The organism is Actinopolyspora alba, assembly GCF_900112765.1.
GTDB classification, from domain to species: domain Bacteria; phylum Actinomycetota; class Actinomycetes; order Mycobacteriales; family Pseudonocardiaceae; genus Actinopolyspora; species Actinopolyspora alba.
In genome coordinates, this window is sequence record NZ_FOMZ01000009.1 from 1 (window position 1) to 56,298 (window position 56,298).

Sequence of the window (56,298 nt, forward strand, 5' to 3'; positions counted from 1 at the left end):
CTGCTGGTGAATCCGACGGGTCGGTTCGTCACGGGTGGTCCGATGGGTGATTGTGGTCTGACGGGTCGCAAGATCATTGTGGATACCTACGGTGGTATGGCGCGGCACGGTGGTGGCGCGTTCTCGGGTAAGGACCCGTCGAAGGTGGACCGGTCGGCGGCGTATGCCACTCGGTGGGTGGCCAAGAACGCGGTGGCCGCGGGGTTGGCGAGCCGGATCGAGGTGCAGACGGCGTACGCGATCGGTAAGGCGGCTCCGGTGGGGCTGTTCGTGGAGACGTTCGGCACCGAGAACGTGGATCCGGTCAAGATTCAGGCCGCGATCAACGAGGTGTTCGATCTGCGTCCGGCGGCGATCATCCGGGATCTGGATCTGCTGCGGCCGATCTACGCGCCGACGGCGGCCTACGGGCACTTCGGGCGCACGGATGTGGACCTGCCCTGGGAACGCACCGATCGGGCCGAAGCTCTCCGCTCGTTGGCGGACCGGTGAGCGCTCGGCCCGGAACGGTGCTCTCCGCACCGAACCCGGTGGGGAGGAATTCCCGCTCGACTCGGTCCGGTCACCGGTTCAGTCGGTGAAGATCCGCGAGCAGCGCGACTTCCGAGCCGCTGGGGGATGCCGTGCTCGCGGTCTCGCTCGCACCGCAGACGGCGTTGACCTGCAGCGTGCCGAGCCGTCGGTCGATCGGATGGATCAGCGGCAGGCCGTTCTCGTCGAGCCGCTGGTACTTGGTCAGGTTCAGCCCGTAGCTGAGCTGCCGTTTCCCGTCCGCACTGTGCAGCGACAGCGTGGACATGCCCGGTACCGTGCCCTCGTGGCCCCACAACGTTGCGCACGCGGGCGTTTCGAACCGCATCAGCCCCAGGCCGTAGCGCAGCGTCGGACTGCTCGGAACCGCCACTGTCTCGCGCATCTCCGCGAGCACCGACTCGTCCAGCAGTTCACCACCAAGCAGCGCATCGTAGAACCGGTTCAGATCGGTGGGCGTCGAGATCATTGCTCCGGCCGTACGCAGCGCCGTGGGACTGTAGACACTGTACTCGCCACGCCGCTCCGGCTGGTGGTACAGCGCTTCGTACGCCTTGCTGTTCGGTCCCGGGATGAACGGGTTGAGGCGGGGAAAGTAGGTGTCCCGCAACCCGAGGGGTTGAATGATTTCGCGGGTGATGTAGCGCTCCGGCGACTGTCCGGTCACCTCGCGCAGCAGTTCACCGGCGATGATGTAGTTCGTGTTGGAGTAGGACCAGTTCTGTCCCGGCTCGTTGGCGGCGGGTCGGCCCAGTCCGGCCGTGATCAGTTCTTCCGGGCTGTGGTAGCGGAATCTGTTCCGCTCCAGATCGGCCAGCGATCCTCGGGTGAGTGAGTTGAAGATCACCGGAAAGTAGTCCGCGATACCGCTGGTGTGGTTCAGCAGCATTCGAACCGTGATCCGTTCACCCCGCTCTCCTGGAACGACTTCGGGCAGATACCGCCCGATGGGGGCGTCCAGTTCGACTCGCCCCGCCGATACCTGCCGCAGTACGGCGGTGGCGGTGAACGTTTTCGTGACGCTGCCGACCCGATGGCCGAAACCGGCTTCCAAGGGGCGATCGTTGTGGGTGTCGGCCACTCCCGCCGCACCGGTCCAGGTCCGCCCTTTCCGGCCAACCGCCGCCTGGATGCCGGGCATACCGGCCTCGTGCACGGCTTCGAGGTTTTCCCGGAGTTCCGCCGAACTCACCTCGGCGGCCTTGTTCGGCGAGTTGATCGGGGCCGCGTCCGCGGTCGCCACCGCGGGGAGACTGCCCGGTAGTGCCACCGTGGCTGCCAGTCCCACCGCGGTCAGTCCGCGTCGGAGTCCGCTGATTCCGTTCATAACGCTCCTCATCTGTGGGAGATCGTTCCCGATTGAAACCGATCTGCCACCCGTGCCGCAGCGTTATCACCGAATCACCTTCCGGATTACAGGATTCCGTGATTGGCGTAGCCGGTTTCGTGGCGGAACCTCGCGTGCGACTCTCGATGCGGGTGTCCCGACATCGGGTAGCGACCTACACGACGTCGGGGCCGTCCTCGCGAGAGTCGCACGCGAGAACCAGCGGCGGTGCCGATCGCGTAAGTAATCGGGGTTCGACTTGCGGGAGTGGTGGGGTTCGGCTCCGCGTCACAGCGGCGCGGCGATTTCGTGGGAAATCGACGGAGCTGTGGCCACGCCGCCTTCCTGGACCGTCAATTTCTCGTGAAATTGTCGCCGCCGAGACCGCCGTCGGGAAGCGACTTTGAGTGAGGCGCCGACTCACGGGTCGGCTCCGCAACCATGCTGTACACGCGACCAGTAACCCGATCGAGAGGTTCCGCCACCCGAACCCCGCGTCGGGCGCCCCGACGGAGTCCTGCTTTCCTAGGCGAAGCCCTGCTGCCGCCATGCCTCGTACACGGCCACCGCCGCCGAGTTGGCCAGGTTCATCGAGCGGATTCCCGGCACCATCGGGATGCGCGCGTGGATCGTTTCGGGGTCCGGGGCCGGCACCCCTTCGGGCAGGCCGACCGATTCGGGGCCGAACAGCAACACGTCGTCGGGGCGGTAGTCGATCGTCTCGTACGATCGCTCGGCCTGGACGGTGAACGCGATGATCCTCCTCGGCCGGATCGCCCGCCACGCGGATTCCAGGTCCGGATGCACTCGCAGCACTGCCTTGTCGTGGTAGTCCAGCCCGGCGCGTTTCAGGTCCGCGTCGGTGACCCGGAACCCCAGCGGTTCGATCAGGTGCAGTGCGCTGCCCGTGCCCGCGACCATTCGGATCGCGTTCCCGGTGTTTCCGGGAATCTCGGGGTGGTAGAAGACGACGTGGAACACTCGGCTTCCTTTCGGCCCGTAAGCGGGGTGAACCGTGGGAAGGGCGCACGGACGTCGACCGAAACGTTCGAACCGGCGCGGCCGTTCGCCCGTCAATACTAGAAGTGCCCCGGTGGCGAGCTTCGTTCGGTGGTCGAGGCTCGGAGGTGGGTGGGTTGACCCCCGCGTGGTTCCGAAGGGTCGCCGTGCGTGCTGCGAGGAGCACCTCCCGGGAACCGATAGAGTGGCTTGTCGGTCGGTAGCGGCGCCCCGCGACGGGCGCGTGTCGGGAGGTGGACGTGTCGGCAACCGGGGGTGAACGCGCCCGATCCAAGGGCGGTTCCGGCTCCGGAGCCCGTGGCCGGTCCACCGAGCCCGCCGCCCAACTTCCGGTCGCCCGGGTGCTGGTCGACGTGTCGCCGCATCATCTCGATCGGCCGTTCGACTACCTGGTGCCGAGCCGTTTCGACACCGACGCCGTGCCGGGCTGTCGGGTGCGCGTGCGGTTCAACGGCCGGTTGCTGGACGGTTTCCTGTTGGAACGGGTCGCCGAGTCGGACTACGCGGGCAGGTTGGCCTGGCTGCAGCGGGTCGTCTCGTCCGAGCCGGTGCTGATCGGGGAGCTGCTCGAACTGGTCCGCGCGGTCGCCCGGCGCTACGCGGGCACCCTGAACGACGTGGCTCGGTTGGCCGTGCCACCGCGACACGCCAGGGTGGAGAACGAAGCCGTCGCGGCCGGGCCGAGCGAGTCGCCGTCGCCGCCCGACAGCACCGCCTGGTCCCGGTACGGTCACGGCGCCGCGTTCCTGCGGGCGATACGGGAGGGGAGACCAGCTCGTGCCGTGTGGCAGTCACTGCCCGATGAGGACTGGTCGACCAGACTGGCGGAACTCGCCGCCGCGGCGGCTTCCGAAGGGCGCTCGGCGATCCTGGTGGTGCCCGATCACCGCGATCTGACCCGGCTGACGAAGTCCTGTGCCGCCTTGCTGGGTGACCGGCGCGTGGTCTCACTGTCCTCCGAACTGGGGCAGGCCGAGCGCTACCGCCGCTGGCTGGCCGTGCGGCGCGGTGACGTGCGGATCGTGGTGGGCACCCGCGCGGCGATGTTCGCACCGGTGGTGCCCCCGCTGGGGCTGGTGGTCGTCTGGGACGACGGCGACGACCAGCATCTCTACCCGACCGCGCCCTATCCGCACGTCCGGGACGTGTTGACCCATCGCGCCCATTCGTCAGGGGCAGCGCTGCTGATCGGCGGCTTCGCGCGCACGGCGGAGGCGGAGATGCTGGTCGAGTCCGGCTGGGCGGGCGAGATAGTAGCGGGGCGGACCGAGGTGCGCTCCGCCGCGCCCCGGGTGACCGCCATCGGCGAGGACGACGCGCAACTCGCCAGGGACCCCACCATCCGCTCCGCGCGGCTTCCCTCGATCGCCTTCCAGGCCGCCAGGCAGGCGTTGCGGGAGGGCACCCCGGTGCTGGTGCAGGTACCGCGGCGGGGATACATGCCCGCGCTGGGCTGTGCCAGGTGCGGCGAACGAGCCACGTGCCGGAAGTGCGCCGGACCGCTGGCGGTCCCCGTCGGGGCGGGCGATACCGCGCGACCGCCCTCCTGCCGTTGGTGCGGAGCGATCGAGCATGCTTTTCGGTGTGCGAACTGCGGAACCGACCGGCTGCGCGCCATCGTGATCGGTGCGGCCCGTACCGCGGAGGAGCTGGGGAAGGCTTTCGGTGGGGTGACCGTGCGGACCTCGGGTGGTAACGAGGTGCTGGATCGTGTTCCCGATGCTCCCGCGCTGGTGGTAGCCACCCCCGGGGTCGAGCCGGTGGCGGCGGGTGGCTACGGCGCGGCGCTGCTGCTGGACGCGCGAGCCATGCTGTCCCGTCCCGAGCTGCGAGCGGTTGAGCAGGCACTTCGCCGTTGGTTCGCCGCCGCGACCCTGGTACGTCCCTCGGACCGCGGCGGACGTGTGGTGGTACTGGCCGAATCCGAGCTCCCGCCGGTGCAGGCCCTGGTGCGCTGGGATCCTTCCTGGTACGCCGCGCGGGAACTCGCCGGGCGCGCCGAACTCGGCTATCCGCCCGCCAAGCGGGTGGCCTCCGTGGACGGTTCTCCGGAAGCGGTCAACGAGCTGCTCGACTGTGTCGAGCTGCCCGGCAGTGGCGAGATCCTGGGGCCGGTGCCGTTGGGTGAGGTCGACGCGGAGGGGGAGTCCGAACGCGAGCGGGCCCTGCTGCGGGTCGATCGCGCGCACGGCAGGCTGCTGGCCGACGCGCTGTACGAGGCACAGGTGAGACGGGGACGCGGGGGCAATGGCCCCGTACGGGTGCAGTTGGATCCGCTCGAACCGATCTGACGTGGGGTTTCGGCGGTCGGGTGGGGGATCGTGGTCGCTTCACTCGCGTGGTCGGTAGCTCTCGGCGCGCTCGGCGTACCGCTTCGCCGGTTTCCGGGAGCTGTCCGAGGGGTAGGAGATCACGTCGGGATCACCGTCGGAGGTGTAGCGCGCGGCGGGGTTGGCCGCGAGTTTGTCCAACCACACCGTCGAGCCGAACTTCGCGGACTCACCGCTGCCGCCCTGCGAGCGGATCCGGGGAACGTTGAGCGGGTCGAAACGCCGCGTGAACGGTGCCGGGGCGGGCCTGGCGCCGACCAGCAGCACCGCGTCGTGCTCGTACCGGACGCCTTCGGACTCACCGGAGCGGGCCAGCTCTTCCCGGTCGGGGTGTACCCCGTGCGGTAACGCGATGGTGCTGACCTCCGCGTCGGGCACCGCCTCGGTGATCCGCCGCCGCAGTCCGGCGATCTGGTGCCGCACCTCGGACGGTGACTCCGATGAGAGCGTGGGGTGATCCAGCGTGTGGTTGCCCAACTCGAAACCGTGTTCGTGCAACCAGCGCAGGCTCCGCGCGACGTCGTTGCCGCCGAAGGGCGGAGTGGTGATGTAGAACGAGGCGGTGGCTCGGAAACCGGGGTGCTGTGCGGCCACTTCGCGCATGATGGCCACGGCGGTGTTCGCCGCGGGTTCTCCCGAGGAATCGAGCCGGAACTGGCTGGTCGAGGCGTCGTCGAAGGTCAGCACGACCGGATGGGTTCCCGCCGGTGTGTCGATCCGGCCCGCGGCGTAGTCGGCCGCGGTGATCGGGACGTAGTTCTCCTCGGCCAGCCGCCGCAGTTCGGCCCGGAACTCTTCGGGGGTGCGGTCGTAGACGCTTTTCGGCTCGGGCGTGATCCGGTGATACATCAGGATGGGAATCCTCCCCAGCTCGTTGGCTCCCACCTCGGCGGGCGAGGGCGGCTTCGAGCTGGGCGCCGCACTCGACGAGGCGGCCGGTGTGGACGCGGTGGTTCCTCCGTCCGTGCTGGATGAAGCTTGCGAGGAGTCACCGGAGGCGCAGCCGCTCGCGGCCAGCAGTCCGAGCGCGACGGTCGAGACGAGCAGCGCACGCAGTCGGTTGGACACCAGATGTCTGGATGACAAGCCCATGCCGTTTAATTCCCTCGTAAGTGCCATAGATTTCACACTGTAGAGAAAGGCAGGCCGGTTTTGGTTACTCCATGCCGGTCATTGCTCGAACCGGTATTACCTGCCACCGTGAATCACGACGTTTTGCCGCGATCTGCGAGCGGCACCGCGTCGGCCTACCGTGGTGGATCAGATGAGGTGACACGATGGTTGATCCGACGCCAGAAGACAGCGAAGAGACCGAGAACTCCGACGCCGGGAACCACGACGAGGATCCGCGATCCGACTCCGCCAAGGGGCGTGGCAGGCGGGCGTCCTGGATGAAGATCGCACTGACCGTGGGTGGATTGCTGCTCGTGGTCGGCGGTATCTGGATGGCGAACCTGCTCACCATGCAACGGCCCGAAGTGCGTGGACTGTCCGACCACCCGCTCACCCCGGCGGCGGTCGCCGACGGCGCGATCCGGGTGGAAACCGACTCCCCGGACGAGGTGACGGCCGATGTGGACGGAAAATCCGTCTCCGTCCGAGTGCGGGACGGTGCGGCTGTGCTGCGACCGGGTGAGTTGACCGAGGGGGCCCACCGGTTACGGGTGGAAGTTCCCTCCGGAGCGCTGCCCTGGAGCAGGACGCTGCGCGAGGACTTCGAAGTGGACGCCACCCCTCCCGAGATCCTGGTGCCGGAGAAGGTCAGCAGTGAGTCCTTTTCGGATCCGGTTGTCGTTTCCGGTAAGGCGAGCGGCGCCTCTCGGGTCACCGTCGCCGGGGAACGGGTCTCACTCGACGGTTCCGGAAAATTCAGTCGCGAACTCGGCGAAGCCACGTCGAGCGTGACCGTGAAAGCGACCGACCGGGCGGGCAACACCTCCTCGACGGAGGTCAGGATCGAGGTGGACCACCCCGGTATGCGTGCGGTGCACATGACCGGCCTGGCCTGGTCCAGTGACCAACTCCGCGAGCCGGTGCTGCGGATGGCCCGCAAGGGGCTCATCGACACCGTGGAACTGGACATAAAGGACGAGAGCGGGGAGATCCAGTACGACTCCGAGGTGCCGCTGGCCGAGCGGATCGGCGCCGACAAGGGCTACTTCGATGCCCGCGAGGCCATAGACCAGCTGCACGGCATGGGCGTGCGAGTGGTCGGCAGGCTGGTGGCATTCAAGGATCCCGTCCTCGCCGAGTCCTCCTGGAAGTCCGGCAACCGCGACCGGGTCGTCCGCACCGCGGCGGGAGGCCCCTACAACGGTGGTTACGGTGATTACTCGTTCACCAATTTCGCGAATCCCGCGGTGCGCGACTACAACATCGACATCGCCGTCGAAGCGGCCCGGATCGGATTCGACGATATTCTTTACGACTACGTGCGCAGGCCGGACGGCGATCGCGGCGGAATGCGTTTCGCCGGGTTGGAAAAAACGCCCTCGGAAAGCATCGCCGGATTTCTGCGAGAGTCCCGCCAGCGGCTGCGCGAACACGACGCCTACCTCGGTGCCTCGGTGTTCGGGATTACCGTGACCAGGCCGGAGTCGGTGGGGCAGAACATTCCGAAGATCGCGGAACACGTCGATTACGTGTCCCCGATGATCTATCCATCGCACTGGGGTCCGGGTGAGTACGATGTCGCCGATCCCAACAACGAACCCTACAAAATCGTGAACCGCTCGTTGCGGGACTGGCTCGGGACCACCAAGGGAACCGGATCCCAGGTGATTCCCTGGCTGCAGGACTTCAGCCTCGGGGTGCACTACGGTCCCGGGAAGGTGTCGGCCCAGATTGATGCCACCAAGAACAACGGCATCGATTCCTTCCTGCTGTGGTCGCCGACCTGTGACTACACCGCGGCTGCCCTTTCGGCCGGTCCCTGATCCGGGGGTTCGGGAGCTGTGAGCACCCGAGCCGGCAGGAGCCCGGGAAGGATGCCCGGAACGACGCGGTGCTCGCTACCTCGGGGCCGTCCGGGCGTGCCGAGGGCCGAGTACGGCTCCGGAAGCACCCGGACGGTTCGGCCCCGTCGAACTCGACGGGTGGCCGTTAGACTGGACCCGGCATCCCACGACCCTGGAGAGCACGTGTGAGCGTCCGGCCGATCCGGCTGTTCGGGGACCCCGTGCTGCGCGGTGGTTCCGCCGAGGTCGTCGACTTCGACAGCGGGCTTCGTGCGCTCGTGCGCGATCTCTGGGACACGATGGAGAGCCACGGTGGTGCCGGGCTGGCCGCCCCGCAACTGGGCGAACCGGTTCGGGTGTTCGCCTATCACTGCGCCGGTTACGCCGGGCATCTGGTGAACCCCTCGCTGCGTCCGCTCGACGAACGGCCGCAAGTGGGGCCCGAGGGGTGTCTGTCCGTCCCGGAGGTCGATCGACTGTGCCCGCGGCACCGCACCGTGCTCGTCCGGGGCTGGAACATGCACGGCGAACCCGTCGAAGTCGTCGGTTCGGACCTGCTGGCACGTTGTCTGCAGCACGAGACCGATCATCTCGACGGGTTGGTCTTCCTCGACCGACTCGACGAAAGTTCCGGCGGCCCGCCCCAGCACGAACCGGCCCGACACGGATCGGCCCAGCACGATCAGACTCGGAACGACCGGGGAGACCGCTCGTCCGGTCGCGTCCGGCCGACGACGGAGCAGGACCCCTACTCGTCCTTCGGAGGATCACACTAGACATGCGCGTGGTATTCGCGGGCACTCCCGAACCAGCCGTGCCCGCACTTCGCCGACTGCTCGACTCGCGCCACGAGGTCGTGGCGGTGGTCACCAGACCCGACGCTCCCGCCGGACGCGGACGTAGGCTGGTCCCCTCACCGGTGCGCGAGTGCGCCGAGCGGCACGGTATCGAGGTGCTGACGCCGTCGCGGGCCTCGGACCCGGAGTTCCTGCGGCGGTTGTCCGAACTGGAGCCCGACTGCTGCCCGGTGGTGGCCTACGGGGCGCTGCTGCGGCAGGAGGCCCTCGACATCCCCCGGCACGGCTGGATCAACCTGCACTTCTCGCTGCTGCCCGCCTGGCGCGGCGCGGCGCCGGTGCCAGCCTCGATCAGGTACGGCGATGACGTCACCGGTGCCAGCACGTTCCGGATCGTGCCCGAGCTCGACGCCGGACCGGTGTTCGGCGTGGTCACCGAGGGGGTCGGTTCCGACGACACCGCCGGTTCGCTGCTCGACAGGTTGGCCGTGTCCGGCGCCGAGCTGCTCGTGGCGACCCTCGACGCCGTCGAGGACGGAACCGCGCACGCCGAACCGCAACCGGCCGACGGGATCACCTACGCTCCCAAGATCACTTCCGAACAGTCCAAGGTCGATTTCGGGATGCCCGCCCAGGCCGTGGACCGGGTGATCCGCTCGGTGACCCCCGAACCGGGGGCCTGGGCCTGGCTGGCGGAACACCGGCTCAAACTGGGACCGGTTACCGTGGTCGGGGCCGACTCCCCGGAACTGCGTGCGCTGCGACCGGGCGAGCTCCTCGTAGAGCGAAAGCGAGTGCTGGTGGGCACAGCCACCGACCCCGTCCGGCTCGGTGAGGTGCAGGCCATCGGCAAGAAGCGCATGCCCGCCACCGACTGGGCACGCGGTGTGCATATCGAACAAGGAACCGTGCTGAAGTGAACCGCAAGCGTCCTGGCGCCAACTCCCGCCCGAAGAACTCCCGGCCGCCGAACCGGCGCGCGGAGCGGGCGAAACCGCCGACCGACGATCCCGCCCGCACGGCGGCGCTGGAGACACTGCGCGCCGTGCGGGAACGTGACGCCTACGCCAACCTCGTGCTGCCCGGGCTGTTACGGCAGTACCGGGTCAGCGGCAGGGACGCGGGACTGGCCACCGAACTCGCCTACGGCTCGGCCAGGGCGCGGGGGCTGCTGGACGCGGTCATCGCCGAGTGCAGCGATCGCGCGCTGGACGAAGTGGATCCGCTGTTGTTGGACGCCCTCCGGCTCGGCACTTACCAGATGCTGCGTACCCGTATCCCCGGTCACGCGGCCGTCGCGTCGACGGTCGACCTGGTGCGCGGCAATCGCGGTTCCAGACTGGCAGGTTTCGCCAACGCGGTGCTGCGTCGGGTCGGGGAGCGCACGGAGTCGGAGTGGGTCGAACTGCTGGCTCCGGACGTGGAGTCCGATCCCGTGGGCCACACGGCGTTCCGCAACGCCCATCCCCGCTGGATCGCGCAGGCGTTCGCCGAGGCGCTGGACGACACCGGTGCGGAACTCGACGCCGCGTTGGCCGCCGACGACGCCCGCCCGGCCGTGCACCTGACGGCGCGACCCGGCGAGATCAGCGCGGACGAGCTGGCCGCGATCACCGGCGGTGATCCCGCGCCCTACTCGTCCTACGGCGTCCACCTCGAAGCCGGTGCGGGCGATCCCGGGGAACTGGAGCCCGTCCAGGAGGGCTTCGCCGCGGTGCAGGACGAGGGCAGTCAGCTCGCGACGTTGGCGCTGACCGGTGTCGAACTGGACGGCCGGGACACCCGGTGGCTGGATCTTTGTGCCGGTCCCGGTGGCAAGGCGAACCTGCTGGGGGCGCTGGTCACCTTGGACGGTGGAGCGCTCGACGCGGTCGAGCAGGCCGAGCACCGTGCCGAACTCGTCAGATCGGCCACGCGGGGGCTGTCGGTGAACGTGCGCGTCGCTGACGGGCGTGCTCCCGGTCTGTCCGGAACCTACGACCGGGTCCTGGTGGACGCGCCCTGCACCGGGCTGGGGGCGCTGCGGCGCAGGCCCGAGGCACGTTGGCGCAGACAGCCCGAGGACGTCACCGATCTCGTGCGGTTGCAGCGCGAACTGCTGTCCGCCGCGGTGCGCCTTACCAGGTCCGGTGGGGTGGTGGCCTACGTCGTCTGCTCCCCGCATCCGGCGGAGACGACCGGTGTTGTCTCCGAGGTGGTCGCCGAAACCGGTGTGCGACAACTGGACGCCAGGCCGTTCTTTCCCGAGGTCCCCTCGCTGGGCGACGGGCCGTCCGTGCAATTGTGGCCGCACCGGCACGGCACGGACGCGATGTTCTGCGCGCTGTTGCGGGTCTGACCGCGGCTCGTTTTCGCAGCCGAGCAACCGCTACGGAAGGTGGTTATGTCCTCCAATCCCGTCGAGGTCACCCGAACAGGGGCGTCCACGTTCACCGCGAGCAACGGTCGCGGCGGCACGGTCGAGATCGCTGCCGGTGGTATGCCGGACGCGTTCACGCCGGGGGAGCTGTTGTTGGCCGCCATCGCCGGGTGCGCCCAACTAACCGGGCAGAACCTGCTGGTGCGGCGACTCGGTGACGACGCGCCGATCACCGCCCGGGCGGAGCGCACGGTCGACGACCAGGATCCCGCGACCTTCGAGTCGGTGGGGGTCTCCTTCGAGGTGGATCTGTCGGCGATCACGGACGAGGCAGAGCGGACGAAACTGGTCGAAGCCGTGCGACGCGCCATCGGACGTCACTGCACGGTCAGTCGCAGTGTCGAGCGCGGTACTCCGATAACCTTCACGTTGCCGAGCTGACCAGTCGTGTGCTGACCGGTGGGCGAGCTGAGCCGCTGCCGTTCCGGCCGTCGATCGCTCCACCGGCCTGGATACGGTTGGTGCGCCGGTGTGGTCCCGGCGGGGACGACGTTCTTACCCGGGTGCGGAGCGGAAGACGGGCGATGGAGTCAGTGACGAGGTTGGAAGAGTACCGGAGCTGGTTGGCCGCCGCCGTGGAGCAGGCCCGTACCGGTGAGGCGGCGGGTGGCATACCGATCGGTGCGGTGCTGGTCGGCGAGCGAGGCGACGTCCTGGGGCGTGGCCACAACCGGCGGGTGCAGGACGGTGACCCCACCGCCCACGCGGAGACCACGGCCTTTCGAGCGGCGGGCAGGTACCGGGGGTACGGCGCCACGACGATGGTGACCACCCTCTCGCCCTGCTGGTTCTGCAGTGGGCTGGTGCGGCAGTTCGGGATCGGCCGGGTCGTCATCGGCGAGGCGCGCAACTTCTACGGTGGGCACGAGTGGTTGGCCGAGTGCGGCGTCGAGGTCATCCTGCTCGACGACGCCGAGTGCGTGCGCATGATGGCCGATTTCGTCGAACGGTCCCCGCGGCTGTGGTACGAGGACGTGGGCAGCTGAGGTCCCACCGAAATCGGGGGCCCACCGAAATCCCTTCCAGCCCGGCGATTTCGCGAGAAATTGACGGCTCCTCGGGGGTGTACGTGGCTCCAGCCCCGCCCCCGTCGCGGCGATTTCGCGAGAGATCGACGCTCGGACCCCGTGACGCCGACCCCGAACGGGCGAGCCGCATCCAACCGGCGGAACCGTTCGTCCGCTCCCTGCCTTAGATTGTGGACCGTTTGTTCCGCGGTTTCCGGACGATACGGGAGGAAAACGGAGTGCGGCAGCGAGCCGACGAGACCGAGACCGGGTTACGCAGGGATCTCAGCAGCCGACAGGTCGGGATGATCGCCGTTGGGGGAGCGATCGGTACCGGCCTGTTCCTCGGCTCAGGGCTGGCGATCTCCATAGCGGGTCCTGCCGTGCTGATCGCCTACGTGGTGGCCGCGCTGGCCGCGCTGGCGCTGGCCTACGCGCTGGCCGAGATGATGGTGGTACATCCCGAGGCCGGTGGTTTCGGAGCCATCGCGCACCGCTACCTCGGTGGAATGGCCGGATTCGTGCAGCGGTGGATCTACTGGGCCGCGCAGGTGGTCAACATCGGCAGCGAGGTCGTCGCGGCCGGGATCTACTTCCGGTTCTGGTACCCGGAGGTGCCGCTGTGGCTGCCGGTCGTCGCCTTCTCCGTGATCATGCTCGTGGTCAACGCGGCGGCCGTGCGCTACTTCGGCGAGTTCGAGTACTGGTTCGCCATGATCAAGGTGGTCACGATCGTGGTGTTCATCCTGCTCGGCGCCGTCTACATCGTTTTCGGCCTGCCGGGTGAGCCAGCCACCGGTGTGGGCGCGCTCACCGCGCACGGTGGGTTCCTGCCCAACGGCATCGGTGCGGTGTGGCTGGCGTTGACCGTGGTCACCTTCTCCTACCTGGGGACAGAGGCCGTCTCGGTGACCGCCTCCGAATCGCGCGATCCCACCCGCGACGTCCCCCGGGCCGCCCGGGGCATGGTGCTGCGGCTCGCGCTGTTCTACGTGCTCGGCATGCTCGTGATCGTGTCCATCCTGCCGTGGAACAGCGCCTCCGGCGGTGACGAGCTGACGCAGAGCCCGTTCGTGCGGCTGTTCGAGATCGCCGGGGTGCCCGCCGCGGCGGGCGTGATGAACTTCGTCATCCTCACGGCGGCATTGTCGGCGATGAACACGAATCTCTACGTCACCGCCCGCATGACCTACTCGCTGGCCCGCGACGGCTACGCGCCCCGGTGGTTCGCCGGACTCAGCAGCCAGGGCACACCCCGTCGGGCGCTGCTGCTCTCGGCGGTCGGGCTGGCGCTGGCCGCCGCGGTCTCGGCGTTCGCGCCGAGTTCGGCGTTTCCGGTGCTGCTGGGCATCGCGCTGTTCGGCGCGCTGCTGACCTGGCTGATCATCTTCGCCAGCCAGCTAGCCTTCCGCCGCAAACGTGCCGCGGCAGGCCTGCCGAGTTCGCCGGTGCGGCTGCCCGGAGCCCCGGTCACCACCGTGCTCGCCATGCTCTTCGTGCTCGCGGTGCTGCTGACGACACCGTTCACCGCCCAGTTCGGCATGGCCTGGAAGGCCGGACTGCCCTTCGTGGCGTTGTTGTTGCTGGCCTACTGGCTGATCCGGCGCCGGGAGAGCCGCCGAACCACCGAACAACGCGTGGACGTCTGACCCCAGGGGGGCTCGCCCGGCTCGCTCGGGCCGAGCGAGCCGACCCGGAACACCGGATCGCGAGCGGACTTCGTGACACCGGCGGTGCGACGCGGTGGTTCAGACCGAGCCGCTGTGGTCGCGCGGGGTGAACGAGATCGCGGGCAGTGTCCGCGCCAGTTCCGCGCGGCCTTCCTCGCTCAGCAGCGGCCAACCGGTCACCCTCGCCAGCACCCGCGCCACGTGGGGATGTCTGCGCACGTAACCGGCCAGCAGATCGGCGGTTTCGGACTCGTCGAGCACGCGTTGCCGCGGATACCGGTAGTGCTGCCTGCCGACCCGGATCTCCACGGCCGGTGACCTGGTGATGTTGCGGTACCACTGGGACTTGTCACCCCAGCCGGAGACCACCACCACCTCACCGGAGTCCGGCCGGTACCGCACGACCTCGAGCACGGTCTCCCGCAGCACCCCGGTCTCGCGGCCGCGGTGGACCAGATACAGGAACCGGTGACCGAGCAGCCAGCCGAGATCCCTGCGATACAGCCGGATCGGAGCACGCAGCACCCCGCGCAGCAGCCCACCCGGGCCGTGTTGTGTGATCGGCACTTCCCGCCTCCGTCCGTTCGGTTTCGCGCGCCTGGAACGTTCCGCCGTGCCTCGGAGGACCGTGCGTCCACCGGGACGCTCGGTGGCCCTCCGCCGCACCGTCGGCACCTCCCGCCGGGGAGCGCCGCCCTCGCCGTCCCCGAGGGCTATCATCCGATTGTGTCGAACCAGCCCATGATCGCGCCGTCAATCCTGTCCGCGGACTTCGCAAGGCTCTCCGACGAGATGGCCGCCGTCGGCGGTCCCGGTCGCGGGGCCGACTGGCTGCACGTCGACGTTATGGACGCGCACTTCGTTCCCAACCTCACACTCGGCCTGCCGGTTGTCGAGTCGCTGCTGCGCAGTACCGACACCCCGCTCGACTGCCACCTCATGATCGACGCCCCCGATCGCTGGGCACCCGGTTACGCCGAAGCCGGTGCGCACAACGTCACCGTGCACGCCGAAGCAGCCGAGGACCCGGTGGCGCTGGCCAAGAACCTTCGTGCCGCCGGTGCCAACGCCGGGCTGTCCGTCAAACCCGACACCCCGCTGGAGCCCTACACCGACGTGCTCAAACACTACGACACGTTGCTGGTGATGTCGGTGGAACCGGGATTCGGCGGCCAGAAGTTCATCGAGCGGGTGCTCGAGAAGGTCCGCGCGGCGCGCCGCATGGTCGACACCGGCCACCTCAATCTGCTCGTCGAGATCGACGGCGGCATCAACAGCGACACGATCGAACAGGCAGCCGAGGCGGGCGTGGACTGCTTCGTGGCCGGTTCGGCCGTCTATGGGGCCGAGGATCCCGCCCGCGCGGTCGAGGGGCTGCGTGCTCGGGCGCTGGACGCCTCCGCGCACGGTTCCGCATGAGCGGTTCGGACTGGTCCCGTGACCCGGTGGTCCTCGACGCCATGCGTCGGGCCGCCGAGCTCGGGCAACGCGTACTCGGTAGCACCAGCCCCAACCCCGCGGTGGGCTGCGTGGTGCTGGACCGCCACGGGCACGTCGCCGGAACCGGGGCGACTCGCCCCGCCGGTCGGGAGCACGCCGAGGTCCTGGCGCTGCGAGAGGCCGGCGAGGCGGCCGTGGGCGGTACGGCCGTGGTCACGCTGGAGCCGTGCGCCCACACCGGCAGGACCGGGGCCTGCGCTGTGGCGCTGCGGGACGCGGGCGTCGCCAGGGTGGCCTACGCGGTGGCCGATCCCAACCCGGCCGCTTCCGGTGGTGCCGCCCTGCTCCGCGAGGCCGGGGTGGACGTCGTCGGCGGCATCGACGAGCAGGAGGTCGCCACCGGGGCGCTGCGCCCCTGGCTGCACGCCACGCGAACCGGACTTCCCCACGTGACCTGGAAGTACGCCGCGAGTCTCGACGGTCGTTCGGCCGCTTCCGACGGCACGAGCCAGTGGATAAGCTCCGAGCCCTCGCGCGCCGAGGTGCATCGCATCCGGGCACACCGCGACGCCGTGCTCGTCGGTACCGGCACCGTGTTGGCCGATGATCCCCGGTTGACCGCCAGGGACGAGCGTGGTGCCGCGCTGCCGGAACAACCGCTGCGGGTGGTCGTGGGGGATCGCGATCTCCCGGAATCGGCCAAGGTGTTCGACGACTCCGCTCCCACGGTCCGGCTCGCCGGTGGCGATCCGGACCGCGTGCTGCGCTCACTGGCCGAGCGGGGAGTGACGGCGGTACTGCTGGAGGGCGGTCCGACCCTGGCGGGGGCGTTCCTGGAGGCCGGACGGATCGACCTCGTGGAGGCCTTCGTGGCGCCGGCCCTGCTCGGTTCGGGCAGCGCCGCGCTCGGGGACGCGGGAGTGGTGAGTATCTCGCAGGCGTGGCGCTTTCACTTCGAACGGGTCAGGATGTGCGGGCGGGACGTGTGGATCAGCGCTGTTCCGTCCGAGGGCTAAAGTGGGGGCAGCGACCGCGGTTCGCTACGTCGTACGGGTAATGACTTCTCGCTCGGAACACGTTGGGTACGGTTACCTCGCGGGAAAACTCCCGACCGACGTCCCCCGAACGGCCGATTGGAACGCCCAAAGGAGGGTGCCACGTGTTCACCGGGATCGTGGAGGAACTCGGGGAGCTCGTCGCGGTCGAGCGATCCTCCGACGGCGCCCGACTCTCGCTGGCGGCCTCGATGGTTACCGGTGACGCCTCGCCGGGCGATTCCATCGCCGTCAACGGAGTCTGTCTGACCGTGGTGCGGCTGACCGAGGACGGATTCGACGTCGACGTCGTCGACGAAACCCTGCGCCGCTCCACACTGGGGGATCTCGTCACGGGCGACCGCGTGAACCTGGAACGTGCCATGGCGCTCGGCGACCGGCTCGGCGGGCACATCGTGCAGGGGCACGTCGACGACACCGCGACCCTCCTCGCGGCCGATGCCGACGGTCGCACCGAGTTCTCACTCCCGCCCCACCTGGCGCACTACCTGGTGGAGAAGGGCTCCATCACCGTGGACGGGATCTCGCTGACAGTGGCCGGTCTCACCGAGGGCGGTTTCAGCGTGGCCCTGATCCCCACCACCCGGGAAGTGACCACACTGGGGCTGCGCTCACCCGGCGATCGGGTCAACATCGAAGTCGACGCGCTCGCCAAACACGTGGAGCGGCTGATGGCCCCACAACTCGACCGGCTCACCCGCACGGGAGCACCGCGTGCGGCGGACAATGGTGACAGTAGGGAGCAGGCGCGGTGAGTTCGAAGGATTCCGTCCCGGACGGCAAGGACACCGAGCAGGTCGGCAACACGACTTTCGCCGATATCGAGCGGGCGCTGGCCGACATCGCCGCGGGCAGGCCGGTGGTCGTGGTCGACGACGAGGACCGGGAGAACGAGGGTGACCTGATCTTCGCCGCGGAGCTGGCCAGCCCGGAGCTGCTCGCGTTCATGGTCCGCTACACCTCGGGGTACGTCTGCGCCGCGCTGACCGGCGAGGACTGCGACCGCCTCAACCTGCCTCCGATGTACCACGCCAACCAGGACCTGCACGGCACCGCCTACACCGTCACCGTGGACGCCGCGTCCGGCGTGGGCACCGGCATATCGGCCTCCGACCGCGCCCACACCATCAACGTGCTGGCAGCGCCCGACTCCACGGCCGAGGACCTCAACCGGCCGGGGCACGTGGTGCCGCTGCGCGCTCGTGAGGGCGGGGTGCTGCGCCGCTCCGGTCACACCGAGGCCGCCGTCGACCTCGCACGACTGGCCGGGCTGCGGCCCGCCGGGGTGCTCTGCGAGATCGTCAGCGAGAAGGCCGAGGGGGAGATGGCCCAACGCGACGAGCTGGAGGTCTTCGCCGCCGATCACGAACTCGCGCTGATCACCATCGCCGACCTCATCGCCTACCGCAGGCGGTTCGAGAAGCAGGTGCAGCTGGTCGCCGAGGCACGCATCCCCACCGCGCACGGCACTTTCCGGACCTTCGGCTACGACAGCCTGCTGGACGGGATCGAGCACCTGGCGCTGGTGTACGGCGACATCGGCGACGGCGAGGACCTGCTGGTGCGCGTGCACTCCGAGTGCCTGACCGGTGACGTGCTCGGTTCGCTGCGCTGCGACTGCGGCCCGCAGCTCGACGCAGCGCTGGCGAGGGTGGCCGAGGCGGGTCGGGGCGTGGTGCTCTACATGCGCGGCCACGAGGGCAGGGGCATCGGCCTGATGCACAAGCTGCAGGCGTACCAGCTGCAGGACGCGGGAGCCGACACAGTCGACGCGAACCTGGCGCTGGGCATGGCCGTGGACGGCCGTGACTACGGGCAGGGGGCCCAGATCCTGGCCGATCTCGGTGTCCGATCGATGCGGCTGCTGACCAACAATCCGGACAAGCGGGTCGGGCTGGAAAGCTACGGACTGCGTATCGTCGGCCGTGAGCCGCTTCCCATCCGCCCCAACGCTGAGAACCTGCGCTACCTGCGCACCAAGCGGGACAGGATGGGACACGAACTGCAGTACCTGGACGACGGGGAGGACTCCTCGATCGGCGGCGGCTCGGAGGTGACGGCATGAGCGGGGAAGGACGCCCGCAGGTCTCGGTGCCGCACGCGCCCGACCTGCGAGTGGCGATCGTGGCCATTCGCTGGCACGCGGACATCGCCGAGCAGATGTTGCGACGTGCGCTGGAGGCGGCCGAACAGGCCGGCACCGCGGAGCCGAGAGTCGTTCGGGTGCCGGGCTCGATGGAACTTCCGGTGGTCTGCCAGCAGCTCACCCACGCCTACGACGCCGTGGTGGCGCTCGGAGTGGTGATTCGCGGCGGAACTCCGCACTTCGACTACGTGTGCGAGTCGGTGACCTCGGGACTGACTCGGGTCACCCTCGACGAGTCCACCGCCGTCGGAAACGGTGTGCTGACCGTGGACAGTCGTGAACAGGCGACGCTGCGCGCCGGGTTCGACGACTCGATCGAGGACAAGGGGTTCGAGGCCACCGCGGCCGCGCTGGAGACCGCGCTGGTGCTGCGTGGGCTCCGCGGCGACTACAGCAGCGAGCGAGGCTTCCTGTGAGCGCCTCGGCCGGTACCGACGGTTTCGTGCAGGTGCGCCCCAAGCGGGTGCGCAACGTGGCCGTGCCCGCGGCTGTCGTGGTGTTCGTGGTCTGCGGGGTGGCCGCGGTGATGCTGCGTCGCACGTCGACCGGGTTGCTGCTGACGGTCTCCGACCAGGTGGCCATGGTCGGCATCGGCGCGGTGCTGGCCGGACTCATCCTGCTGTCGCTCCGGCCGCGACTGCGTGCCGACGAGAACGGCGTGGAAGTGCGCAACTCGATCATGACCCGCCGCTACTCCTGGTCCGATGTGCGGGGGGTGAGCTTCCCGGAGGGGGCCAACTGCGCGCGGCTGGAACTGCCCGACGACGAGTACGAGTCCATCTCGGCGATCCAGTCCTTCGACGGGGAGCACGCGGTTCGCGCCATGCGAGACCTCCGTGCCCTCCGGCGCGAGATCGGCCACATCGATGGGTGATTACTCCCCGTCCGGCCCGTAGGAGGGTCGGGTGGCGGAACCTCTCGCACGGCTCTCGCTGCGGTTCCCCCGACATCGGGTAGTCACTACACGACGTCGGGGGCGTCCTCGCGAGAGCCGCACGGGAGAACCCGCGGCGGCGCCGATCGCGAGGGTGGTATCGGCGCTGTCGCGCCGAGGAACGGTGCGCGGCTCGGCATTGTCGGAGCCGTGGCACGCCGACGACCTGAGTGGGAAATCCCTGTGCACCCACCGCGTGTGCCGCCGTTCGCCGATGCGCGAGAATGAGCACGGTGACATCGAATCGGTCATCGCGCACACGGTGAGGGGAGAGATCGTGAGCTTGGCTCAGGAGCGCAACCTGCGGTTGGTCCGTGCCGACGAGACGGCGGGGCCGCACGTCCGGCTCGGGGACATCCGACTCCGCAACCGGCTGGTGACCTCTTCGAGCATACTCGGCTACGGCGTGGCCAACTCCAAGCTCATCCCCTACGGTATGAGCCCCGTCTCGCAGTTCGTGCCGCTGGACCGGTTCGGCGCCATAACCACCCGCACGGTCACCGTCGAGCCCCGCGAGGGCCACTTCACCACCCGCGACGTCTGGCCGCTGCGGGAGCTGCCCGGCCTGCTGAAGCGCTACGGCAGGGCGCTGCAGCGGGTCGACGGTGGCTGGCTCAACGCCTTCGGCTGGTGCAACGTGGGAATCGACTCCTACCTGCGGGACTACTACCCGCGCACTCGCGGGCAGAACACGATCATCTCGGTCGGGGGATTCTCCGCCGAGGAGTTCACCACGTTGGTGGATAAGATCAACAATGCCGTCCCGGCGGGCGACATCGCGGCCGTGGAGTTCAACGTCTCCTGCCACAACGTCAACTTCGACTTCAACGCGATCATCGAATCCGTGCTCGCCGAGGCGGTGCCGCGCAGCAACCACCCCGTGATCCTCAAGCTCTCCCCGGACTACGACTACCTGCAGCACGCCCGGCTGGCCGCGCGGCACGGCGTGTCGGCGTTGACCGCCATCAACACCGTCAAGGGGCTGCGGCTGGATCCGGAGACCGGCAATCCGCTGCTGGCCAACGGTTTCGGCGGGCTCTCCGGGCGGGCGATCAAGCCGGTCGGGCTGCGGGTGGTCTCCGAGCTGCGCGATGCCGGTGTGACCCTGCCGATCATCGCCACCGGCGGCATCCGCAGCTTCGACGACTGCCGGGAGTACTTCTGGGCCGGTGCCGACGCGGTGAGCCTCGGCAGCGCCGGTTGGTTCGCCAGCTACCCGGGCTACGCGCTGTCCCCGCTGTACGCGATGCGCATCAGGGCGCTGCTGCGGCGGATCGAGAACTACCGGCCCCCGCGGCGGTGAGGCCCGGGAACCGAGGAGCTCGGGGTGGGGCCGTGCGCCACGGCGCGAGGTGCCCCGCCTTCCTTTCAACGCTTGGTGTCGGTTCCCGACCACCGCTCGTCGTAGACGATGTGGATCTCCTGGTCGTACCTGCCGATCTCCGGCCACCGGATCTCGTTGCAGTAGTGCTTCCTCGGGTTCCACGAGTGCGATCCGGGGCCGTTCCCGGCGATGTCGAGGAAGTACGTGCTCAGTTCCCGGAAAAGCGGGGCGTTCCCGGTCAGCAGCAGCGTTTCCGCGTGTACGTGCTGCCGCAGTGGGTATCGCTTTATCCAGTGGAATTCGAAGGGCTCACTCCCGAACTCCGGAGCATCGCTCGTCGGGAGCTCTGCCGTTTCCGGTCTGCCGTTGTCCAGCCGGGCACGTACCTCCTTCCAGCGCGAAGGGCGGAACTGCAGGCCGCGATGCACCAGCAGCAGGTCCAGCGGCCTTTCCGCTGTGCTGTACGGACACTCCTCATGCCGGAAGCATTCCGGCTCGCACCTCGCCGAGGCCGGTGATCGGCTGCTTCGCAGCGGGATGTGCACCAGCGATCGCGGTGATCGCGCGGCCAGCAGCCAGGCCACCCCGATCCGGTGGGCGGCGCGGGCGTCGAGCCGCATGTCGTACTCCGAGGCCGCGGTACTGCACTGACTCAGCACCACGTTCGGCGGCGTGGGTCTGGGCCTGATCACCCGGTAGGAGTGCTTGCCGAGCCGCGCCCGGTGCACCGTGATCGGAAGTCGCATCCCGCGAATTCTTCCCCGCCCCACGCGCCGCTGTCGCCCCGATTTCCGTAGCCGCTCGCCTGACCGAACCTCACGCGGCCTTTCGGCGGCCCCGTCAATTTCTCGCGAAATTGACGCCCCGGGACCGCTGTCGGAACGCGACCGTGAGTGTCGCGGCGCGGGTGTCCCCCGGTGCGTGAGTCGGATGCATCGCGAGGACGGGCCGCTCGCCGCGTAGGTCGCTACTCAAGAGCCGGCCCAACGCGGCGAGAGCCGGCGAGAGGTTCAACCAGGCGACCCACTACGGAAACCGGGTTCACGGCCTCCAAACGACCGGCTTGGTCAAGAGGGTGGGGAGCGCACGTAGGCTGGGGGTGTGGCCGATCCGTCCACCTACCGACCAGCTCCCGGAACCATCCCGGACTCCCCGGGCGTGTACCGCTTCCACGACGGCGAAGGCCGCGTGATCTACGTCGGCAAGGCGAAGAGCCTGCGCAGCAGGCTCTCCAACTACTTCGCCGATCTCTCCGCGCTGCATCCGCGCACCCGCCAGATGGTGACCACCGCCACCGGGGTGCACTGGACCGTGGTCAACACCGAGGTGGAGGCGTTGCAGCTGGAGTACTCCTGGATCAAGGAGTTCGACCCCCGCTTCAACGTCCGATACCGCGACGACAAGTCCTACCCGGTGTTGGCGGTCACGCTGCACGAGGAGTTCCCACGGCTGCACGTCTATCGCGGTCCCCGGCGCAAGGGCGTGCGCTACTTCGGGCCCTACGCGCACGCCTGGGCGATCCGCGACACCCTCGACACGCTGCTGCGGGTGTTTCCCGCCCGCACCTGCTCCAACAACGTGTTCAAGCGCCACGCCCAGATGGGCAGGCCCTGCCTGCTCGGCTACATCGACAAGTGCTCGGCCCCCTGCGTGGGCAGGGTGGAGGCCGACGAGCACCGCCGCATCGTGGACGAGTTCTGCGACTTCCTGTCCGGTCGCACCGACGCGATCACGCGCAGGCTGCGGGAGCGGATGGAGCAGGCCTCCGAGCAGCTGGACTTCGAGCGTGCCGCGAGGCTGCGCGACGACCTGGAGGCGTTGCGTCGCGCGATGGAGAAGCAGGCCGTGGTGCTCGGTGACGGCACCGACGCCGACGTGGCGGCCTTCGCCGAGGACGAGCTCGCCGCCGCGGTGCAGGTGTTCCACGTGCGTGGCGGTCGGGTGCGCGGCCAGCGCGGCTGGGTCATCGACAAGGTGGAGCGCACCGAGACCTCCGAACTGGTCGAGCAGTTCCTCACCCAGTTCTACGGCGAGCAGGCCGCGCTGGCGGATCAGGCGGACGCGGGCGGCACCCCGGTTCCCCGCGAGGTGCTGGTCCCCGAGCTGCCGGAGGACTCCGAGGCGGTGGCGCAGTGGCTCGGGAGGTTGCGCGGCAGCAAGGTCGGACTGCGTGTCCCGCAGCGGGGTGACAAGCGAACGCTGCTGGAGACGGTGCGCGCCAACGCGCAGGAGGCGTTCAAGCAGTACAAGTTGCGCAGGGCGGGTGACATCAGCGCCCGATCGGCCGCGTTGCAGGAGCTGCAGGAGTCGCTCGGGTTGGACAGCGCGCCGCTGCGGATCGAGTGCGTGGACGTCAGCCACGTGCAGGGCAGCGATGTGGTCGCCTCGCTGGTCGTCTTCGAGGACGGGGTGGCGCGCAAGTCCGAGTACCGTCGGTTCTCCGTGCGGGGTGGTGGAGACGGCGGGGATACCGCCGCCATGGCCGAGGTGGTTCATCGCAGGTTCAACCGGTACCTGCGCGAGACCGGCGCCGAACAGCCCGAGCGGGCGCCTGCCTCTTCGGCGGAGGCCGCCGATGCGGACGCTGTCGCCGCGGCGGGCACCGTCGTGGACACGGGCACCGCAGCGGGTGAGGTGAGCGATGGTGCCGAGGTTGGTGACCGCGCCGGGGAGAGCGACGGCACGGGGGAGAGCGTGGTACTCGATTCCGCCGGGAGCGAGCAGCCCCCTGGAGTGGATCCCGAGACCGGCAAGCCCCGCAAGTTCGCCTACCCGCCCAATCTGCTGGTGGTCGACGGTGGGGCGCCGCAGGTCAACGCCGCCGCCGACGAGCTGGCCGAGCTCGGTATCACCGATGTGGCCGTCATCGGGCTGGCCAAACGCCTGGAGGAGGTGTGGCTGCCCGCCGAACCGGAGCCGCTGGTCCTCTCCCGCACCAGCGAGGCGCTCTACCTGCTGCAGCGGGTCCGGGACGAGGCGCACCGGTTCGCGGTCGCCTACCACCGCAAGCAGCGCTCCAAGCGGATGACCGACTCCGAGCTGGACGCCGTGCCGGGGCTGGGGCAGGTCAAGAAGAAGGCGTTGCTCAAGCACTTCGGCTCGCTGCGCAAGATCCGTGCTGCCACGATCGAGGAGATCAGCGCCGTACCGGGTTTCGGCAGGCGAACGGCCGAAGCGGTGCACGGCGCGTTGTCCGGTGCGGCGGGGAACGGAGCCGCATCGGATGCGGCGGTATCGAACACGGCGGGATCGAACACAGCGGGGTCGGATGTAGCGGGATCGGAAGCAGCGGGGGCCGAAACCGCGGCGAACGAAGCCACCGGAACCGGGGCCATGGGAAAGGTGGACGAGTCGTCGGATCTCGACGACTCACAGGGAAGGAACATTTCCAGCACCGTCGCGGAACCGACGGACGGCGCCCGGAGATCCGAATCGGACGCCACGAGGGACGGCGACGGTACCGCAGGGGGTTGAACAGTGACCGAAGAACACGGCGGCATCGAGGTGGCGGTCGTCAGCGGTTTGTCCGGGGCGGGCCGCAGCACCGCCGCGAAGTGCCTGGAGGATCTGGGCTGGTTCGTGGTGGACAACCTGCCACCCGAACTGATCTCGACCATGGTCGAACTCGGCGCGCGTTCCAGCGACGCCATAACCCGGGTGGCCGTGGTCATGGATGTCCGCAGCCGGGCGTTCACCGAGGATCTCGGTTCGGTGATCAAGGATCTCGACGCGCGCGGCTACAAGCCGAAAGTGCTGTTCCTCGAAGCGACCGACGAGGTGCTGGTCCGCCGGTTCGAACAGGTCCGGCGTGGTCATCCGCTGCAGGGCCAGGGCAGACTCGCCGACGGCATCGCCGCCGAGCGTTCGCTGCTGTCCAAGCTCCGTGCCGAGGCCGATCTCGTGCTGGACACCACGGGGTTGTCGGTGCACCAGCTGCGGACCAAGATCGAGGACGCGTTCGGCACCGAGGCGGGGACCAGAACGCAGGTGACCGTGCTGTCCTTCGGTTACAAGTACGGCCTGCCGATGGACGCCGATCTGGTCATGGACTGCCGGTTCCTGCCCAACCCGTTCTGGATACCGGAGTTGCGCGAATTCAACGGCAACGACGACGAGGTGCGCAACTACGTGCTGGGGCAGGAAGGGGCCGAGGAGTTCCTCGACAACTACCAGCGGTTGTTGCGGCTGGTGGGGACCGGCTACCAGCGCGAGGGCAAGCGCTACCTGACCCTGGCGATGGGCTGCACCGGTGGCAAGCACCGCAGCGTGGTGCTCACCGAGGAGCTGGCCCGACGACTTTCCGACGACGACGGGATGACCGTCAAGACGGTGCACCGTGATCTGGGACGCGAGTGAGCGTCCCACCGCGGTCGCCTCCCGGCTTCCCGGGCCGGTCGGGGCCGGGGGACGTTCGGGGATCGCCACGTCCCGGGCGATGAGCACGTCACACCTCACTGTCTCGTGTGTAGCTGTCTCGTGTGTCGCCCGATCGTGATCCGCGGTGAAGTGCTCGGCGTGGCCCGCGAACCCGGTCCACCACCGGGTTCCCGACCGGTCCGCCCGAGGGTGCGAAGGGAGCAGCGTGGAGACCAGTGATACGACCACGTGGCCGGACCGGCCGCGAGCCGTCGCCCTCGGGGGCGGACGGGGGCTGCAGGTGAGCCTCGCCGCGTTGCGGCGGATAACCACCGACATCACGGCCGTGGTGACCGTCGCCGACGACGGTGGTTCCTCGGGCAGGTTGCGTCGCGAGCTCGGCATGCTGCCACCGGGTGATCTCCGCAAGGCGCTGTCGGCGCTGGCGGCCGACTCCGGGACGGGCCACACCTGGGCGCGGCTGTTCGAGCACCGCTTCGGTGGCAACGGCGCGCTGGCGGGACACGCGGTCGGCAATCTGCTGTTCGCAGGGTTGTTGGATGTCCTGGGCGATCCGATAGCCGTGCTGGACGAGGCGTGCCGACTGCTGGACGTTCAGGGGCGCGTGCTGCCTATGTCCGCGGAGCCGTTGGACATGGAGGCGGATGTCACCGGGCTGGACGAGGATCCCGCCGCGGTGCGCACTATCCGGGGGCAGGTGGCCATCGCCAGTACTCCGGGCCGGGTGCGCCGGGTTCGGCTCAACGCGGTCAACGGGCAGCCGCACGAGCCGCGTGCCGCTCCCGAGGCGGTTCGGGCGGTGCTGGACGCCGACGTGGTGCTGCTGGGACCCGGTTCCTGGTTCACCAGCGTGCTGCCGCACCTGCTGGTTCCCGAGCTGCGCGACGCGTTGGTCAACACTTCTGCTCAGCGGATCGTGGTACTCAATCTTGTCCCGCAACCGGGTGAAACAGCGGACTTCTCACCGGAACAACATCTGGACGTGATCTCCGAACACGAGCCAAAACTGCGGGTAGACGCGGTATTGGCCGATTCGGAATCGGTACCGACGCCCGATCGGCTTCGTGCTGCGGCAACCGGACTTGGTGCGCAGACTTTGCTTGATCGAGTCGCTGCCGCACCCGGTTCGGCGAAGCACGAACCGGATGCTCTCGCGGCGAGTCTGAAAGCCGCACTGGAGAGGAGGACGGACCGGTGGCTATGACCGCGGCGGTCAAAGACGAACTGAGCAGGTTGCCGACGACCAAGGCGTGCTGCCGCAGAGCCGAGGTGTCCTCGCTGCTGCGTTTCGCGGGCGGGCTGCACCTCGTCGGCGGGCGTGTGGTGGTGGAGGCCGAACTCGACTCCGGTTCCACCGCGCGCAGGTTGCGGCGCGAGCTGCACGAGCTCTACGGCTATCACTCCGATGTGCACGTGATCACCTCCGGTGGACTCCGCAAGGGAACCCGCTACGTGGTGCGTGTCGTACGCGACGGTGAGGGACTGGCCCGGCAGACCGGCTTGCTCGACCCGCGCGGCCGCCCGGTGCGTGGACTGCCCTCGCACGTGGTCTCGGGCGGCGTGTGCGACGCGGAGTCCGCCTGGCGGGGCGCGTTCCTGGCGCACGGCTCGCTGACCGAACCCGGCCGCTCCTCGGCGATGGAGGTCACCTGCCCCGGACCGGAGGCCGCGTTGGCACTGGTCGGGGCGGCCCGTCGACTCGAGGTCCAGGCGCGTTCCCGCGAGGTGCGCGGCACCGACCGGGTCGTGGTCCGCGACGGCGACGCCATCGGGGCGCTGCTCACCCGGCTCGGCGCGCACAACAGCGTGATGACCTGGGAGGAGCGTCGAGTGCGCCGCGAGGTGCGCGCCACGGCCAACCGACTGGCCAATTTCGACGACGCCAACCTGCGGCGTTCCGCGCGTGCCGCCGTGGCCTCCGCCGCGCGGGTGGAACGCGGCCTGGAGCTGCTCGGCAGCTCCGTTCCGGAACACCTGCTGGTGGCTGGCAGGCTCCGGCTCGCGCACCGGCAGGCGTCGTTGGAGGAGCTCGGTCAGCTCGCCGATCCGCCGATGACCAAGGACGCCGTGGCCGGTCGGATCCGGCGACTGCTGGCGATGGCCGACAAACGGGCCAGGGAGCTGAACCTGCCCGACACCGAGTCGGCGGTGACCGCCGAACTGCTCGAGTCCGGTGTGGACGGAATGCTCCGCGAGGAACAGCCCGACTGACCGGAGAGTCACCGGCAGGAGAGCTACCGACAGGAGAGCGGCACCGCAGAGCTCGTCGATCGACTCCCGCGGCCGGTGAACCTTCGATTCGCCGGCCGCGATTCGTCGGCAGTGACACCTCGGCAGCGGTTCGACGGAGTTCGGTTTCGCCCGCGCGAAGTCACGTCGTATGATGCTTTCGGGTGAGCGCCGGTGGTGCGGGTGCCTTCCGGTGCGGCTTTTCGTCACCCGTGGAAGTGATTTTCCACCGATGTTTGTGAATCGTTACAGTCGTGTTTCCCATCGGTTCCGTCCGGATCGGCCCGTCCCGTGGAGTGGGAAATTCGATGTCGGGCGGCCGTTCGTCCCGGGGTGACTCCGCGGCCCGTCGGCCCACGGGCCGATGAGTGGCGCGGCGACGCCTTGGTGTGGCGTCTCCCGAGTTCGTAACCGGGGCGAGTCGGGCGATAGGGTCGATGACGAGTCCATATGACCGCCACCTGCCGACGACTCGGCAGGGTAAGTCGCGAGGAGAGATCGGCGTGACCGTTCGCGTAGGTATCAATGGCTTCGGCCGGATCGGACGCAACTTCTGGCGTGCGGCAGTTGCCAGCAAGCACGATATCGAGGTCGTGGCCGCCAATGACCTGGGCGACGTCGCAACCATGGCGCACCTGCTCAAGTACGACAGCGTGCTCGGCCAGGTTCCCGAAGAGGTCAGCGTGACCGACGAGGGGATCAAGGTCGGCGGCAAGACCATCAAGATCCTCGCCGAGAAGGATCCGGGCAAGCTGCCGTGGGGGGACCTCGGTGTCGACGTCGTGGTCGAGTCCACCGGACTGTTCACCCAGGCCGAGGACGCCCGCAAGCACGTGGACGAGGGCGGCGCGAAGAAGGTCATCGTCTCGGCCCCGGCCAAGGGAGAGGACCTCACCGTCGTGCTCGGTGTGAACGACGACTCCTACGACGGCACCCAGACCGTGCTGTCCAACGCCTCGTGCACCACCAACTGCCTGGCCCCGATGGCGAAGGTCCTCAACGACAGCTTCGGCATCGAGCAGGGCATGATGACCACGGTGCACGCCTACACCGCCGACCAGAACCTGCAGGACGGTCCGCACAAGGACCTGCGCAGGGCGCGCGCGGCGGCCGTCAACGTGATCCCCACCAGCACCGGTGCGGCCAAGGCGATCGGCCTGGTGCTGCCCGAGCTCAACGGCAAGCTCGACGGTTACGCCATGCGCGTGCCGGTCCCGACCGGTTCGGTCACCGACCTGACCGCCAGCCTCAAGACCAACCCCACCGAGGAGCAGGTCAACGAGGCGTTCAAGGCGGCGGCCGCCGACGGTCAGCTCAAGGGCATCCTCCGCTACAGCGAGGACCCGATCGTGTCCAGCGACATCGAGGGCGACCCCGCCTCGACGATCTTCGACGCCCCGCTGACCAAGGTCATCGGCAACGAGGTCAAGATCGTCGGCTGGTACGACAACGAGTGGGGCTACTCCAACCGCCTGGTCGACCTGGCCGACCTCGTGGGGTCCAAGCTCTCCTGATCTCCAGCGGCCCCCGGGCGACCCCGCCCGGGGGCCGAATTGTCCCATCACCCCTTGTGACCCCTCACATCTTGTGATTCCCGGCGAGGAGCAACAGGCTTGAAGAATCTCGACGACTTGCTCGGCGAGGGGGTTCGGGGCAGGTACGTCCTGGTGCGTGCCGACCTGAACGTCCCGCTGGACGGCGAAACCATCACCGACGACGGCCGGGTCCGGGCCGCCCTGCCGACGATCGAGAAGTTGACCGGCGCGGGCGCCCGCGTGGTGCTCACCGCGCATCTCGGCAGGCCGGACGGTGCTCCGGACGACCGCTACACGCTCGCCCCGGTGGCGCGCAGGCTCGGTGAGCTGCTGGGCTCCGAGGTCGCGCTGGCCGAGGACGTGGTCGGCGGCTCGGCGCACCAGGTGGTCGGCGGACTGGCCGACGGCGGCGTCGCGGTACTGCAGAACGTGCGCTTCGACCCGCGTGAGACCAGCAAGGACGACGCCGAGCGCGGTCAACTCGCCGATGCCCTGGTCGAACTGGTCGGAACCGGTGCCGCCTTCGTCTCGGACGGTTTCGGAGTGGTGCACCGCAAGCAGGCCTCGGTCTACGATCTCGCCACCAGGTTGCCCGCCTACGCCGGTGGGCTGGTGCTCAGCGAGGTCGAGGTGCTGCGCACCCTGACCGGTGACCCCCGCAGGCCCTACGTGGTGGTGCTCGGCGGTTCCAAGGTCTCCGACAAGCTCGGCGTCATCAACGCGCTGCTGCCCAAGGTGGACCAGCTGGTCATCGGCGGCGGCATGGCCTACACCTTCCTCGCCGCCATGGGCAACTCGGTGGGCGACTCGCTGCTGCAGCAGGACCAGATCGCCACGACGAAGCAGCTGCTCGACGAGCACGGTGACAAGCTGGTGCTGCCGCTCGACATCGTGGCCGCCGACCGGTTCGCCGCCGACGCCAACACGCAGGTCGTGCCGTCCGACGCCATCCCGCAGGGCTGGCAGGGCCTGGACATCGGCCCGCGCACCGTGGAGCGCTACGCCGACATCCTCGGCTCGGCCGCGACGGTGTTCTGGAACGGCCCCGCCGGGGTGTTCGAGTTCCCCGCCTTCGCCGAGGGAACCAGGGGCGTCGCGCGCGCCATCGCCGACTCCGACTCGTTCAGCGTCGTGGGGGGTGGCGACTCCGCCGCCGCCGTTCGCACGCTCGGACTGGACGAGCGGCGGTTCTCGCACATCTCCACCGGTGGTGGGGCTTCGCTGGAGTTCCTGGAGGGCAAGGACCTGCCGGGAGTGGCCGTACTGGAGGGCCGGGCATGAGCAAGTCCAGGCAGCCGCTGCTCGCGGGCAACTGGAAGATGAACCTCAACCACCTCGAAGCGATCGCGCTGGTGCAGAAGATCGCCTTCGCCCTGCCGGAGAAGTACTTCGACAAGGTCGAGGTGGCCGTGATCCCGCCGTTCACCGATCTGCGCAGCGTGCAGACCCTGATCGACGGCGACAAGCTGCTGCTGCGGCACGGCGCGCAGGACGTTTCGCAGCACGACTCCGGTGCCTACACCGGTGACGTGTCGGCTCCTATGCTGGCCAAGCTCGGCTGCGACTACGTCGTCGTCGGCCACTCGGAGCGCCGCGAGCACCACGGTGAGACCGACGAGCTGATCAACCGCAAGGTCCGCGCCGTTCTCAAGCACGAGATGTCGCCGATCCTGTGCGTCGGTGAGGGCTCCGAGGTGCGCGAGGCGGGCGACCACGTCTCGTACTGCACGAACCAGCTCATCGAGGGGCTCAAGGGGCTCAAGCAGGAGCAGGTGCGGCGCGCGGTGATCGCCTACGAGCCGGTCTGGGCGATCGGCACCGGCAAGGTGGCCACCGCCGAGGACGCCCAGGAGGTCTGCGGGGCGCTGCGGGCCGCGCTGACCGACAAGTACGGCGCCGAGATCGCCGAGGAGGTGCGCGTGCTCTACGGCGGTTCGGTCAAGTCCAGCAACATCGCCGATCTGGTCGGCCGGGACGACGTGGATGGCGCACTGGTCGGCGGTGCCAGCCTCAACGGTGACGAGTTCGCGAAGATGAGCGCGCTGGCCGCGGGCGGACCGCTACCCTGACCCCGTTCCCGACGACGTCCGGGGCCCGGCGCGAAATGCCGGGGTTACCGGGCGGCGCGGCGATTTCGCGAGAAATTGACGCCGCCCGGCAGCCAGTGGCGAACCTCCCGCTGGCTCTCGCTCCGGGAGGCCCGACATCGGGTGTTACTACACAACGTCGGGCCTTCCTCGCGAGAGCGTGACGCGGGAGAACCCGCGGCGGTGCTGGTTGCGAGAGCGGTTGTTCGGCAGCTGGAATGCCGAGGAACCGGCGGAATACCGAGCCGGCGGATGCAACTCGAGAGCCTACGATGCCAACGGTGGTCCACGGCGGCGAGTCGGTTCGGTAGGCTTGTCACGAACCGTGGTGCGAACGAGGACGTTATGACACTTTTGTTGCAGATCATGGTCCTGCTGACCAGCATCCTGCTGGTGCTGCTCGTGCTGCTGCACCGGGCCAAGGGCGGCGGGCTCTCCTCGCTGTTCGGCGGCGGGATGCAGTCGAGCCTGGCCGGGTCCAGCGTCGCGGAGAAGAACCTGGACAGGATGACGTTGTTCGTCATCGCGCTGTGGGTGATCTCCATAATCGGCACCGGCTTGCTGATCAAGATGGGTGCCTCCTGACGAGCACGCGCGGCCGGGGTGTGGCCCCGGCCGCGTACTCGTGCGGTCTCGGTCCACACGATGTCTGCCCGAACGACGGTGAGACGGTGGGTGAAAGCGGATGACTGGTGGTAACGCGATACGCGGCATGCGCATCGGGTCGAGCCCGAGCGGTGCCGAGATCGAGCGCGGTGAGTCGGCTCCCCGGCAGCGGGTCGCCTACTGGTGTGACAAGGAGCACCTGACCGAGCCCTCGTTCGCGATGGACGCGCGGGTTCCGGACACGTGGGAGTGCTCGCACTGCGGGCTGCCGGCCGGGCGGGACCGGGAGAACCCACCGCCGCCGAAGCGCAACGAGCCCTACAAGAGCCATCTCGCCTACGTCAAGGAACGGCGCAGCGACGAGGACGGCATGGAACTGCTCGACGAGGCGCTGCGCAAGCTGCGGCAGCAACGCGGTCGCCCCGAGAGCTGATTCGAAGGCGCTCCGCCGCCGCTTTTCGCTGCGGTTCTGTCCCCCGGGGCCGTTCCGACCCCGCTCGGCTCCCTCGGGGCGTTTTCGATGCGCCCGCGCTGTGCGTGCCGGGCGGTGTTCAGTCGACCTGCTCGCGCTCGCGCAGCGTTTCGCGTACTTCCATGAGCGCGAAGCCGAGCAGGTTCAGTCCCGGCCACCGCTCCGGATCGCTTGCCGCCGGGTCGTCGGCGGCCAGGCCGATGCCCCACACCCTGTCGCGCGGGCTGGCCTCGACCAGCACCCGTTCTCCGGTGTCGCGCAGGAAGCGGCGCGGTTCCTCGTGCTGGGCGAACTTCGCCACGTTGCCCGCCACCACGGCGGCGAACCGTTCCCGCTCCCACTGTCGTTGGTCGAAGCCGCGCACCTCGCGGCCCAGTGTTTTCGCGCGGTGCGGGTGCTCGGCGGCCAGGATTCGTTCCGCCATCTCTTCGTCGCCGAACAGCCGCGCCTTGCGCCACATCATGTAGTGCTCGGCGGTGGCGAAGACACGATCGTGCGCGGTGAACGGCGCGGGCCACCACTGACTCAGACAGCCCCGTCCGGGACTGCCGTCCCGCTCCGGACGATGTCCCCAGAAGAACACGAACTTCGTCCGCACGCCCAGCCGCATTCGCTCGACCAGCTCGGCGACGTCGCGCGGGCGGCGCGCCGAGCCGGTCGCTGCGTCGTTGTGCCCGTGCGTGGCGGCCTCGTTGGTGGACATGTTGATGATGCTACTTTCCCTCGTCCGCTCCGACGGAACTCTTTTTCGTCCGCGAGCATCGACGGGTGCGCCAGCGAAGCGGAACCGACGTAGAGGGTTGCGGAGGCTCCGGAACTCGAGTGATCAGCTGCGTCGGGAACTCGACCCCGCGAGACAGCGTTCACGCTCGGGTTCGCTGATCGTGGGACAACGTGGGTGGGCGTTCGGCTAGGGTGATCGTGAGTGAGCGGGCTCGTGCACGGTGAGCGTGCTTGGGACGTGAAGGGAGCCGTGATGGCGGAGCAGAGCGCCGATGCGTCCGGTTTCGTGGGTGCTGGGGCGGCGTTGCAGTCGATCCGGGACGAGAACTCCTGGATCCAGCAGCAGATCTCCGGCGGCGGGCTGAGCATGGAACCCCAAGCCGCCGACGAGGCGGCCAAGGTGTACAGGCGCGAAGCCGAGGAAGCTGAGTCGCTTGCTGGTAAGGCAGACCGTTTGCAGCAGGTTCCTGGCTTGGGAGCCTACACCTCAGGCCAACAGCTAGCTGCCAAGTTCGGTCAGAAAGCGAGTAATGGTTCGACCGGTGCGGCGGATCTGCTTAGACAGTTCGCTGACGAGTTGCGGCGCAAAGCGAATCTGTTCGAGCAGGCGAAGAAGAACTATCAGGCTACCGATGAGCAGATTTCCGGGGATCTGCGGAGGGGCGCGCAGTGAGCATGTGGAAGCGTTCATTGATGACTATTGTTGCCGGCGTAGCGCTGGTCAGCGCTTCCGCGTGTTCGCCAAGTGAAGGCGCTGGTGACGGTTCCTCGGAGACCACAGAGGAATCGCCTTCGGGGGAAGTATTGGCGAGTGTGAAGCCTTGCGAGATTCTCTCATCGGAAACCTTGAAGTCCTTCGGATTGCAACTTCCTGGAAAACCCGACGAAATGCTGCCATGGAAACCTGCGTGCAAGTATGAGGGAGATCCAGTTGACGCTACTATCATCAAAAATAAACGTCAGACGGTTTCATCTTCTGAGGAAAAATCGAATTGGGCCAAGTTTGATCGGACGAAGGTGAACGGGCGCCCCGGAGCGACGGCAATTACTAAGGGCTCTACTCAGGCCCGAATCTGCAACGTGATGTTTGATGCTGGCCAGGGACTTATCCAGGTTCAAGCTCTTGAAGTTGGTCGCTTTGACGAGATTGATGAGTGCGCCAAAGGACTGGAGCTCGCGAAGAAGGTGGAGCCGAATGTTCCTGAGCCCGCGTGAGTGGGTGTCGCGGCACGCTGCGCTGGTAGGTGTCTTCGGTCTTGGCAGGAGTGGGGACGCGGGTAGCGCCTCCGGTGTTGGCGGAGGCGCTGTGTCGCCGGGGCCGTCTCAGCTGAACCGGTCGGTCTTCACCGCCTCCAGGAATGTCTGCCACTGCGTGCTCGTGGTGGTGAAGTAGCCGAGCGAGCGGTCCTTGGTGTCGCGGACCGCCGCGCCGTCGCCGACCCGGCCGACCTCGACGCAGGCGGTGTGATTGCTCGACCTGCTGGACTTCCTCCAGCGCTTAACAGTTTCCGTCACGATGTGTTCTCCTCGTTGCTGCTTGCCCGGTCCGCGATGAAGTCCTTCGTCTCCTCCGGGCTCATCGCCGCATCGCGAAGGCTACCCAGTGACTGGCGGTGCTTCTCAACTGCTTTGTCATCGGTGAGGAAAACCGCTGAACACAGGTGTTCAAAGTGGACCATAGGCGGTGCTTTCGGGAAGTCGAACAGCATGAACTCGCCGGAGTGTGCCGGGGTCCAGCGGTTCATAGTCGCTGGGAGCACGCGCATGGTCACGTTCGGAAGTTCGACCAGCTTCTCCAGGTGCCGCAGCTGATCGGACATCGTCACAGCGTCCGCGATGGGTTCGTCGATCGCTCGCTGCATGATGATCGCCTCGACCTCGGGTGCGCCTCGACGCGTGAGGATGTCCCGTCTACTCGCTCGCATCGCCACACGAGTCTCGATTTCCTCTGGCGGCGACTCTGCCATGACGGCACGGGCGTAGTCACCGATCTGGAACAGCCCTGGAATCAGCAGCGGAGAGACTTCGACGATACGACTCGCGGTGCGTTCGTACTCGATGAGAGTGACGAGCTCCTGATGAATGCCAGGTGTGCCGGGATGGATCCAGTTTGGGTGGTGTGCATCGCGAGCCGCTTCAACCAAGCGCTCGCGTTCGCTCGTGGATAGCCCCAAAGCTACGGCGATCCCAGTGACGTCCTCGGGTGTTGCCGTGCGGTTGCCTCGCTCTGTCCGGCCTACCCACGCATGCCCCATGTTGAGTCGGCGACCCAACTCACGAATGGTTATTCCGGCTTCGTTGCGAGCTTGTCGCAGCTCAGCTCCGAGCGAGCGCGCACGCGGATTTCCGGGTTTGGATCCGACCATGAGACAAGAGTAGTTCATGGTTCAGACACGGAGGATCGCCCGAAGGTGTCATTGCGTGTCCGGGTCAGATCGAAGACTCTGGATCAGAGAAATCCAGTGGATCTGACTTGAATACGGAGAGGGTGACATGTCCATGAGAGACAGCTCGCTACGAAGTCCGAGCGGGGAAGTGCTCCGCACTACCGCTGCGCTTGGCGGGTACCTGCTAGCGCCGCGCCACGCGGCGGTTGTGGGGCAGCGGTGACTCCGCCGCCGAGCGCTTGGCAGGACCTGGCGTTGCACTGGCACGCCCATGTGGATCTGCGGGCCAGTTGTTCCAGGTCTCGCCGTGGGCGGCGGCCGGTGGCGGTGTTGTTCACGCCGCAGGCCGCGGCGGCCTGGCTGGCCGGAACCGTGCAGCGCTACCGCAGCGAGGCGGTGGCGGTGCAATGCAACACCGCCACCGGCCCTGCCCCATCCGATACCGAGTCGCGGGACAGCTGCGGCGACCACCTGCTCTCACGGGGCTACCCCCTCGACGCGCTGATCCTCACCACCAGCGGGGAGCTGTACCTGCACCTCGACCCGCTCGGCCCCCGCGAATGCCCCTACCACCGGCCCGAACGATCCGAACACCACGCATCAGGAGACAACCATGTTCTCTAACGCCATGACCCTGTACCGGGTGGTCAACCCCGACTCACTCGGGTCATACACCGAACTGCTGCACCACCAACCCACCGCGCACCGCGTCGACGACGCTGAAGCCTTGCCCCGGCTGCGTGAATGGGCGCTGGCCGTGCTCGGCCGCACCGAGGAGCGGTTCGGGATGTACCAGATCGCGCTCATGCCGCTGGATCAACACGACAGACCCGACGAGAACGCCTTCCACGATTTGATCGCCGACGACACCGAGGTCATCGAGGACTACCTCTGCTGGTCCGGGTGCTCCGAACTCGTCCCCGCTGGGGAGGGGTGAACTCGCTGGCTTGCTTAGATGGTTGCTTGGCGGAACCTCGCGCACGGCTCTCGCTGTGGGTGCCCCGACATCGGGTGTTACTACACAACGTCGGAACCGTCCTCGCGAGAGCCGCACCCGAGAACCCGCGCCGGTGCCGATTGCGGGGGCGGTGGGGGCTCGGCCTGCGAAGGTGGTCGGAATGCGACCCGCGAGGGTGGCCGGAGTGCGGCACTGCGTCGACGGCCCGACGATTTCGCGAGAAATCGACGCCCACCTCTACCCGTGCCGCCCAGCTGAGCGGGAATTTCGCGAGAAATTGGCGGTGTTCCGGAAGCCGGCAGGCGCGAGAGCGGAGTTCGGCGCAGCCCGCGTCGATGGAAAACCCTTCTCCTTCCGTGCGCCTGAGAAAACATCGTGCACGTCGGTGATCACTTCGTCGGAGCTGCGGCGATACCGGGTCAGCACGGCACTCGATCTCCGGTGCGCGTGCAGATCAGCCCCGCCCTGGCCGGACGCGGCGGCCACCTCGAACGGGAGCGCAGGCCGGATCGCTGTGACGAGCTCGTGGGGCAGTGATTGACCCCAGTGCGCTGTTTCGTTTTTTGTAACTGGTTGCGAAAATCGAATCCGTTGGCTGGGAACCGAAAGGAGCGGTGATGGCAGATCAGGCACGACAGGCTCTGGGGAACGTCCGTCGCGCCCCGTCGTTGTACCGGCGACCACGCGTCGCGGAGATCGCACTGGCGGTGATCAGCCTCGGTGCGCTGGGTGTCGGTGCGAGCTGGTTGATCCAATCCGATCCACCCCTGTTGTGGTCGTTGTTGGCGGCCCTGGTGATCCTGGCTGTTCCGTTCTCGTGGCACTGGGCGGCGTTGCGCGCTCCGGGGCGTGCACCGTGGCGGCGTGTGGACACGCTTCTGGCGGGCGCGGCGCTGCTCGCGGGCACGTTCCCCGTATCCGAATTGCTCTGGTCCGATGGCTCCAGTGGGACATCCGCCTGGGTCGCTTCGGCGGTAGCCGCTGTGATGCTGGCTGTTTTCATCGGTGCACGGTGGCGCCGATGAGCACGGCCCGAGACCCCCGCGAAGCGCTTCCGACCATTCTGCACTCACCGGTGCGGCTGGCGATCCTCGGAGCGCTGCGGCACGTGCAGGCCGCCGACTTCGGCGACCTGCAACGCGGCCTGGAAATCACCACTGCCGAACTGTCCCGTCAACTGGGTGTGTTGCACCGTGAGGAGCTGATCGAGATCAAAAAGGTGCAGCGCCACCGGAACACCATCACCAGAGTTCGGTTGTCCCAGCAGGGACGGTCCCGCTTCGAGGACTACCTCGCCGAGCTGCACCGGGTGGCCTTCGGGCGGTAACCACGTGGGTGATGCACAAGTATGCCGAGGCCAGGTCACGCCCAGGGAGCGGCGCACCGCCCGGCATGCCCGCGAGGGGTCCATCAAGTCGACGGCTCCGCCTCTGACAGCGACCTTGATGCCCGTTTCGTCGCTTCTCCCGGAGTGAGTCCCGCATTTTCCGTGCGTTGTCGGCGTCAGCGGAAGGGCTGCCCGTCGAACGTCCCGGAGACGTCAGTGGACAGCGGAACCGGGAAACGATCCGGTAGCTGGACACCGCGAGCAGCGGTAGTCAGCCCACCGACTCAGCCGGTTCGGCTACGCCGCCTGAGCGGGATCCCACCGATCGATCAGCGGGAGATCGTTCGAGAGGGCGACCGGTTGGTGTCCCGGTGATGTCGTACGGGAGTCGTCGAGGATCCGGTGGTTCTCGGCCGTGGTCTTCTCACGTGGCTGTGGGCCGTTAACCGAAGAATCGTAGTAGTGCGTCGGCGGTGTCGTTCGGGTTGTCCTCGGCCACGAAGTGTCCGGCTGCTGTGATGTTTGCGCGTTGTGCGCCGGGGATGGCGGCGGCGAGACGGTCGCCCGTGGTGGTGCTCAGCCATTGGTCCTGTTCGCCCCACAGGACCAGGGTGGGGGCTGTGACCCGGTCCAGTTTGGCCACTGCCTCGCGGGTGTCGTCGAAGCTGACGCTGACGACCTGGTCGATCCAGCGGTTCTGTCCCGCCTGTCCGGACCACTGGGACAGGTAGGCTTCTGCCACTTCCTCGGACATTTGCCGGTGGCAGGCGCTGCGAAGGCGTTTGTCGATGACGTCGGTGAAGACGTCCTCGGGCATCGTGCGGTAGGCCTGCGGGTAGCGTTGCTGATGTTCGGTGAACGGGGTGTTCCACGGGCCGAGAACAGCGGCGTCCAGCAGGGCGATTCCTCGGGTGGGGACCTGTTCGATCAGGTGGGCCCGCATCACGATTCCCCCACCGATGTCGTGCCCGACCAGGCCGGGTTCACCGAGTCCCCAGTGGTCCACCAGCTCGGCCAGGGTCCGTGCCTGCAGCTCGATGGAGGGCCACACGCCGGGGGCGAGCCGGGAATCGCCGAATCCCGGCAAGTCCCATACGTACACGGTGTGGTTCCGAGCCAGCGAGGGCACGACGCCACGCCACAGATAGGACCAGGACGGCGCGCCGTGCACCAGCACCACGGGAGGTCCGTCGCCGAACACGTCGGCGGCCACTTCGCCACCCGAGACGCGAATCCGCTGGGAGAGTGCCCACGGTTCCGACGAGGTCCGTGTGATCATTCCGACCACCTCCACGTAAGGGGTAAGGTTAGCTTTGTCCGGTTACCCTAGCACAGAGTAAGCCATGAAAATAGATTTCTCCAATTACACCGTGGGGGCGGCGTTGGCCACCGACCTGGTGAACACCTCCCCGGCGATACGACGAACCACCGACGAGGTCCTCACCAGCCCCACGGCCTTACGACGGTTCCTCATCGAACACGGCGTCATCACCGACACCACGGCACCGGAGAGCGTGCCCTCCGACGACGATCTCGCCCGCGTGAAGCGGTTGCGGGAGGAGATTCGTGCTCTTCTCGCAACCAGCGATGTCGAGGAACTCGTCGAAGGAGCGACCACGCTGCTGGCGCGGGCCACCGCGACTCCGACGGTGTTGCTCGACTCCCACCGGGGATGGCAGTGGGGCCTGGCGACCTCTCCCGACGCATCCGTGGTGGAAGAACTGGCAGCGCTGGTGTGCTCCGGGCTGCTGGGAACACTGCACGCCTTGAGCCACGAGCGTTTCCGGCACTGCGCGGCTGCCGAGTGCGACGGAGTGTTCGTCGACACCAGCAAGGCGGGACGGCGCCGATACTGCACCCCCGAGATATGCGGGAATCGGCAGAACGTCGCACGCCACCGCGCCCGAAAACGACGCGACGAGTAGAACTCCCACCCCTGAGCGCGCCGCGGGCGAAACCCGTGTCGGGCCGGGCTGTCGACCTCGGCGACTCGAAGCTCTGAGGAACGCTGCCCGGATCGGTGCCAGTGGGTGATCGCGGGCCGGTGTGGCGAGTGAGCCGATCCGGTGTCACGTGACCGTGTGAGAATTCGCGTCACCGCGGCACCGTGGTCAGGTTCTCTCGGCCCCCGGTCAACAACGACACGCTGACTCTCGATTTTCCCGAGGTATTTTTCAGTCGTTCCGCGTACAATTCTGGGAATCTCTCATTTCTTGCTCGTCGTGTCGTGGTAACGCTTTCACGAATTTCTCTCGTCGATTCGTGGTGTGCTGCGAAATTCCAATATCAAGTTGTGAACTGATTCACTCTGTTTTAGCTTGGGCGATGCCGCATACCACAACAAGGAAGTGATCACCGATGTCATCGTCCCCGGACAGCGGTGTGCACGAAACGGTCGATCGCCTGTTTGAACGTCGTGTCGAACCCGTCAATCAAATCCTGGCGAACGCCGACAACGTGGCCCGAGCCTGTCATGCCGTGTCCCGAAGATTCCACGAAGGTGGAAAACTGGTCGTTTTCGGAAACGGCGGGGCCAGTACCGACGCGCAGCACGTCGCCGTCGAGTTCGTGCATCCGGTGATCGTCGGCAAACGCGCGCTGCCCGCCGTCTCGCTGACCTCCGACGTGGCCACGGTCACCGGCGTCGCCACCGGCAGCGGCGAGGGGCTGGACGAGGTGTTCGCTCACCAGATCCGGCACCTGGCCGATCCGGGCGACATCGCGCTGGGGATCTCCACCGACGGGAACTGCGCCAACGTGCTGCGCGGGCTGCGCGAGAGCGGCGACCTCGGCCTGCTGACCGTCGGCCTGGTCGGTGGTGACGGCGGGGCGATGGCGGATTCCGGAATCGACCACGTGCTCACGGCGCGGGCCACCGATCCGCGGGTGGTCAAGGAAGTGCACGTGACCATGTACCACATCCTCTGGGAACTGGTGCACGTCTTCCTCGAACAGCCCGGCGCACTGACCTCGGAAGTGACGGCATGAGCGAGGAGCCGCTTCCCTACCCGGCGCCCTCCGACGCGAGCTGCGACGGGCAGCACTGCGTGACCTGTTCGGACGAGGCGGTGCGCGTCACCGTGCTGCGGCTGCTCGCGGACGACATGGCCGACGTGGAAACCGAACTCGGAACCGAACGGATCAGCGTCGCGCTGGTTCCGGCCGCCGTCGGCGACACCGTGCTCGTGCACGCGGGCGAGGCCATCGCGACCGTCGAGGAGTGAACACCGTGGACCAAGCCAACACCGACACCGGACCCACTGCTCCCACCGGCCCCGCCACCCACACCGGCCCCACTACGCGCAGCGTTCCCGCGAGCGAGGCCGGACCGGCGAGCGACATCGGATCGGCAGGGGCGCTGTACCCGTTCCTGACCAACGCGCCGGTCGACGTCGACGCCGTGTTCGAGCAGGTACGTCACTCCATCGAGACGAAGGCCCACGAGATCAGGGAGCTGCGGGTCGAGGTGCACCGCCGCGACGGCGACAATCTCCTCCGCTGCGCGGAGGCTATGGCCGAACGCTTCGCCCGCGGCGGCAGGCTGCTCGCCTTCGGCAACGGGGGCAGCTCCACCGACGCCCAGGAGATCGCCAGCCAGTTCCTGCATCCCGACGCGGGAGGGACCGCGCTGCCCGCTCTCGGACTGACCAGCGACATCGCGGTGGTCACCGCGCTGTGCAACGACGTCGGCTTCGACGTCATCTTCGCCAGGCAGCTCGGCGCTTTCGGCGGCCCCAACGACATCGCGGTCGGTATCTCGACCAGCGGTAACTCGGCCAACCTGCTCGCGGGCTTCGAGGAGGCCAAGAGCAGGGGGATGCTGACCGTCGGCATCGCAGGTTACGAGGGCGGCAAGATGTCCGAATCGGACAGCATCGATCACCTGTTCGTGGTGCCCTCACCCTCCGTGCACCGCATTCAGGAAGCCCAGACCACGCTGTACCACGCGCTCTGGGAGCTCACCCAATCCGCGCTCTCCCGGGATCGGGACGGTGCGGCACCGCAGGGCACACCGGCCTCGATGCGTGAGTGAGGAGTGATCCGTCGTGGCACCGACCGACGAACGACACATGAAACCCGTTCCCGACGAGGACCCGACCACCCGAGGGGCGGGAGCCGACAGCGACACCGGAGGCGGTACGCAGGGGCCGGTTCACATTCTGTGGATCAACGCCGGGCTCAGCTGCGACGGCGACTCCGTCTCGCTGACGGCGGCCATGCAGCCCAGCATCGAGGAAATCGTGATGGGCGCACTGCCCGGGCTGCCCGAGGTGCGGGTGCACTGGCCGCTGATCGACTTCGAGAGCGGGCCCGAGCAGGGCGCGGACACCTTCATCGAGTGGTTCCACAAGGCAGACCGCGGTGAGCTCGAACCCTTCCTGCTGGTCATCGAGGGCTCTATCCCCAACGAGGCCATCAAGGAGGAGGGCTACTGGTGCGGGTTCGGCAACGACCCCAACACCGGCCAGCCCATCACCACCAGCGAGTGGATCGACCGGCTCGCGCCGAAGGCGCTGGGCATCGTGGCCACCGGAACCTGCGCGACCTACGGCGGGATACACGCCATGGCGGGCAACCCCACCGGTGCGATGGGAGTGCCGGACTACCTGGGGTGGCGGTGGAAGTCCAAGGCGGGACTGCCGATCGTGTGCGTGCCCGGCTGCCCGGTGCAGCCGGACAACATGTCCGAGACGCTGCTGTACCTGCTCTACCAGGTCGCCGGGCAGGCACCGATGATCCCGCTGGACGACGCGCTGCGGCCGAAGTGGCTGTTCAGCGCCACCGTCCACGAAGGCTGCGACCGGGGCGGCTACTACGAACAGGGGCAGTTCACCAAGCACTACGGCACCCCCGAGTGCCTGGTCAAGATCGGCTGCTGGGGGCCGGTCGTGCAGTGCAACGTGACCAAGCGCGGCTGGATGGACGGCATCGGCGGCTGCCCCAACGTGGGAGGCATCTGCATCGGATGCACCATGCCCGGTTTCCCGGACAAGTTCATGCCGTTCATGGACGAACCCCCCGGTTCGCTGCTGTCCACCGCGGCCAGCGGTGCCTACGGCGCCGCCATCCGCAGACTCCGCGGCATCACCCGCAGGACCGCGGACAAGGAACCGTCCTGGCGCGGCAAGGGACGTGAGCTGCACACCGGTTACCGGCCGACCTGGTGATCCGATCCGAGGAAGGTATCCCCGCATGACACAGACCGACCCCGCCAAGAAGTCGGGAAAGTCGAAATCCGATCTGATGGAGATGTCCTGGGACCCGATCACCAGGATAGTCGGCAGCCTCGGTATCTACACCAAGATCGACTGGGAGGCCAGGAGGGTGGTGGAGTGCTACAGCACCTCATCGATCTTCCGCGGCTACAGCATCTTCATGAAGGGCAAGGACCCCCGCGACGCGCACTTCATCACCAGCCGCATCTGCGGCATCTGCGGGGACAACCACGCCACCTGCTCGGTCTACAGCCAGAACATGGCCTACGGGGTCAAGCCGCCCAAACTGGGGGAGTGGATCATCAACCTCGGCGAGGCCGCCGAGTACATGTTCGACCACAACATCTACCAGGAGAACCTGGTGGGGGTCGACTACTGCGAGAAGATGATCCGCGAGACCAACCCCGGCGTGCTGGAACTGGCCGAGCGGACCGAGGCCCCCAACGCCTCCGAGCACGGCTATCGCACCATCGCCGACATCATGCGGGCGCTCAACCCGCTGGAAGGTGAGTTCTACCGGGAGGCGCTGCAGATCAGCAGGCTCACCCGCGAGATGTTCTGCCTCATGGAGGGACGGCACGTCCACCCCTCCACGCTGTACCCGGGCGGAGTGGGGACGGTCGCCACGGTGCAGCTGTTCACCGACTACCTCACCAGGCTGATGCGCTACGTCGAGTTCATGAAGCGCTGCGTGCCGATGCACGACGACCTGTTCGACTTCATCTACGAGGCCATGCCCGGTTACGAGGAGGTCGGCAGGCGCCGGATCATGCTCGCCTGCTGGGGCAGCCTCAACGACCCGGACCACTGCGACTTCCAGTACGCGAACATGAGCGACTGGGGCCGCAAGATGTTCGTCACGCCGGGCATCGTCGTGGACGGGCAGCTGGTCACCACGGATCTGGTCGACATCAACCTGGGCATCCGGATCCTGCTGGGCAGCTCCTACTACGAGGACTGGCAGGGCCAGGAGACGTTCGTCGACCGCGATCCGCTGGGCAACCCGGTCGATCAGCGTCATCCCTGGAACCAGCACACCATTCCCAAACCGGCCAAGCGGGACTTCGACGACAAGTACTCCTGGGTGATGTCGCCGCGCTGGTTCGACGGCTCCGAGCACCTGGCGCTGGACACCGGCGGCGGCCCCATCGCGCGGTTGTGGACCACCGCGCTGGCCGGGCTGGTGGACATGGGCAACGTCAGGTCGACCGGCCACAGCGTGGAGATCAACCTGCCCAAGAGCGCCACCATGGGCGAGCGCACGCTGGAGTGGAAGATTCCGAAGTGGAGCAACGCGATCGAGCGCAACCGGGCCCGGACCTACTTCCAGGCCTACTGCGCGGCGGCGGCGCTGCACTTCGTGGACAAGGCGCTGGCCGAGGTCCGCGGCGGCAACACGCAGACCTGGGAGCCGTTCGACGTGCCCAACGAGAGCGTGGGCTGCGGCTTCACCGAAGCCGTGCGCGGGGTGCTCTCGCACCACATGGTGGTGCAGAACGGCAAGATCGCCAACTACCACCCCTACCCGCCGACGCCGTGGAACGCCAGCGTGCGCGACTCCTTCGGCACCCCGGGGCCCTACGAGGACGCGGTGCAGAACACCCCGATCTTCGAGGAGAACTCCCCGGAGAACTTCAAGGGCATCGACATCATGCGCGCCGTGCGCAGCTTCGATCCCTGCCTGCCGTGCGGGGTGCACATGTACACCGGGGAGGGGTTCGAGCTGGACAAGACGCACACCCCGCACGCCTTCGACAGCCAGACCTGAGGGCTCGGTGTTCCGGCCGGGTCGCGGGGGTGGTCGCTCGGCGGAACCTCTCGCACGGCTCTCGCTCCGGGAGGCCCGACATCGGGTAGCGACCTACACAACGTCGGGCCTTCCTCGCGAGAGCCGCACGGGAGAACCCGCGGCGGTGCGAGTTGCGGGAGCGGAAGTACGGCGTTGCGCTGCGAAGCGGCTCGTTCGGCCGGTGCGGCCGGAACACCTCAGTGAGACAACCGACCCAGTACACCACACAACCGTGCCCCGGTGCCCGTGCTTTCGGGGGCGGGCACCGGGGCGTGACTCACTCACGCGAGGACTCCCCACTGATGACGCAATCCACCACCACGGGGACACCGCCGCCGGCGGAGTCCCGGCAGGACGACGCGAGCGCGGTCGCCGCCCGCGTGGACGAGCTGCTCGGCAAGTTCGACACCGTCGAGACACCCGGCGTCCGCGAGGCGGCCGAGGACCTCGTCGCCACCATCATGCGGTTCTACGGCTCCGGAATCGAGCGGATCACCACACTGCTGGCCGAACACGGTCCCGGCGCCGAGCTGCTCGACCGGTTGGCGGCGGACGAGCTGGTCGGCGGGCTGCTGGCGCTGCACGATCTGCACCCGCTCCCGGTGCGGCAGCGCGTGTCCGACGCGCTGGACAGCGTGCGGCCCTACCTCGGGTCGCACTCCGGGGACGTGGAGCTGCTCGACATCGACGAGGAAGGTGTCGTGCGGCTGCGGTTGAAGGGCAACTGCGACGGCTGCCCCTCCTCGGCCGTGACGGTGAAGCTGGCCATCGAGGACGCCGTCCGCAAGGCCGCGCCGGAGATCGCCGACATCGCGGTGGAGGGCATGGCCCAGCCGGAAACCACCGCCACCGGACCCGGTGGCCGACCGCTGCTGCCGTTGGCGACCGAGTCGGACAACGGCGGTTCCACCGTGGCCGAGACCGCGGAGTGGGTGAACCTGGACGACCTCGTGCGCCCCTCCGACGGCGAGTTCACGTCGGTCGGAATCGGCGGCGCGAGCGTGCTGGTGTGCAACGTGGCCGGATCGCTCTACGCCTACCGGGACCGTTGCCCCGCATGTGACACGGAGCTGGGCCGGGCGGTGCTGCACGGCGGTGAGCTGCGGTGCCCCGACTGCGCACGAAGTTACGACGTGCGACTGGCGGGCCGGGAGGAGCAGGACCCGAGCCTGCACCTGGAACCGTTGCCGCTGCTGGCCGACGACGGCGGTGTCCGCCTCGCGGTTCCGGAGGTCGCACGGTGAAACCGGAAACACCCCCCGTCTCCGGCGCGGCGGGCACCACCGACCCCGGTGGGCTGCGCCGTTTCCTGCGCCCTCGCGGTGAGTCCGCCCGTGCCGAACGTGCGCCGGGTGCCAGCTGCGAGATGTGTTCGGAACAGTTGTGGCAATCGGGGCACTCCCACGTGGTCAACGTGGCGAACCGCCGCATCCTGTGCACCTGCCGCGCCTGCTATCTGCTGTTCACCCACCCGGGAGCGGGCAGCGGCAAACACCGCGCCGTTCCGGAGCGCTACCGCTACGCGCCGAGCTTCCCGCCGGGTGTCGCGCTGTGGGAGTCGACCGGCATACCGGTCGGCATGGCCTTCGCCTTCCGCAGCTCGACCACCGGGCCGGTGCTGTTCTACCCCAGCCCGGCGGGAGCCACCGAGTCGACGCTGCCGTCGAAGGACTGGGAGGAGGTGATCGCCGGTGAACCCGCCTTCGCCGACATCGCCGAGGACGTCGAGGCGCTGCTGATCAACCAGCTCGGCGAGTCCGGCACCGAGTTCGAGGCTTTCCTGGTACCGGTCGACACCTGCTACCGGCTGGTCGGGCTGGTCCGCACCTATTGGCGCGGTTTCGACGGCGGCAGCCAGGCACGCGAGCACATCGAGGAGTTCTTCACCGGACTCCGGCAGCGCGGCGAGCGGGTCGGCCCCGGGCGGACCGGACGGGAGGACGGTGATGGCTGACCTCTCCGTCACGTGCGAGGACGTGCGCTGCGAACGCTACGGTGCCGGTCCCACCCTGCTGTTCCGGCTGCGCATCGACGAATCCGGCGAGGACCCGATCCACGCGGTCTCGCTGCGCTGCGCCATCAACATCGAGCCCCGCAAGCGCGACTACGACAGCTCCGAGGAGGAGCTGCTCGGCCATCTCTTCGGCGGACGGGACCGCTGGGGTCACACGCTGCGGAACGTGCGGTTCGCCAACGTCGCCACGCAGGTACCCGGCTTCACCGACTCCATCCGGGTGGACGTTCCCGTGCCCTGCACCTTCGACATGGAGGTGGCCTCGGGCAAGTACCTGCACTCGTTGCGCTCCGGTTCGGTGCCGATGGTGCTGATGTTCAGCGGCACCGTCTTCGGCAAGGGGGCCAACGGTTTCTGGGTCCAGCAGATCCCCTGGGAACTGGAGGCCGATTACGCCATGCCGATCGAGGTGTGGCAGCGGCTCAAGGAGTTGTACTTCCCGCGGGCCGACTGGATCCGCCTGCACCGCGACACAGTGGACGCGCTGCTGCGCTACCAGTCGCGACACGCGATCCCCACCTGGGACGCCGCCATCGGAACGCTGCTGGACAACGCGGGCGAGGTGACCCCGTGACGGAACTGTTCGACAAGGCGAGGGCGGTGGCCGACGCCGTCCTCTACGAGGGCTACCTGCTCTACCCCTACACCGCCGACTCGCCGAAGAACCAGGTGCGCTGGCAGTTCGGGGTGCTGATGCCGCCGAGCTACGCCGACGACTCGATCGGCGAGTACACCGACCTGCGCACCGAGTGCCTGCTGGAGGCGCCCGAGGACGCCCGGGTGCACGTCCGGCTGCGCTTCCTGCGCATCCAGCAGCGCTCGGTCGAATCGCTCGACGAGCACGCTCAGTACCGCCGAGTCACGTCGTTGCCGGTCGGCGACCGCGTGGTCGAGGAGTTCGACGAGGCGGTCGAGCAGGAGCACGACCTGCTGGCCCGGGTCGGCGACCTGCTCGACGGCGGCTGCGAACTCGCCGTCCGTGACGATTCGGCCCGGAACACCGAGGAGATCCGAGACCAGGAGGGGGAGCTCCGGGGAAGGATCGTTCGCGAACTGCGTCCACTGCGGGGCAGACTGCGGGTCGACGCCGAACGGCTCGCGGGTCCCTACGGTGGGCTGCGGTTGCGGGTGAGTGTGGACAACACCTCCGAGTGGCGGGCCGAGGAAGCGGGCAGGCAGCGGGCGTTGCGGCACGCCTTCGTGGCGACCCATCTGCTGCTCGGCCTGGACCAGGGGGCGCTGCTCTCCTCGACGGCCCCACCGGAATGGGCCGCCGCCGCGGTGGCCGAGTGCGAGAACGTGCGCTGCTGGCCGGTGCTGCTGGGACCGGGGGACCGGAGTGCGGCGGTGCTGGCCGCCCCGATCATCCTCTACGACGATCCGCGGGTGGCGCCGGAGAGCCCACGGCAGCTGCACGACGCCACCGAGATCGACGAGATCCTGACGCTGCGCACCATGGCGCTGACCGAGCAGGAGAAACAGCAGGCCAGGCAGACCGACGAGCGGGCTCGCGGCATCATCGACGGCGTCGACAACATGCCGCCCGAGATGCTGGAACGGCTGCACGGCACGCTGCGATACTTGCGGGAGTCGGTGCCGGAGCAGGAGAGCTCACAGCAGGAGGGTCCGCCGCGGTCGTCCCCGCGGCAGGACTTCCCCGCCCCGCCCGGTTCGTCCGGCGCGGGAATCTCCGGCGAGGCCGCGGGACCGTTCCCCGAGCCCGGGGTGCCCTGGTGGGATCCCGGTGCCGACGCCGCGGTCTCGCCGGAGAGCGACAGCGTCGAGGTGGACGGGCTGTCGGTGTCCAACGGCAGCAAGGTCACCCTGCTGCCGGGCAGCGGCAGCGACGCGCAGGACATGTTCCTGACCGGGCGCGTCGCCACGGTGCGCGCGGTGTACTTCGACGTGGACGGTGGCAGCCACCTCGCCGTGACCCTGGACGACGACCCGGGAGCCGAGATCCAGGGTGCCAACGGGCGGTTCCGCTACTTCGGTACCGAGGAGGTCCGTCCACTGGGGATTTCCGAGGGGAAGTCAGAACAGCCGGAGGGAACCGCCCTGGCCGGCGAGGACGAGGTGCGGCGATGAGCCGCCGCGTGCTGGTCGCGGGCATCGGCAACATCTTCCTCGGCGACGACGGGTTCGGCCCCGAGGTCGGTCGCGCGCTCGCGGACACCGAGCTGCCCGAGGGGGTGTGGGCGGGCGACTACGGCACCAGCGGAATGCACCTCGCTTTCGACCTGCTCGACGGTTACGCGACGACCGTGCTGGTCGACGCGGTGTCCAGGGGTGATTCGCCCGGGACGCTGACCCTGCTGCGGCCCACCGACATCGGGAACGCCGACAAGCGAGACACCGCGACGCTGGCCGACGCGCACGGCATGCAGCCGGATGTGGTGCTGGACCTGGTCACCCTGCTGGGCGGTGATCCCGGCCGGGTTTTCGTGCTCGGCTGCGAGCCCGCCGAGCTGGAGCAGCGCATCGGTTTGAGCCGGATCGTGAAACGTGCCGTGCCGGAAGCGGTGCGTCGGGTGCGCGAACTGGTGTGCGCCGAACAGGACGGATCCGAGTCGGCCGGACTCGGGCGAGGAGTTGTCGAAGGAGGTGATCGGTAGTGCGTCGCTTGCTGTTCCTGGTGCTGTTGGTGGGGTTGATCGCCACCCTCGCGTGGCTGTTCGGGCCGGACGTGAAGCGCTACCTGCGGATCAGCCGCATGTGAGCTCGGACCTTCGGCGCGGCGATTTCGCGAGAAATCGACGGGCGAGTGGTGCGACCGCTGCTGGCCGTGCTCGCCCACCGGCACCGTCGCGAGAGGTTCCGTCGAGTGACCGCCCCATCAAGGCGAACAAAGAGCTGCGACAAGGAGAACGTGAATGTGTCTGGGAATTCCGGGTGAGGTAATCGAAGTCCTGCCGGACCGGCCCGACCTGGCCAAGGTTGACGTCAGCGGGGTGCGTCGCAACATCAATATCGGTCTGCTCGACGACGATCGGCCGGTGGCCGGTGACTGGATTCTGATCCACGTGGGATTCGCGCTTTCCAAGATCGACGAACAGGAGGCGCAGGCCGCGCTGGAATTCCTGGAGGACATCGGGAAGGCCTACGAGGACGAGCTGGAAGCGCTGCAGGACTCCTACATCGATTAGCGGAGTTCTGTCGGCTCGGTTCGCGAGGGTGGTCGCTTGGCGGAACCTCTCGCGGCGCTCTCGCCGCGGGTGCCCCGACATCGGGTAGTTACTACACAACGTCGGGACCGTCCTCGCGAGAGCACCACGGGAGAACGCGCGGCGGTGCGGATCGCGAGGGTGGTGGGAGCTCGGCCCTGCGTCGTAGCGGAGCGACGATTTCGCGAGAAATTGACGCCAGACAGGAGAACCCCGGCGGTGCCGGTTGCCAGTGTGGTCGGAGTTCGGCTGCGTGAGTGGCTGGTCGGCATCGGTAGCGCCGAAGAATGCCGGCAAGAAGTCTGATTCGAACGGATACATGGGAATTCGGCGGAGCGCTATCAGTTGGGACACGTTTCCGGGAGGTTTCGTTTCCGAACGGTTTTCGTGTCGTCGGATTCTCGCTTGAAGGGTTTCGGAGGAGGTGCCATGAAGTTCGTCGACGAGTACCGCGACGCGGACAAGGCGCGTGCGCTCTCGGCCAAGATAACCGAACTGTGCGAGCCGGGCAGGCAGTACAAGTTCATGGAGGTGTGCGGCGGCCACACCCACACCATCTACAAACACGGTCTGGAGGACTACCTCCCCGAGAACATCTCGCTGATCCACGGCCCCGGCTGCCCGGTCTGCGTGATCCCGATGGGCAGGGTGGACGACTCCATCCACATCGCCAGGCAACCGGGGGTGCTGATGACCTCCTTCGGCGACATGATGCGGGTTCCCGGCAGCAACGGGTCGTTCTTCGACTCCAACGCCGAGGGCACCAACATCCGGATGGTCTACTCCCCGCTGGACGCCCTCAAGCTGGCGCGGCAGAACCCCGAGCAGCACGTGGTCTTCATGGCGATCGGATTCGAGACCACCGCCCCCTCAACCGCGATGACGCTGCTGCGCGCCCGGTCCGAGGGACTGGAGAACTTCTCGGTGTTCTGCAACCACGTCACCGTCATCCCGGCGATCAAGGCCATCCTCGACTCGCCGGACCTGCGACTGGACGGCTTCATCGGTCCCGGGCACGTCTCCACGGTGATCGGATGCAAGCCCTACGAGTTCATAGCCCGCGACTACCGCAAGCCGCTGGTGGTGGCCGGTTTCGAGCCGCTGGACATCCTGCAGTCGATCTACATGCTGATGCTGCAGCTGTCGGAGAACCGCTCGGAGGTGGAGAACCAGTACTCGCGGGTCGTGCCGTGGAACGGCAACGAGGTGGCGCTGGACGCCATCAACCGGACCATGGAACTGCGGCCCTACTTCGAGTGGCGCGGACTGGGCTTCATCTCGCACTCGGCCACCCGACTGCGCGAGGAGTTCGCCGACTTCGACGCCGAACGCCGGTTCGAACTGCCGGGCGTGCGCGTGGCCGACCCCAAGGCCTGCCAGTGCGGCGAGGTGCTCAAGGGCGTGCTCAAGCCCTGGGAGTGCAAGGTGTTCGGCACCGCCTGCACCCCGGAGACCCCGATCGGCACCTGCATGGTCTCCCCGGAGGGGGCCTGCGCCGCCTACTACAACTTCGGCCGGTTCAGCCGGGAACGCGTCAAGGAGGCGAGCAAGTCGTGAGCATCGAGAACGAGACCGACGAGGAGCCGGTCGCCGCGACCGGAACGTCGCCCGAACACCCCACCGCGGAATCCGACCACAGTGCCGCTGAAACCGTACACAGCGCTGCCGAACCCGCGCACGGCGTCGCGGAACCGGGCAGCGACTACCGCAGCAGGGAACAGCAGGTCCTCGACCGCATCGAGAAGGCGCGCGCCCGCAAACCGAAGATCAAGGAAGAACGCGTCACCAGCGCCCACGGCGCCGGTGGCAAGGCCAGCCAGACGCTGACCGAGGCGTTGTTCCTGGAGGAACTGCGCAACCCCCACCTGGAGAAGTTGGAGGACGGCGCCGAGTTCGCGGTGGACGATTCGCGGCTGGCGATGACCACCGACTCCTTCGTTGTCTCCCCGCTGTTCTTCCCCGGCGGCGACATCGGCGAGCTCGCCGTCAACGGCACCGTCAACGACCTCGCCGTCTCCGGTGCCACGCCGCTCTACCTCTCCGCAGGGTTCATCATCGAGGAGGGGTTCCCGATCTCCGAGCTGCGGCGCGTGGTCCGGTCCATGGCCGAGGCCGCCGAGCGGGCCGGGGTGCGGGTGGTCACCGGTGACACCAAGGTGGTGCAGAAGGGCAAGGCCGACGGCTGCTACATCAACACCACCGGGGTGGGGGTACGTCGGACCGAGCACGAGCTCGGTATCGACACCGTACGACCGGGGGATGCCGTGCTGGTCTCCGGTCCCGTCGGCGACCACGGCGTCACGGTGATGCTGGAGCGCGGTGAGCTGGACATCGACGCCGACCTGGAGTCCGACACCGCCCCGCTGCACGACATGGTCGCCGGGCTGCTGGAGTCCACCCCGGGTGTGCGCGCGATGCGCGACGCCACCAGGGGCGGTGTGGCGACGATCCTCAACGAGGTGGCCACCGCGGCCAACGTCGCCGTGGTCGTCGAGGAGGGCGAGGTCCCGGTGCGCACCGAGGTGCGCGGTGCCTCCGAACTGCTCGGCATCGACCCGCTGTACGTGGCCTGCGAGGGCAGGATGGTGGCCATCGTGGACGGAGAGTCCGTCGACACCGCGCTCGCGGCGATGCGCGAGCACCCGCACGGTTCGGACGCGGCGGTGATCGGTCGGATCGGTGAGGACCCACCAGGGCTGGTGATGCTCAACACCGCGTTCGGCGGGACGCGGATCGTGGATCTGTTGGTAGGCGATCCCCTACCCCGGATCTGTTGAGAGTCAGCAACGGCTCTCGGGTGTGTGGTCGGTTAGCCGGCGATTTCGCGAGAAATTGACGCCGCCCCAAACGAATTTCCGTGGAGTGGTTGTGGGAGGGGATCGCGGTGCACGAGCTGGGGATCACCCAGAGTGTGGTGGACGCGGTGCTCGACGCGGTCACCGAGCCGCGCGTCACCAGGTTGGAGCTGGAGATCGGCAAGCTCTCCGGCGTGGTGCCGGACTCCGTGCGGTTCTGCTTCGACCTGGTGGTCACCGGCACGGCGTTGGAAGGTGCGCGGTTGGACATCGTGACTCCGACCGGCAGCGGTCGCTGTCGGGACTGTGACCAGCGGCTCGTGCTGGAGGATCAGCTCGCGGTCTGTGACTGCGGCAGTCCCGATGTCGAAGTGCTCTCCGGACGGGAACTGCGGATCAGAGCGGTGGACGTGGAATCCGGAACCGTCGCTTCGTGAGTGGCCGGGTACGCGGATTCCTTCGATTGGTCGGTTCGACGTTGTGGGAAGGGAAGAACGATGTGCGCTACCTGCGGATGCGGTGACGAGCGCGGCGTACGGGTGGGAGCCCGCGACGCCGCCGACACGCGGGAGGAATCGGGATCGCCGGATCACCGGTACGGGGGACATTCCCACGATCACGACCATCCTCACGATCACGATCACTCGCACGAGGACGGTGTGCACGCGCCTGACGATTCGGAGACCGCGGTTCCGGAGCAGGACGGCGTCACGCGCCGGGTGGAGCTGGAGCGCGAGGTGCTGGCCAAGAACGACACGCTGGCCGAGCGCAACCGGCAGTGGCTCACCGAGCGGGGGGTGCTGGCGCTGAACCTGATGAGCTCACCGGGAGCGGGCAAGACCACGCTGTTGGAGCGAACCCTGGCGGGCTCCGCCTCGTCCGTCCCGCTGGCGGTGATCGAGGGTGATCAGGAGACGCTGCGCGATTCCGAGCGGTTGCGTCGTGCGGGTGCCGACGTGGTGCAGATCAACACCGGCGCGGGATGCCACCTGGATGCCGAGATGGTGGGGAGCGCACTGCGTTCGTTGCGGCCCGCGCCCGGCTCGGTGGTGCTGGTGGAGAACGTGGGAAACCTGGTCTGCCCGGCGCTGTTCGACCTGGGCGAGTACGCCAAGGTCGTGATCGCGGCGGTGACCGAGGGCGAGGACAAGCCGTTGAAGTACCCCAACATGTTCGCCCACACCGATCTGGTGCTGCTGAACAAGACGGATCTGCTGCCGCACCTCTCGTTCGAGGTGGACAGGTTCGCCGAGTACGCCCGCCGGATCAACCCCGGCGTCGAGATCCTGCCGGTCTCGGCCACCACCGGCGAAGGACTCTCGGCCTGGTACGACTGGCTGGCAGGGCACGTCTCGTCCCCGCTGCACCAGGGAGTCTGACCCTAGCGTCGCGCCCTTCTGCAGCAGAGGCGTTCGTACTCCGAATCTCCATCGGTTCCGACTCCGATCCCTGCCCGGCGATTTCGCGAGAAATTGACGCCCGGTGCGCTTCGGCGCGCCGGGCGTCGTCGTGCGTGGCACGTCGGAGTTCTGGTGTTCAGACGGGGTCGGGTGGTTGGTGTGGCCAGACGAGGTGCATATTGCTGCGGCAGGCCAGGCGTTCGCGGGCCGTGGTCGCGTCCCGGAAGCCGATGTGCAGGCTGCCGCCGGTACCGATGAGGTCGGCGTGGTCGTCGTGGGCCATGCCCCAGTAGTGCAGCACGGCGTCGTGCCGGTCGCCCAGTTCCTCGCACAGCGCGAAGACGCGCGGCGCGTTCTCGTCGACCATCTCCCGCATCGCGGTCATGAACTCCTCGCGGGTGCACAGGGGTGGGAGAGCGGAATAGTTGGGAAACACAGTTCCTCCTCGTCTTGACGATTCAAATAACACGTTAGCCACTAACGGTTAGCTTGAATATCCTTCGATCAGGTGGTCGTGGTGGTTGAGTGCCGCCGGGGGAAACTGGGTTCTGATTCGAGGAGGTGCATGTGGTGGAACGAGTGGATCCGGCCTCGTTGCGTCGAAGGATCGGGATGAGGTTGCGTCACGCGCGCACGAAGGCGGGCCTGACCACTAACGAAGCTGCGGCAGAGCTGGGTTGCTCACGCGGGAAGATCAGTCAGATGGAAGCCGGGATGTATCGCTTCCAGCATCGGGACGTGCGCGATCTGCTCAAGTTCTACGGTGTTCCGCAGGCAGAACGTGATCCTCTGGTTGAGAAGGCAAAGCGATCGGCCGAGCCGAGTTGGTGGTCACCTTACTCCGATGTGGTCGAGGAGTGGTTCGCGTTCTTCCTCGGGTCGGAGGGTGAGGCGATCCGTGAGTTCAACTATGAGCAGCTCGTCGTTCCCGGTCTGCTGCAAACCCGGGATTACGCGGCGGCTCTGGCCGAAGCCAGCCGCAGCGTGGCGGCCGAGGACCACCAGGAGGTGGCCAACCTGCGTCTGGAACGGCAGCGGCGACTCGACGACCCTGATCCGCTCGTGCTGCATGTGGTGCTCGAAGAGTCGGTTCTTTGGCGCCCCATCGGAGGTGTGGGGGTTCTCCGTGCACAGCTTCGACGACTCATCGAGATGAGCGCCTTGCGGCACGTGGAGATTCAGGTCATGCCTACCGGTGTAGGAGCACACTCCGGTATGGACGGCAAGTTCGTCTTGTTGGAGTTCGCCGAGTTCGGTCCCGGAGTGTTTCTGGAGAGTCACCCTGTCCTCGGCGCTCGCTACGACTTGGAGGACCCGAAACTCATCGAGACCTACAGCTCGATTGCGAAGGCTCTTCGCGATGAAGCGCTGGATCAGCGACAATCAGTTGAGCTGATGGAGCATGTGATCGCTGATCTGACGCAGGAGTGATTATGCGGGACACGTCCGCCGCTCGATGGAAGAAATCCTCTCGCAGCATGAACCAGGGAGCGTGTGTGGAGGTGGCGTTCGTGGGCGAAGGCCAAGTGATGATGCGGGACTCGAAGGCCCCGGACGCTGGGGTGCTGGTGGTGGACCGTCGCCGCTGGACCGAGTTCGTGACCAAGCTGTCGGAGTGAGTCGCGGAGCGCTTTGTCACCGGTACGGCTGATGACTTCACCAGGAGCCCGGTGGTACTTGTGAACTCGGGTAGTGCCTCTTGCGCTGCGTTCCGGTTCGGTGAGTCCTGCGGAGCGCTGCCTCTCCTGAACCCGAGCCCTCGCGATGTGGTGGCGTCGATGAATGCGATGGAACCGTCCACGAGGTACTGGCGTCGGAGTAGTTACAGCGGCGGCAACGGCAACTGCGTGGAGGTGACTACCTTGTCCGGTGCGATAGCAGTGCGGGACTCGAAGGCCCCGAACGCCGGGGTGCTGGTGGTTGATCGCCATCGGTGCGCCGAGTTCCTGGCGAGCCTGTCGAGGTCAGTGCAGTGAGGTGGGTCACTGGTCGGGTTTGTCGGTTTGCGGGATGGCGGGCTTGACGGTGGGTTAGGGTGATCGTCCGGTCGGGGTGGCGTGGGTTGCGGTGAGCTTGTTCGGAGCTGGAAGGGGCTGTGATGGCTGACGAGACCGCTGGGTTCACGGGCGCGAGTGCGGCTCTGGGGGTCATTCGCGAGGAGAACTCCTGGATCCAGCAGCAGATCTCGGCGGGGCAGCTGACCATGGAGCCGCAGGCTGCCGACAGTGCCGCTGCTGTGTATGAGCGTGAAGCTTTGGAAGC

At 67.9% G+C, this 56,298-nt stretch carries 62 protein-coding genes (1 of these 62 only partly in view); 52 read left to right on the plus strand and 10 right to left on the minus strand.

The window, feature by feature from the left end:
• Positions 1-492: methionine adenosyltransferase domain-containing protein (locus tag BM150_RS14425; protein WP_175496835.1), on the plus strand; the 492-nt coding region annotated here is incomplete at its 5' end.
• A gap of 70 nt (positions 493-562) precedes the next feature.
• Here BM150_RS14425 and BM150_RS14430 read toward each other — a convergent pair.
• Both BM150_RS14430 and BM150_RS14435 read right to left on the minus strand, forming a co-directional pair.
• Positions 563-1,858 carry a serine hydrolase domain-containing protein gene (locus BM150_RS14430; protein ID WP_092927812.1) on the minus strand — a complete coding sequence of 432 codons (1,296 nt, stop codon included), beginning with the start codon at positions 1,856-1,858 and terminating at the stop codon, positions 563-565.
• A 525-nt stretch (positions 1,859-2,383) separates the two neighbouring features.
• Positions 2,384-2,839: a tRNA (cytidine(34)-2'-O)-methyltransferase gene (locus tag BM150_RS14435; protein WP_092927813.1), complete on the minus strand. Its 456-nt coding sequence runs from the start codon at positions 2,837-2,839 to the stop codon at positions 2,384-2,386.
• A gap of 278 nt (positions 2,840-3,117) precedes the next feature.
• On the opposite strand from BM150_RS14435, the gene BM150_RS14440 reads away from it, so the two are divergent.
• The gene (locus BM150_RS14440) at positions 3,118-5,169 is read left to right on the plus strand and encodes a primosomal protein N' (RefSeq protein ID WP_092928022.1); all 2,052 of its coding nucleotides are present in this window, start codon (positions 3,118-3,120) and stop codon (positions 5,167-5,169) included.
• A 39-nt stretch (positions 5,170-5,208) separates the two neighbouring features.
• On the opposite strand, the gene BM150_RS14445 is transcribed toward BM150_RS14440, so the two are convergent.
• Complete coding sequence (locus BM150_RS14445; protein WP_175496836.1) at positions 5,209-6,300, minus strand: polysaccharide deacetylase family protein; 1,092 nt, start codon at positions 6,298-6,300, stop codon at positions 5,209-5,211.
• A gap of 185 nt (positions 6,301-6,485) precedes the next feature.
• Between BM150_RS14445 and BM150_RS14450 the strand changes: the two genes are divergently transcribed.
• From BM150_RS14450 to BM150_RS14480, 7 genes are all read left to right on the plus strand, one after another.
• The gene (locus tag BM150_RS14450; RefSeq protein ID WP_092927814.1) at positions 6,486-8,144 is read left to right on the plus strand and encodes a putative glycoside hydrolase; all 1,659 of its coding nucleotides are present in this window, start codon (positions 6,486-6,488) and stop codon (positions 8,142-8,144) included.
• A gap of 206 nt (positions 8,145-8,350) precedes the next feature.
• On the plus strand, positions 8,351-8,941 hold the full coding sequence (gene def, locus BM150_RS14455) for a peptide deformylase (RefSeq protein WP_092927815.1): 591 nt from the start codon (positions 8,351-8,353) through the stop codon (positions 8,939-8,941).
• 2 nt (positions 8,942-8,943) lie between these two features.
• Entirely contained in the window at positions 8,944-9,882 is a 939-nt protein-coding gene (gene fmt / locus BM150_RS14460; RefSeq protein WP_092927816.1) for a methionyl-tRNA formyltransferase, read from the plus strand.
• A complete protein-coding gene (locus tag BM150_RS14465; protein WP_092927817.1) occupies positions 9,879-11,300 on the plus strand; it encodes an RsmB/NOP family class I SAM-dependent RNA methyltransferase in 1,422 nt (473 codons plus the stop codon). Before fmt ends, BM150_RS14465 begins: the two co-directional genes overlap by 4 nt.
• Positions 11,301-11,345: 45 nt before the next feature.
• A complete protein-coding gene (locus BM150_RS14470; protein ID WP_092927818.1) occupies positions 11,346-11,762 on the plus strand; it encodes an OsmC family protein in 417 nt (138 codons plus the stop codon).
• Positions 11,763-11,905: 143 nt separating this feature from the next.
• Complete coding sequence (locus tag BM150_RS14475) at positions 11,906-12,367, plus strand: nucleoside deaminase (RefSeq protein ID WP_092927819.1); 462 nt, start codon at positions 11,906-11,908, stop codon at positions 12,365-12,367.
• A gap of 260 nt (positions 12,368-12,627) precedes the next feature.
• A complete protein-coding gene (locus tag BM150_RS14480; RefSeq protein WP_092928024.1) occupies positions 12,628-14,037 on the plus strand; it encodes an amino acid permease in 1,410 nt (469 codons plus the stop codon).
• Positions 14,038-14,136: 99 nt separating this feature from the next.
• Here BM150_RS14480 and BM150_RS14485 read toward each other — a convergent pair whose 3' ends face one another.
• On the minus strand, positions 14,137-14,625 hold the full coding sequence (locus tag BM150_RS14485) for a nitroreductase family deazaflavin-dependent oxidoreductase (RefSeq protein WP_175496837.1): 489 nt from the start codon (positions 14,623-14,625) through the stop codon (positions 14,137-14,139).
• Between the two features lie 174 nt (positions 14,626-14,799).
• On the opposite strand from BM150_RS14485, the gene rpe reads away from it, so the two are divergent.
• The 7 genes from rpe (at position 14,800) to BM150_RS14520 (ending at position 20,936) form a co-directional block, all read left to right on the plus strand.
• A complete protein-coding gene (gene rpe, locus BM150_RS14490; protein WP_092927821.1) occupies positions 14,800-15,477 on the plus strand; it encodes a ribulose-phosphate 3-epimerase in 678 nt (225 codons plus the stop codon).
• A complete protein-coding gene (gene ribD, locus BM150_RS14495) occupies positions 15,474-16,514 on the plus strand; it encodes a bifunctional diaminohydroxyphosphoribosylaminopyrimidine deaminase/5-amino-6-(5-phosphoribosylamino)uracil reductase RibD (protein ID WP_092927822.1) in 1,041 nt (346 codons plus the stop codon). The genes rpe and ribD overlap by 4 nt, the downstream gene beginning before the upstream one ends.
• A gap of 143 nt (positions 16,515-16,657) precedes the next feature.
• Positions 16,658-17,308, plus strand: coding sequence for a riboflavin synthase (locus BM150_RS14500; protein WP_092927823.1), 651 nt, complete (start codon positions 16,658-16,660; stop codon positions 17,306-17,308).
• Positions 17,305-18,618 (plus strand): bifunctional 3,4-dihydroxy-2-butanone-4-phosphate synthase/GTP cyclohydrolase II, encoded by a 1,314-nt coding sequence (locus BM150_RS14505; protein WP_092927824.1) that lies wholly within the window; start codon positions 17,305-17,307, stop codon positions 18,616-18,618. Before BM150_RS14500 ends, BM150_RS14505 begins: the two co-directional genes overlap by 4 nt.
• Positions 18,615-19,115, plus strand: coding sequence for a 6,7-dimethyl-8-ribityllumazine synthase (gene ribH / locus BM150_RS14510; protein WP_092927825.1), 501 nt, complete (start codon positions 18,615-18,617; stop codon positions 19,113-19,115). Before BM150_RS14505 ends, ribH begins: the two co-directional genes overlap by 4 nt.
• Positions 19,112-19,573, plus strand: a complete 462-nt coding sequence (locus BM150_RS14515) for a PH domain-containing protein (RefSeq protein ID WP_092927826.1) — start codon at positions 19,112-19,114, stop codon at positions 19,571-19,573. The genes ribH and BM150_RS14515 overlap by 4 nt, the downstream gene beginning before the upstream one ends.
• 337 nt (positions 19,574-19,910) lie before the next feature.
• On the plus strand, positions 19,911-20,936 hold the full coding sequence (locus tag BM150_RS14520; RefSeq protein WP_245755500.1) for a beta/alpha barrel domain-containing protein: 1,026 nt from the start codon (positions 19,911-19,913) through the stop codon (positions 20,934-20,936).
• Positions 20,937-21,001: 65 nt separating this feature from the next.
• On the opposite strand, the gene BM150_RS14525 is transcribed toward BM150_RS14520, so the two are convergent.
• Complete coding sequence (locus tag BM150_RS14525) at positions 21,002-21,703, minus strand: hypothetical protein (protein WP_092927827.1); 702 nt, start codon at positions 21,701-21,703, stop codon at positions 21,002-21,004.
• Positions 21,704-22,058: 355 nt separating this feature from the next.
• Between BM150_RS14525 and uvrC the strand changes: the two genes are divergently transcribed.
• The 9 genes from uvrC to BM150_RS14570 all read left to right on the plus strand — a co-directional run bounded on the left by uvrC (position 22,059) and on the right by BM150_RS14570 (position 32,224).
• The gene (uvrC, locus tag BM150_RS14530) at positions 22,059-24,431 is read left to right on the plus strand and encodes an excinuclease ABC subunit UvrC (RefSeq protein ID WP_245755501.1); all 2,373 of its coding nucleotides are present in this window, start codon (positions 22,059-22,061) and stop codon (positions 24,429-24,431) included.
• Between the two features lie 3 nt (positions 24,432-24,434).
• On the plus strand, positions 24,435-25,313 hold the full coding sequence (rapZ, locus tag BM150_RS14535; protein WP_092927828.1) for an RNase adapter RapZ: 879 nt from the start codon (positions 24,435-24,437) through the stop codon (positions 25,311-25,313).
• A gap of 226 nt (positions 25,314-25,539) precedes the next feature.
• Positions 25,540-26,538 (plus strand): gluconeogenesis factor YvcK family protein, encoded by a 999-nt coding sequence (locus tag BM150_RS14540; RefSeq protein WP_092927829.1) that lies wholly within the window; start codon positions 25,540-25,542, stop codon positions 26,536-26,538.
• The gene (whiA, locus tag BM150_RS14545; RefSeq protein ID WP_092927830.1) at positions 26,529-27,545 is read left to right on the plus strand and encodes a DNA-binding protein WhiA; all 1,017 of its coding nucleotides are present in this window, start codon (positions 26,529-26,531) and stop codon (positions 27,543-27,545) included. The genes BM150_RS14540 and whiA overlap by 10 nt, the downstream gene beginning before the upstream one ends.
• A gap of 521 nt (positions 27,546-28,066) precedes the next feature.
• Positions 28,067-29,077, plus strand: coding sequence for a type I glyceraldehyde-3-phosphate dehydrogenase (gap, locus tag BM150_RS14550; protein ID WP_092927831.1), 1,011 nt, complete (start codon positions 28,067-28,069; stop codon positions 29,075-29,077).
• Positions 29,078-29,176: 99 nt separating this feature from the next.
• Positions 29,177-30,379 (plus strand): phosphoglycerate kinase, encoded by a 1,203-nt coding sequence (locus BM150_RS14555; RefSeq protein WP_092927832.1) that lies wholly within the window; start codon positions 29,177-29,179, stop codon positions 30,377-30,379.
• On the plus strand, positions 30,376-31,167 hold the full coding sequence (gene tpiA / locus BM150_RS14560; RefSeq protein WP_092927833.1) for a triose-phosphate isomerase: 792 nt from the start codon (positions 30,376-30,378) through the stop codon (positions 31,165-31,167). Before BM150_RS14555 ends, tpiA begins: the two co-directional genes overlap by 4 nt.
• Positions 31,168-31,530: 363 nt before the next feature.
• A complete protein-coding gene (secG, locus tag BM150_RS14565) occupies positions 31,531-31,770 on the plus strand; it encodes a preprotein translocase subunit SecG (protein WP_092627637.1) in 240 nt (79 codons plus the stop codon).
• Between the two features lie 100 nt (positions 31,771-31,870).
• Positions 31,871-32,224 carry an RNA polymerase-binding protein RbpA gene (locus BM150_RS14570; protein WP_092927834.1) on the plus strand — a complete coding sequence of 118 codons (354 nt, stop codon included), beginning with the start codon at positions 31,871-31,873 and terminating at the stop codon, positions 32,222-32,224.
• A gap of 118 nt (positions 32,225-32,342) precedes the next feature.
• On the opposite strand, the gene BM150_RS14575 is transcribed toward BM150_RS14570, so the two are convergent.
• Positions 32,343-32,873, minus strand: coding sequence for a riboflavin biosynthesis intermediates N-glycosidase (locus BM150_RS14575; protein ID WP_092928026.1), 531 nt, complete (start codon positions 32,871-32,873; stop codon positions 32,343-32,345).
• Between the two features lie 366 nt (positions 32,874-33,239).
• Here BM150_RS14575 and BM150_RS14580 point away from each other — a divergent pair, with 366 nt between their 5' ends.
• Both BM150_RS14580 and BM150_RS14585 read left to right on the plus strand, forming a co-directional pair.
• On the plus strand, positions 33,240-33,659 hold the full coding sequence (locus BM150_RS14580; RefSeq protein ID WP_092928027.1) for a hypothetical protein: 420 nt from the start codon (positions 33,240-33,242) through the stop codon (positions 33,657-33,659).
• Positions 33,660-33,679: 20 nt separating this feature from the next.
• Entirely contained in the window at positions 33,680-34,201 is a 522-nt protein-coding gene (locus tag BM150_RS14585) for a DUF3558 domain-containing protein (RefSeq protein WP_092928028.1), read from the plus strand.
• A gap of 108 nt (positions 34,202-34,309) precedes the next feature.
• On the opposite strand, the gene BM150_RS14590 is transcribed toward BM150_RS14585, so the two are convergent.
• Together BM150_RS14590 and BM150_RS14595 are read right to left on the minus strand one after the other, a co-directional pair.
• The gene (locus BM150_RS14590; protein ID WP_092927835.1) at positions 34,310-34,501 is read right to left on the minus strand and encodes a DUF397 domain-containing protein; all 192 of its coding nucleotides are present in this window, start codon (positions 34,499-34,501) and stop codon (positions 34,310-34,312) included.
• Entirely contained in the window at positions 34,498-35,352 is an 855-nt protein-coding gene (locus tag BM150_RS14595) for a helix-turn-helix domain-containing protein (RefSeq protein ID WP_092927836.1), read from the minus strand. The genes BM150_RS14590 and BM150_RS14595 overlap by 4 nt, the downstream gene beginning before the upstream one ends.
• A gap of 240 nt (positions 35,353-35,592) precedes the next feature.
• On the opposite strand from BM150_RS14595, the gene BM150_RS14600 reads away from it, so the two are divergent.
• The 4 genes from BM150_RS14600 (at position 35,593) to BM150_RS14615 (ending at position 37,658) form a co-directional block, all read left to right on the plus strand.
• Positions 35,593-35,997, plus strand: coding sequence for a hypothetical protein (locus BM150_RS14600; protein WP_139219539.1), 405 nt, complete (start codon positions 35,593-35,595; stop codon positions 35,995-35,997).
• The gene (locus BM150_RS14605; protein WP_092927838.1) at positions 35,987-36,310 is read left to right on the plus strand and encodes a hypothetical protein; all 324 of its coding nucleotides are present in this window, start codon (positions 35,987-35,989) and stop codon (positions 36,308-36,310) included. The genes BM150_RS14600 and BM150_RS14605 overlap by 11 nt, the downstream gene beginning before the upstream one ends.
• 638 nt (positions 36,311-36,948) lie before the next feature.
• Positions 36,949-37,356, plus strand: a complete 408-nt coding sequence (locus tag BM150_RS14610; RefSeq protein ID WP_092927839.1) for a hypothetical protein — start codon at positions 36,949-36,951, stop codon at positions 37,354-37,356.
• Positions 37,353-37,658: a transcriptional regulator gene (locus BM150_RS14615; RefSeq protein WP_217641653.1), complete on the plus strand. Its 306-nt coding sequence runs from the start codon at positions 37,353-37,355 to the stop codon at positions 37,656-37,658. Before BM150_RS14610 ends, BM150_RS14615 begins: the two co-directional genes overlap by 4 nt.
• 442 nt (positions 37,659-38,100) lie before the next feature.
• Here the strand turns inward: BM150_RS14615 and BM150_RS14620 are convergent, their stop codons facing one another.
• Entirely contained in the window at positions 38,101-38,937 is an 837-nt protein-coding gene (locus BM150_RS14620) for an alpha/beta fold hydrolase (protein ID WP_092928030.1), read from the minus strand.
• Positions 38,938-39,001: 64 nt separating this feature from the next.
• Between BM150_RS14620 and BM150_RS14625 the strand changes: the two genes are divergently transcribed.
• The 17 genes from BM150_RS14625 (at position 39,002) to hypB (ending at position 54,015) form a co-directional block, all read left to right on the plus strand.
• On the plus strand, positions 39,002-39,583 hold the full coding sequence (locus BM150_RS14625; RefSeq protein ID WP_092927840.1) for a CGNR zinc finger domain-containing protein: 582 nt from the start codon (positions 39,002-39,004) through the stop codon (positions 39,581-39,583).
• 433 nt (positions 39,584-40,016) lie between these two features.
• Positions 40,017-40,646, plus strand: a complete 630-nt coding sequence (locus BM150_RS14630) for a D-sedoheptulose-7-phosphate isomerase (RefSeq protein WP_092927841.1) — start codon at positions 40,017-40,019, stop codon at positions 40,644-40,646.
• Positions 40,643-40,882: a HypC/HybG/HupF family hydrogenase formation chaperone gene (locus tag BM150_RS14635; RefSeq protein WP_092927842.1), complete on the plus strand. Its 240-nt coding sequence runs from the start codon at positions 40,643-40,645 to the stop codon at positions 40,880-40,882. Before BM150_RS14630 ends, BM150_RS14635 begins: the two co-directional genes overlap by 4 nt.
• A 116-nt stretch (positions 40,883-40,998) precedes the next feature.
• Positions 40,999-41,691 carry an SIS domain-containing protein gene (locus tag BM150_RS14640; RefSeq protein WP_092928031.1) on the plus strand — a complete coding sequence of 231 codons (693 nt, stop codon included), beginning with the start codon at positions 40,999-41,001 and terminating at the stop codon, positions 41,689-41,691.
• Between the two features lie 37 nt (positions 41,692-41,728).
• Positions 41,729-42,826: an NADH-quinone oxidoreductase subunit B family protein gene (locus BM150_RS14645; protein ID WP_092928032.1), complete on the plus strand. Its 1,098-nt coding sequence runs from the start codon at positions 41,729-41,731 to the stop codon at positions 42,824-42,826.
• 25 nt (positions 42,827-42,851) lie between these two features.
• Positions 42,852-44,642, plus strand: a complete 1,791-nt coding sequence (locus tag BM150_RS14650) for a nickel-dependent hydrogenase large subunit (protein ID WP_092927843.1) — start codon at positions 42,852-42,854, stop codon at positions 44,640-44,642.
• Positions 44,643-44,965: 323 nt separating this feature from the next.
• Complete coding sequence (locus BM150_RS14655) at positions 44,966-45,907, plus strand: NifU family protein (RefSeq protein ID WP_092927844.1); 942 nt, start codon at positions 44,966-44,968, stop codon at positions 45,905-45,907.
• A complete protein-coding gene (locus tag BM150_RS14660) occupies positions 45,904-46,617 on the plus strand; it encodes a DUF5947 family protein (protein WP_217641656.1) in 714 nt (237 codons plus the stop codon). The genes BM150_RS14655 and BM150_RS14660 overlap by 4 nt, the downstream gene beginning before the upstream one ends.
• A complete protein-coding gene (locus BM150_RS14665) occupies positions 46,610-47,251 on the plus strand; it encodes a DUF6084 family protein (RefSeq protein ID WP_092927845.1) in 642 nt (213 codons plus the stop codon). Before BM150_RS14660 ends, BM150_RS14665 begins: the two co-directional genes overlap by 8 nt.
• Positions 47,248-48,765, plus strand: coding sequence for a hypothetical protein (locus BM150_RS14670; RefSeq protein WP_217641657.1), 1,518 nt, complete (start codon positions 47,248-47,250; stop codon positions 48,763-48,765). Before BM150_RS14665 ends, BM150_RS14670 begins: the two co-directional genes overlap by 4 nt.
• Positions 48,762-49,292: a hydrogenase maturation protease gene (locus BM150_RS14675; RefSeq protein WP_092927846.1), complete on the plus strand. Its 531-nt coding sequence runs from the start codon at positions 48,762-48,764 to the stop codon at positions 49,290-49,292. The genes BM150_RS14670 and BM150_RS14675 overlap by 4 nt, the downstream gene beginning before the upstream one ends.
• On the plus strand, positions 49,292-49,396 hold the full coding sequence (locus BM150_RS25265) for a DUF6893 family small protein (RefSeq protein ID WP_425427422.1): 105 nt from the start codon (positions 49,292-49,294) through the stop codon (positions 49,394-49,396). The genes BM150_RS14675 and BM150_RS25265 overlap by 1 nt, the downstream gene beginning before the upstream one ends.
• Before the next feature lie 154 nt (positions 49,397-49,550).
• Positions 49,551-49,823, plus strand: coding sequence for a HypC/HybG/HupF family hydrogenase formation chaperone (locus BM150_RS14680; protein WP_092927847.1), 273 nt, complete (start codon positions 49,551-49,553; stop codon positions 49,821-49,823).
• 447 nt (positions 49,824-50,270) lie between these two features.
• On the plus strand, positions 50,271-51,398 hold the full coding sequence (gene hypD / locus BM150_RS14685) for a hydrogenase formation protein HypD (RefSeq protein ID WP_092927848.1): 1,128 nt from the start codon (positions 50,271-50,273) through the stop codon (positions 51,396-51,398).
• Between the two features lie 179 nt (positions 51,399-51,577).
• The gene (gene hypE, locus BM150_RS14690) at positions 51,578-52,618 is read left to right on the plus strand and encodes a hydrogenase expression/formation protein HypE (RefSeq protein ID WP_092928034.1); all 1,041 of its coding nucleotides are present in this window, start codon (positions 51,578-51,580) and stop codon (positions 52,616-52,618) included.
• Between the two features lie 107 nt (positions 52,619-52,725).
• Positions 52,726-53,073, plus strand: coding sequence for a hydrogenase maturation nickel metallochaperone HypA/HybF (locus tag BM150_RS14695; RefSeq protein WP_092928035.1), 348 nt, complete (start codon positions 52,726-52,728; stop codon positions 53,071-53,073).
• Positions 53,074-53,133: 60 nt separating this feature from the next.
• Complete coding sequence (gene hypB, locus BM150_RS14700; RefSeq protein ID WP_092928036.1) at positions 53,134-54,015, plus strand: hydrogenase nickel incorporation protein HypB; 882 nt, start codon at positions 53,134-53,136, stop codon at positions 54,013-54,015.
• A 157-nt stretch (positions 54,016-54,172) separates the two neighbouring features.
• Here the strand turns inward: hypB and BM150_RS14705 are convergent, their stop codons facing one another.
• Positions 54,173-54,472, minus strand: a complete 300-nt coding sequence (locus BM150_RS14705; protein ID WP_175496839.1) for a hypothetical protein — start codon at positions 54,470-54,472, stop codon at positions 54,173-54,175.
• 134 nt (positions 54,473-54,606) lie between these two features.
• On the opposite strand from BM150_RS14705, the gene BM150_RS14710 reads away from it, so the two are divergent.
• The 4 genes from BM150_RS14710 to BM150_RS14725 all read left to right on the plus strand — a co-directional run.
• Positions 54,607-55,467 carry a helix-turn-helix domain-containing protein gene (locus tag BM150_RS14710; protein WP_139219540.1) on the plus strand — a complete coding sequence of 287 codons (861 nt, stop codon included), beginning with the start codon at positions 54,607-54,609 and terminating at the stop codon, positions 55,465-55,467.
• A gap of 2 nt (positions 55,468-55,469) precedes the next feature.
• Complete coding sequence (locus BM150_RS14715; protein WP_092927850.1) at positions 55,470-55,655, plus strand: DUF397 domain-containing protein; 186 nt, start codon at positions 55,470-55,472, stop codon at positions 55,653-55,655.
• A gap of 159 nt (positions 55,656-55,814) precedes the next feature.
• The gene (locus BM150_RS14720; RefSeq protein WP_092928038.1) at positions 55,815-56,012 is read left to right on the plus strand and encodes a DUF397 domain-containing protein; all 198 of its coding nucleotides are present in this window, start codon (positions 55,815-55,817) and stop codon (positions 56,010-56,012) included.
• 122 nt (positions 56,013-56,134) lie between these two features.
• Positions 56,135-56,298, plus strand: partial view of a hypothetical protein gene (locus BM150_RS14725; RefSeq protein WP_092928039.1) — the start only. Its footprint extends 250 nt past the window's final position; only the first 164 of its 414 coding nucleotides appear in the window; the start codon lies at positions 56,135-56,137; its stop codon lies beyond the right edge, outside the window.

Excerpts from the sequence above, each read along its gene's own strand:
- BM150_RS14430 (WP_092927812.1), bottom strand. The coding sequence starts at position 1,858 with ATGAACGGAATCAGCGGACTCCGACGCGGACTGACCGCGGTGGGACTG.
- BM150_RS14445 (WP_175496836.1), bottom strand. The coding sequence starts at position 6,300 with ATGGGCTTGTCATCCAGACATCTGGTGTCCAACCGACTGCGTGCGCTG.
- BM150_RS14450 (WP_092927814.1), top strand. The coding sequence starts at position 6,486 with ATGGTTGATCCGACGCCAGAAGACAGCGAAGAGACCGAGAACTCCGAC.
- fmt (WP_092927816.1), top strand. The coding sequence starts at position 8,944 with ATGCGCGTGGTATTCGCGGGCACTCCCGAACCAGCCGTGCCCGCACTT.
- BM150_RS14470 (WP_092927818.1), top strand. The coding sequence starts at position 11,346 with ATGTCCTCCAATCCCGTCGAGGTCACCCGAACAGGGGCGTCCACGTTC.
- BM150_RS14475 (WP_092927819.1), top strand. The coding sequence starts at position 11,906 with ATGGAGTCAGTGACGAGGTTGGAAGAGTACCGGAGCTGGTTGGCCGCC.
- rpe (WP_092927821.1), top strand. The coding sequence starts at position 14,800 with ATGATCGCGCCGTCAATCCTGTCCGCGGACTTCGCAAGGCTCTCCGAC.
- ribD (WP_092927822.1), top strand. The coding sequence starts at position 15,474 with ATGAGCGGTTCGGACTGGTCCCGTGACCCGGTGGTCCTCGACGCCATG.
- ribH (WP_092927825.1), top strand. The coding sequence starts at position 18,615 with ATGAGCGGGGAAGGACGCCCGCAGGTCTCGGTGCCGCACGCGCCCGAC.
- BM150_RS14525 (WP_092927827.1), bottom strand. The coding sequence starts at position 21,703 with ATGCGACTTCCGATCACGGTGCACCGGGCGCGGCTCGGCAAGCACTCC.
- tpiA (WP_092927833.1), top strand. The coding sequence starts at position 30,376 with ATGAGCAAGTCCAGGCAGCCGCTGCTCGCGGGCAACTGGAAGATGAAC.
- secG (WP_092627637.1), top strand. The coding sequence starts at position 31,531 with ATGACACTTTTGTTGCAGATCATGGTCCTGCTGACCAGCATCCTGCTG.
- BM150_RS14570 (WP_092927834.1), top strand. The coding sequence starts at position 31,871 with ATGACTGGTGGTAACGCGATACGCGGCATGCGCATCGGGTCGAGCCCG.
- BM150_RS14575 (WP_092928026.1), bottom strand. The coding sequence starts at position 32,873 with ATGCGGCTGGGCGTGCGGACGAAGTTCGTGTTCTTCTGGGGACATCGT.
- BM150_RS14580 (WP_092928027.1), top strand. The coding sequence starts at position 33,240 with ATGGCGGAGCAGAGCGCCGATGCGTCCGGTTTCGTGGGTGCTGGGGCG.
- BM150_RS14585 (WP_092928028.1), top strand. The coding sequence starts at position 33,680 with ATGACTATTGTTGCCGGCGTAGCGCTGGTCAGCGCTTCCGCGTGTTCG.
- BM150_RS14595 (WP_092927836.1), bottom strand. The coding sequence starts at position 35,352 with ATGGTCGGATCCAAACCCGGAAATCCGCGTGCGCGCTCGCTCGGAGCT.
- BM150_RS14605 (WP_092927838.1), top strand. The coding sequence starts at position 35,987 with ATGTTCTCTAACGCCATGACCCTGTACCGGGTGGTCAACCCCGACTCA.
- BM150_RS14610 (WP_092927839.1), top strand. The coding sequence starts at position 36,949 with ATGGCAGATCAGGCACGACAGGCTCTGGGGAACGTCCGTCGCGCCCCG.
- BM150_RS14615 (WP_217641653.1), top strand. The coding sequence starts at position 37,353 with ATGAGCACGGCCCGAGACCCCCGCGAAGCGCTTCCGACCATTCTGCAC.
- BM150_RS14620 (WP_092928030.1), bottom strand. The coding sequence starts at position 38,937 with ATGATCACACGGACCTCGTCGGAACCGTGGGCACTCTCCCAGCGGATT.
- BM150_RS14625 (WP_092927840.1), top strand. The coding sequence starts at position 39,002 with ATGAAAATAGATTTCTCCAATTACACCGTGGGGGCGGCGTTGGCCACC.
- BM150_RS14630 (WP_092927841.1), top strand. The coding sequence starts at position 40,017 with ATGTCATCGTCCCCGGACAGCGGTGTGCACGAAACGGTCGATCGCCTG.
- BM150_RS14635 (WP_092927842.1), top strand. The coding sequence starts at position 40,643 with ATGAGCGAGGAGCCGCTTCCCTACCCGGCGCCCTCCGACGCGAGCTGC.
- BM150_RS14645 (WP_092928032.1), top strand. The coding sequence starts at position 41,729 with ATGAAACCCGTTCCCGACGAGGACCCGACCACCCGAGGGGCGGGAGCC.
- BM150_RS14650 (WP_092927843.1), top strand. The coding sequence starts at position 42,852 with ATGACACAGACCGACCCCGCCAAGAAGTCGGGAAAGTCGAAATCCGAT.
- BM150_RS14655 (WP_092927844.1), top strand. The coding sequence starts at position 44,966 with ATGACGCAATCCACCACCACGGGGACACCGCCGCCGGCGGAGTCCCGG.
- BM150_RS14665 (WP_092927845.1), top strand. The coding sequence starts at position 46,610 with ATGGCTGACCTCTCCGTCACGTGCGAGGACGTGCGCTGCGAACGCTAC.
- BM150_RS14675 (WP_092927846.1), top strand. The coding sequence starts at position 48,762 with ATGAGCCGCCGCGTGCTGGTCGCGGGCATCGGCAACATCTTCCTCGGC.
- BM150_RS14680 (WP_092927847.1), top strand. The coding sequence starts at position 49,551 with ATGTGTCTGGGAATTCCGGGTGAGGTAATCGAAGTCCTGCCGGACCGG.
- hypD (WP_092927848.1), top strand. The coding sequence starts at position 50,271 with ATGAAGTTCGTCGACGAGTACCGCGACGCGGACAAGGCGCGTGCGCTC.
- hypB (WP_092928036.1), top strand. The coding sequence starts at position 53,134 with ATGTGCGCTACCTGCGGATGCGGTGACGAGCGCGGCGTACGGGTGGGA.
- BM150_RS14715 (WP_092927850.1), top strand. The coding sequence starts at position 55,470 with ATGCGGGACACGTCCGCCGCTCGATGGAAGAAATCCTCTCGCAGCATG.
- BM150_RS14720 (WP_092928038.1), top strand. The coding sequence starts at position 55,815 with ATGAATGCGATGGAACCGTCCACGAGGTACTGGCGTCGGAGTAGTTAC.